At 74.0% G+C, this 51,641-nt stretch carries 49 protein-coding genes; 31 read left to right on the top strand and 18 right to left on the bottom strand.

Annotated features, from left to right (window positions below; genetic code table 11):
* From AB0398_RS32060 to AB0398_RS32080, 5 genes are all read left to right on the top strand, one after another.
* The coding region (locus AB0398_RS32060) for an adenosylhomocysteinase (RefSeq protein WP_366379180.1) at positions 1 to 266 on the top strand (266 nt) is incomplete at its 5' end.
* Between the two features lie 208 nt (positions 267 to 474).
* Entirely contained in the window at positions 475 to 1,740 is a 1,266-nt protein-coding gene (locus tag AB0398_RS32065) for a beta-ketoacyl-[acyl-carrier-protein] synthase family protein (RefSeq protein ID WP_366379181.1), read from the top strand.
* Positions 1,737 to 3,008 (top strand): ketosynthase chain-length factor, encoded by a 1,272-nt coding sequence (locus AB0398_RS32070; protein WP_366379182.1) that lies wholly within the window; start codon positions 1,737 to 1,739, stop codon positions 3,006 to 3,008. Before AB0398_RS32065 ends, AB0398_RS32070 begins: the two co-directional genes overlap by 4 nt.
* Before the next feature lie 83 nt (positions 3,009 to 3,091).
* The gene (locus tag AB0398_RS32075; protein WP_366379183.1) at positions 3,092 to 3,370 is read left to right on the top strand and encodes an acyl carrier protein; all 279 of its coding nucleotides are present in this window, start codon (positions 3,092 to 3,094) and stop codon (positions 3,368 to 3,370) included.
* Between the two features lie 78 nt (positions 3,371 to 3,448).
* Positions 3,449 to 5,104 (top strand): FAD-binding protein, encoded by a 1,656-nt coding sequence (locus tag AB0398_RS32080; RefSeq protein WP_366379184.1) that lies wholly within the window; start codon positions 3,449 to 3,451, stop codon positions 5,102 to 5,104.
* Positions 5,105 to 5,193: 89 nt separating this feature from the next.
* On the opposite strand, the gene AB0398_RS32085 is transcribed toward AB0398_RS32080, so the two are convergent.
* Positions 5,194 to 5,490, bottom strand: a complete 297-nt coding sequence (locus AB0398_RS32085) for an antibiotic biosynthesis monooxygenase family protein (protein ID WP_366379185.1) — start codon at positions 5,488 to 5,490, stop codon at positions 5,194 to 5,196.
* A gap of 199 nt (positions 5,491 to 5,689) precedes the next feature.
* Between AB0398_RS32085 and AB0398_RS32090 the strand changes: the two genes are divergently transcribed.
* From AB0398_RS32090 to AB0398_RS32150, 13 genes are all read left to right on the top strand, one after another.
* Positions 5,690 to 6,691 carry an ATP-binding cassette domain-containing protein gene (locus tag AB0398_RS32090; protein ID WP_366379186.1) on the top strand — a complete coding sequence of 334 codons (1,002 nt, stop codon included), beginning with the start codon at positions 5,690 to 5,692 and terminating at the stop codon, positions 6,689 to 6,691.
* Positions 6,688 to 7,512, top strand: a complete 825-nt coding sequence (locus AB0398_RS32095; RefSeq protein ID WP_366379187.1) for an ABC transporter permease — start codon at positions 6,688 to 6,690, stop codon at positions 7,510 to 7,512. Before AB0398_RS32090 ends, AB0398_RS32095 begins: the two co-directional genes overlap by 4 nt.
* A gap of 23 nt (positions 7,513 to 7,535) precedes the next feature.
* Complete coding sequence (locus AB0398_RS32100; protein WP_366379188.1) at positions 7,536 to 10,451, top strand: DEAD/DEAH box helicase; 2,916 nt, start codon at positions 7,536 to 7,538, stop codon at positions 10,449 to 10,451.
* On the top strand, positions 10,448 to 11,773 hold the full coding sequence (locus AB0398_RS32105; RefSeq protein ID WP_366379189.1) for a hypothetical protein: 1,326 nt from the start codon (positions 10,448 to 10,450) through the stop codon (positions 11,771 to 11,773). The genes AB0398_RS32100 and AB0398_RS32105 overlap by 4 nt, the downstream gene beginning before the upstream one ends.
* Before the next feature lie 226 nt (positions 11,774 to 11,999).
* On the top strand, positions 12,000 to 13,505 hold the full coding sequence (locus AB0398_RS32110) for an AMP-binding protein (RefSeq protein ID WP_366379190.1): 1,506 nt from the start codon (positions 12,000 to 12,002) through the stop codon (positions 13,503 to 13,505).
* A gap of 1 nt (position 13,506) precedes the next feature.
* Positions 13,507 to 13,773 (top strand): phosphopantetheine-binding protein, encoded by a 267-nt coding sequence (locus AB0398_RS32115; RefSeq protein WP_366379191.1) that lies wholly within the window; start codon positions 13,507 to 13,509, stop codon positions 13,771 to 13,773.
* 2 nt (positions 13,774 to 13,775) lie between these two features.
* Complete coding sequence (locus AB0398_RS32120; protein ID WP_366379192.1) at positions 13,776 to 14,816, top strand: hypothetical protein; 1,041 nt, start codon at positions 13,776 to 13,778, stop codon at positions 14,814 to 14,816.
* Positions 14,809 to 15,738: a tryptophan synthase subunit alpha gene (trpA, locus tag AB0398_RS32125; RefSeq protein ID WP_366379193.1), complete on the top strand. Its 930-nt coding sequence runs from the start codon at positions 14,809 to 14,811 to the stop codon at positions 15,736 to 15,738. The genes AB0398_RS32120 and trpA overlap by 8 nt, the downstream gene beginning before the upstream one ends.
* The gene (locus AB0398_RS32130) at positions 15,735 to 16,109 is read left to right on the top strand and encodes an ectoine synthase (RefSeq protein ID WP_366379194.1); all 375 of its coding nucleotides are present in this window, start codon (positions 15,735 to 15,737) and stop codon (positions 16,107 to 16,109) included. The genes trpA and AB0398_RS32130 overlap by 4 nt, the downstream gene beginning before the upstream one ends.
* A 57-nt stretch (positions 16,110 to 16,166) precedes the next feature.
* Positions 16,167 to 17,306 (top strand): acyl-CoA dehydrogenase family protein, encoded by a 1,140-nt coding sequence (locus tag AB0398_RS32135; protein ID WP_366379195.1) that lies wholly within the window; start codon positions 16,167 to 16,169, stop codon positions 17,304 to 17,306.
* A 31-nt stretch (positions 17,307 to 17,337) separates the two neighbouring features.
* Entirely contained in the window at positions 17,338 to 18,018 is a 681-nt protein-coding gene (locus AB0398_RS32140; protein ID WP_366379196.1) for a transglutaminase family protein, read from the top strand.
* Positions 18,018 to 18,710 (top strand): N-(5'-phosphoribosyl)anthranilate isomerase, encoded by a 693-nt coding sequence (locus AB0398_RS32145; protein ID WP_366379197.1) that lies wholly within the window; start codon positions 18,018 to 18,020, stop codon positions 18,708 to 18,710. The genes AB0398_RS32140 and AB0398_RS32145 overlap by 1 nt, the downstream gene beginning before the upstream one ends.
* Positions 18,707 to 19,486, top strand: coding sequence for an indole-3-glycerol-phosphate synthase (locus tag AB0398_RS32150; RefSeq protein WP_366379198.1), 780 nt, complete (start codon positions 18,707 to 18,709; stop codon positions 19,484 to 19,486). Before AB0398_RS32145 ends, AB0398_RS32150 begins: the two co-directional genes overlap by 4 nt.
* On the opposite strand, the gene AB0398_RS32155 is transcribed toward AB0398_RS32150, so the two are convergent.
* Entirely contained in the window at positions 19,469 to 20,149 is a 681-nt protein-coding gene (locus AB0398_RS32155; RefSeq protein WP_366379199.1) for a DUF2269 domain-containing protein, read from the bottom strand. The two genes, AB0398_RS32150 and AB0398_RS32155, sit on opposite strands and share 18 nt — an antisense overlap.
* A 121-nt stretch (positions 20,150 to 20,270) precedes the next feature.
* On the opposite strand from AB0398_RS32155, the gene AB0398_RS32160 reads away from it, so the two are divergent.
* The 5 genes from AB0398_RS32160 to AB0398_RS32180 are packed head-to-tail and all read left to right on the top strand — an operon-like array spanning position 20,271 to position 24,582.
* Entirely contained in the window at positions 20,271 to 21,179 is a 909-nt protein-coding gene (locus AB0398_RS32160; protein WP_366379200.1) for a TetR/AcrR family transcriptional regulator, read from the top strand.
* 25 nt (positions 21,180 to 21,204) lie between these two features.
* Positions 21,205 to 22,068, top strand: a complete 864-nt coding sequence (locus tag AB0398_RS32165; protein ID WP_366379201.1) for an NAD(P)H-binding protein — start codon at positions 21,205 to 21,207, stop codon at positions 22,066 to 22,068.
* Positions 22,065 to 23,135, top strand: a complete 1,071-nt coding sequence (locus tag AB0398_RS32170) for a zinc-binding dehydrogenase (RefSeq protein WP_366379202.1) — start codon at positions 22,065 to 22,067, stop codon at positions 23,133 to 23,135. The genes AB0398_RS32165 and AB0398_RS32170 overlap by 4 nt, the downstream gene beginning before the upstream one ends.
* Before the next feature lie 11 nt (positions 23,136 to 23,146).
* Positions 23,147 to 23,650 carry an ester cyclase gene (locus AB0398_RS32175; RefSeq protein ID WP_366379203.1) on the top strand — a complete coding sequence of 168 codons (504 nt, stop codon included), beginning with the start codon at positions 23,147 to 23,149 and terminating at the stop codon, positions 23,648 to 23,650.
* A 53-nt stretch (positions 23,651 to 23,703) separates the two neighbouring features.
* A complete protein-coding gene (locus tag AB0398_RS32180) occupies positions 23,704 to 24,582 on the top strand; it encodes an MBL fold metallo-hydrolase (protein WP_366379204.1) in 879 nt (292 codons plus the stop codon).
* A 75-nt stretch (positions 24,583 to 24,657) separates the two neighbouring features.
* Here AB0398_RS32180 and AB0398_RS32185 read toward each other — a convergent pair whose 3' ends face one another.
* Genes AB0398_RS32185 through AB0398_RS32195 form a run of 3 tightly spaced genes read right to left on the bottom strand, consistent with a single transcriptional unit; the run spans position 24,658 to position 26,829 of the window.
* Positions 24,658 to 25,542 (bottom strand): NmrA/HSCARG family protein, encoded by an 885-nt coding sequence (locus AB0398_RS32185; protein WP_366379205.1) that lies wholly within the window; start codon positions 25,540 to 25,542, stop codon positions 24,658 to 24,660.
* 10 nt (positions 25,543 to 25,552) lie between these two features.
* Positions 25,553 to 26,425 (bottom strand): NAD(P)H-binding protein, encoded by an 873-nt coding sequence (locus AB0398_RS32190; protein WP_366379206.1) that lies wholly within the window; start codon positions 26,423 to 26,425, stop codon positions 25,553 to 25,555.
* On the bottom strand, positions 26,395 to 26,829 hold the full coding sequence (locus tag AB0398_RS32195; RefSeq protein ID WP_366379207.1) for an ester cyclase: 435 nt from the start codon (positions 26,827 to 26,829) through the stop codon (positions 26,395 to 26,397). Before AB0398_RS32195 ends, AB0398_RS32190 begins: the two co-directional genes overlap by 31 nt.
* A 232-nt stretch (positions 26,830 to 27,061) precedes the next feature.
* Here AB0398_RS32195 and AB0398_RS32200 point away from each other — a divergent pair, with 232 nt between their 5' ends.
* Complete coding sequence (locus AB0398_RS32200) at positions 27,062 to 27,934, top strand: methyltransferase domain-containing protein (RefSeq protein ID WP_366379208.1); 873 nt, start codon at positions 27,062 to 27,064, stop codon at positions 27,932 to 27,934.
* A gap of 77 nt (positions 27,935 to 28,011) precedes the next feature.
* Here AB0398_RS32200 and AB0398_RS32205 read toward each other — a convergent pair whose 3' ends face one another.
* From AB0398_RS32205 to AB0398_RS32215, 3 genes are all read right to left on the bottom strand, one after another.
* A complete protein-coding gene (locus AB0398_RS32205) occupies positions 28,012 to 28,785 on the bottom strand; it encodes an SDR family oxidoreductase (protein WP_366379209.1) in 774 nt (257 codons plus the stop codon).
* Positions 28,786 to 28,792: 7 nt separating this feature from the next.
* Positions 28,793 to 29,869, bottom strand: a complete 1,077-nt coding sequence (locus tag AB0398_RS32210; RefSeq protein WP_366379210.1) for a serine hydrolase domain-containing protein — start codon at positions 29,867 to 29,869, stop codon at positions 28,793 to 28,795.
* 171 nt (positions 29,870 to 30,040) lie between these two features.
* The gene (locus AB0398_RS32215) at positions 30,041 to 30,499 is read right to left on the bottom strand and encodes a nuclear transport factor 2 family protein (RefSeq protein WP_366379211.1); all 459 of its coding nucleotides are present in this window, start codon (positions 30,497 to 30,499) and stop codon (positions 30,041 to 30,043) included.
* A gap of 140 nt (positions 30,500 to 30,639) precedes the next feature.
* Between AB0398_RS32215 and AB0398_RS32220 the strand changes: the two genes are divergently transcribed.
* From AB0398_RS32220 to abc-f, 5 genes are all read left to right on the top strand, one after another.
* Complete coding sequence (locus tag AB0398_RS32220) at positions 30,640 to 32,280, top strand: class I adenylate-forming enzyme family protein (RefSeq protein ID WP_366379212.1); 1,641 nt, start codon at positions 30,640 to 30,642, stop codon at positions 32,278 to 32,280.
* The gene (locus tag AB0398_RS32225) at positions 32,274 to 32,615 is read left to right on the top strand and encodes an antibiotic biosynthesis monooxygenase family protein (RefSeq protein WP_366379213.1); all 342 of its coding nucleotides are present in this window, start codon (positions 32,274 to 32,276) and stop codon (positions 32,613 to 32,615) included. The genes AB0398_RS32220 and AB0398_RS32225 overlap by 7 nt, the downstream gene beginning before the upstream one ends.
* A gap of 84 nt (positions 32,616 to 32,699) precedes the next feature.
* Positions 32,700 to 33,485, top strand: a complete 786-nt coding sequence (fabG, locus tag AB0398_RS32230; protein WP_366379214.1) for a 3-oxoacyl-ACP reductase FabG — start codon at positions 32,700 to 32,702, stop codon at positions 33,483 to 33,485.
* 38 nt (positions 33,486 to 33,523) lie between these two features.
* Positions 33,524 to 34,483 carry an aromatase/cyclase gene (locus AB0398_RS32235; protein WP_366379215.1) on the top strand — a complete coding sequence of 320 codons (960 nt, stop codon included), beginning with the start codon at positions 33,524 to 33,526 and terminating at the stop codon, positions 34,481 to 34,483.
* A gap of 30 nt (positions 34,484 to 34,513) precedes the next feature.
* Positions 34,514 to 36,205, top strand: coding sequence for a ribosomal protection-like ABC-F family protein (gene abc-f / locus AB0398_RS32240; protein ID WP_366379216.1), 1,692 nt, complete (start codon positions 34,514 to 34,516; stop codon positions 36,203 to 36,205).
* Here abc-f and AB0398_RS32245 read toward each other — a convergent pair.
* From AB0398_RS32245 to AB0398_RS32290, 10 genes are all read right to left on the bottom strand, one after another.
* Positions 36,195 to 37,187 (bottom strand): Gfo/Idh/MocA family oxidoreductase, encoded by a 993-nt coding sequence (locus tag AB0398_RS32245; protein WP_366379217.1) that lies wholly within the window; start codon positions 37,185 to 37,187, stop codon positions 36,195 to 36,197. The genes abc-f and AB0398_RS32245 overlap by 11 nt on opposite strands.
* Positions 37,188 to 37,235: 48 nt before the next feature.
* Entirely contained in the window at positions 37,236 to 38,669 is a 1,434-nt protein-coding gene (locus tag AB0398_RS32250) for an NDP-hexose 2,3-dehydratase family protein (protein ID WP_366379218.1), read from the bottom strand.
* Complete coding sequence (locus AB0398_RS32255) at positions 38,659 to 39,441, bottom strand: alpha/beta fold hydrolase (protein WP_366379219.1); 783 nt, start codon at positions 39,439 to 39,441, stop codon at positions 38,659 to 38,661. Before AB0398_RS32255 ends, AB0398_RS32250 begins: the two co-directional genes overlap by 11 nt.
* Positions 39,438 to 40,031: a dTDP-4-dehydrorhamnose 3,5-epimerase gene (rfbC, locus tag AB0398_RS32260; protein ID WP_366379220.1), complete on the bottom strand. Its 594-nt coding sequence runs from the start codon at positions 40,029 to 40,031 to the stop codon at positions 39,438 to 39,440. Before rfbC ends, AB0398_RS32255 begins: the two co-directional genes overlap by 4 nt.
* Positions 40,021 to 41,061: a dTDP-glucose 4,6-dehydratase gene (rfbB, locus tag AB0398_RS32265; protein ID WP_366379227.1), complete on the bottom strand. Its 1,041-nt coding sequence runs from the start codon at positions 41,059 to 41,061 to the stop codon at positions 40,021 to 40,023. Before rfbB ends, rfbC begins: the two co-directional genes overlap by 11 nt.
* A gap of 52 nt (positions 41,062 to 41,113) precedes the next feature.
* A complete protein-coding gene (gene rfbA, locus AB0398_RS32270; protein ID WP_366379228.1) occupies positions 41,114 to 42,019 on the bottom strand; it encodes a glucose-1-phosphate thymidylyltransferase RfbA in 906 nt (301 codons plus the stop codon).
* A gap of 55 nt (positions 42,020 to 42,074) precedes the next feature.
* Positions 42,075 to 43,214 (bottom strand): DegT/DnrJ/EryC1/StrS family aminotransferase, encoded by a 1,140-nt coding sequence (locus AB0398_RS32275; protein ID WP_366379221.1) that lies wholly within the window; start codon positions 43,212 to 43,214, stop codon positions 42,075 to 42,077.
* Positions 43,211 to 43,657, bottom strand: coding sequence for an FdtA/QdtA family cupin domain-containing protein (locus AB0398_RS32280; RefSeq protein WP_366379222.1), 447 nt, complete (start codon positions 43,655 to 43,657; stop codon positions 43,211 to 43,213). The genes AB0398_RS32275 and AB0398_RS32280 overlap by 4 nt, the downstream gene beginning before the upstream one ends.
* A 53-nt stretch (positions 43,658 to 43,710) precedes the next feature.
* Positions 43,711 to 44,985, bottom strand: coding sequence for a cytochrome P450 (locus AB0398_RS32285; RefSeq protein ID WP_366379223.1), 1,275 nt, complete (start codon positions 44,983 to 44,985; stop codon positions 43,711 to 43,713).
* A gap of 76 nt (positions 44,986 to 45,061) precedes the next feature.
* Complete coding sequence (locus AB0398_RS32290; RefSeq protein ID WP_366379224.1) at positions 45,062 to 46,291, bottom strand: macrolide family glycosyltransferase; 1,230 nt, start codon at positions 46,289 to 46,291, stop codon at positions 45,062 to 45,064.
* A gap of 295 nt (positions 46,292 to 46,586) precedes the next feature.
* Between AB0398_RS32290 and AB0398_RS32295 the strand changes: the two genes are divergently transcribed.
* Both AB0398_RS32295 and AB0398_RS32300 read left to right on the top strand, forming a co-directional pair.
* Positions 46,587 to 47,798, top strand: a complete 1,212-nt coding sequence (locus AB0398_RS32295) for a cytochrome P450 (RefSeq protein ID WP_366379225.1) — start codon at positions 46,587 to 46,589, stop codon at positions 47,796 to 47,798.
* A 97-nt stretch (positions 47,799 to 47,895) separates the two neighbouring features.
* Positions 47,896 to 51,641, top strand: a 3,746-nt coding sequence (locus AB0398_RS32300) for a beta-ketoacyl synthase N-terminal-like domain-containing protein (protein WP_366379226.1), incomplete at its 3' end; no start/stop codon positions are given.

Here is a 51,641-nt window from a genome sequence, read left to right on the forward strand (position 1 = left end):
TGAACCTGGGCAACGCGACCGGTCACCCCTCCTTCGTGATGTCGAACTCCTTCGCGGACCAGACCCTGGCCCAGATCGAGCTCTTCACCAAGCCGGAGCAGTACCCCGTGGGCGTGTACACGCTGCCGAAGCACCTGGACGAGAAGGTCGCCCGCCTCCACCTGGACGCGCTGGGCGTGAAGCTCACGACCCTGCGTCCGGAGCAGGCCGCCTACATCGGCGTCGAGGTCGAGGGCCCGTACAAGGCGGACCACTACCGCTACTGATTCCGCCACCGGATCCACGGCGGACTCCGCCGTCGGCTCCGCCCCGGAGGGCCGCCCGCCACCGTGCGCGGGCGGCCCTCCGAACTTCGAGTGCACCTCTAGGCAGGTCGGCGAGGCTCGAACCGACTGGCACCCACATGGTCCGGCCATCCGGCCACGGGCGTCACGCCCCTGCTACCCCGGAGGAGACAACTGTGAGGCACAACCGATGAGGCGCGTCGTCATCACCGGCATCGGAGTGGTCGCACCCGGCGGAGTGGGCACCAAGGAGTTCTGGTCACTGCTGACGGCCGGACGCACCGCCACCCGCGCCATCACCCTGTTCGACGCGTCGCAGTTCCGGTCCCGGATCGCGGCCGAGGTCGACTTCGACCCACAGGCGCACGGCATCACCGCCGAGGAGGCGCTGCGCCTCGACCGCGCCGCCCAGTTCGCCGTCACCGGCGCCCGCGAGGCCCTGTCCGACAGCGGGCTCGCCGGCGGCATCGACCCGCTGCGCACCGGAGTGACGCTGGGCAGCGCCGTCGGCTGCACCACCGGCCTCGACGTCGAGTACGCCAAGGTCAGCCGCAACGGCGCCGACTGGCTCGTCGACCACGAGCGGGCCGTCTCCCACCTCTTCGACTACTTCGTGCCGAGCTCCATGGCCGCCGAGGTGGCCTGGGCCACCGGCGCCCAGGGCCCCGTGTCGATGGTCTCCACCGGCTGCACCTCGGGCCTGGACTCGATCGGCCACGCCCTGGAGCTGATCCGCGAGGGCTCCGCCGACGTGATGGTCACCGGCGCCACCGAGGCGCCCATCTCGCCCATCTCGGTGGCCTGCTTCGACGCCATCCGCGCCACCTCCCCGCGCAACGACGAGCCGGAGACCGCCTCGCGGCCCTTCGACCGCACGCGCAACGGCTTCGTGCTCGGCGAGGGATCCGCCGTGCTCGTCCTGGAGGAGTTCGAGCACGCCCGCCGCCGCGGCGCCCACGTCTACGCCGAGATCGCCGGATTCGCCTCCCGCAGCAACGCCTTCCACATGACGGGGCTGCGGCCCGACGGCAAGGAGATGGCCGAGGCCATCCGCGCCGCCCTGACCGAGGCCCGCCTCGACGCCTCCGCCGTCGACTACGTCAACGCGCACGGCTCCGGCACCAAGCAGAACGACAAGCACGAGACCGAGGCCTTCAAACTGGCCCTGGGCTCCCGCGCGTACGAGGTGCCCGTGAGCTCGATCAAGTCGATGATCGGGCACTCGCTCGGCGCCATCGGCTCCCTGGAGGTGGCCGCGAGCGCCCTCGCCATCGAGCACGACACGGTGCCGCCCACGGCCAACCTGCACGAGCCCGACCCGGCCTGCGACCTCGACTACACCCCGCTGACCGCGCGCGAGCAGCGCACCGACACCGTGCTGACCGTCGGCAGCGGGTTCGGCGGCTTCCAGAGCGCCATGATCCTGACCCGTCCGTCCCTGGGGGAAGCGGCATGACCGGCACCATCACCCGTGAGGCCCCGGCCGGGACCGCCGCGGTCCGCCCGGCGGCCGCCGTCGTCACCGGGATCGGCGTCGCCGCCCCCAACGGCCTCGGCACCGAGGCCTGGTGGGCCGCCACCCTGCGCGGCGAGAGCGGCATCGGGCCCCTGACCCGCTTCGACGGCAGCGGCTACTCCTCCGGCCTGGCCGGCGAGGTCCCCGGCTTCGTCGACGAGGACCACGTCTCCAGCCGTCTGATGCCGCAGACCGACCGCGTCACCCGGCTCTCCCTGGCCGCGGCCGCGGAGGCGCTGGGCGACGCCGGGGTCGACCCGGCCGAACTGCCCGAGTACGCGGCCGGCGTCGTCACCGCCAGTTCGGCGGGCGGCTTCGAGTTCGGCCAGCGCGAGCTGGAGGCCCTGTGGAGCAAGGGCGGCCAGCACGTCAGCGCGTACCAGTCCTTCGCCTGGTTCTACGCCGTCAACTCCGGCCAGATCTCCATCCGGCACGGGCTGCGCGGCGCCAGCGGCGTCGTCGTCTCCGAGCAGGCCGGCGGCCTGGACGCCGTCGCGCACGCCCGCCGCCAGCTCCGCAGGGGCGCCTCGCTCGTCGTCACCGGCGGCCTGGAGTCGGCCCTGTGCCCGTGGGGCTGGGCCGCGTACACCGCCTCCGGCGAGCTCAGCACCGGCACCGACCCGGCCCGCGCCTACGTGCCCTTCGACGAGGAGGCGCGCGGCCACGTGGCCGGCGAGGGCGGCGCCCTGCTGATCCTGGAGGACGCCGCGTCCGCCCGGGACCGGGGCGCCCGCGCCTACGGCTCCGTCGCCGGCTACGCCGCCACCTTCGACCCGGCGCCCGGCACCGGCGGCGCCCCCCGGCTCGCCGACGCCGCCGCCCTCGCCCTCGCCGACGCCGGCGTACGGGCCGACGAGGTCGACGTGGTCTTCGCCGACGCCGCCGGGTCCCGCGCCGCCGACCGCGCCGAGGCCGAGGCCCTCACCGGCCTCTTCGGCCCGTACGGCGTGCCCGTCACCGCGCCCAAGTCCATGACCGGGCGGCTCTCGGCGGGCGGTGCGTCGCTCGACCTCGCCGCCGCCCTGCTCGCCCTGCGCGACCAGGTGATCCCGCCGACCACCGGCACGTCCGCGCCCGCCGCCGAGTACCGGATCGACCTGGTCACCGGCGGGCCGCGCGAGGGCCGCGCCCTGCGGACGGCCCTCGTCCTGGCCCGCGGCCGGGGCGGCTTCAACTCCGCCGTCGTCGTCCGCGCCCCCGCCGCCTGAACCGCCGCACCCGCCTTCCCCCACCCGAGGGAAACCCGAACCGCCGCACCCGCCTTCCCCCACCAAGAGAAAGAGGTACCCCCGTGGACCGCCTGGACATAGCCGACCTGACCACCCTCCTGCGCGAGTGCGCGGGCGAAGGCGAAGGCGTCGACCTCGACGGCGACGTCCTCGACACCCTCTTCGTCGACCTCGGGTACGACTCGCTGGCCGTGCTGCAGACCACCGGCCGGATCGAGCGCGACTACGGGATCTCCCTCGACGAGGAGGCCATCGACGACGCCGAGACCCCCCGCCAGTACCTCGACCTCGTCAACCGCGCGATCGAGGCGCGGACGCTCGTCGCGTCCCCGGCCGCCTGACCCTCCGCGCACCGCCCGCGCGCTCCCCGCACTCCCCACCCGGCTCCCCGCGCCGCCCCCCGTACCGAGAGGTTTCCGATGACTGTTCCAAGCCGCCGACGGTTCGTCACGAGCACGGCGGCCGCGGCCGCCGCCACGGCCGCGGCGGGAGCCGGGATCACCGCCGCGGCGGCGCCCGCCCACGCCCACCGGCCCGGCCGGGCCGACGCCGGAGCCGGGTTCGCCCCGGTCACCGTGGCGCAGGACGACCCGCGCTACGAGGACCTCGCGGTGCGCGGCACCAACAAGCGGTTCACCGCGCGGCCGGAGTCCTTCCGCGTGGTCTCCTCCACCGCGCAGGTCGTCGCCGCCGTCGGCGAGGCCGTGCGGGCGGGCAAGCGGATCGCCGTCCGCAGCGGCGGCCACTGCTACGAGAACTTCGTCGGCGACCCGGCCGTCCGGATCGTCCTCGACCTCGGCCAGCTCGACACCGTCCGCTACGACGCGGACCGCCGGGCCTTCGAGATCGGCGCCGGCGCCCGCCTCGGCGACGTCTACCGCACCCTGTACTACGGCTGGGGCGTCACCGTCCCCGGCGGCGCCAGCGCCTCCGTGGCCTTCGGCGGCCACGTCCTCGGCGGCGGCTACGGGCCGCTCTCGCGCCGCCACGGCATCTCCTCCGACCACCTGTACGCCGTCGAGGTGGTCGTGGTCGACGCCGCCGGCCGCGCCCGTGCCGTCGTCGCCACCCGCGAGCCGGGCGACCCGCACCGCGAGCTGTGGTGGGCCCACACCGGCGGGGGCGGCGGCAACTTCGGCGTCGTCACCCGCTACTGGTTCCGCAGCCCCGGCGCCACCGGCGGCGACCCCACGACCCTGCTGCCCCGCCCGCCCGGCAGCGTGCTCACCTCCACCGTGATGTTCCCGCGCGACGGCCTGGACAAGGCGGCCTTCCGGACCCTGGTCGGCAACCACGGCCGCTGGCACGAGCGGCACAGCGGCCCGGACTCGCCGTACCGGGGGCTCTTCAGCGGCCTGGTGCTCCTCGGCCGCCAGCACCAGAACGACCAGGGCCTCGCCGCGATCGCCTTCACCCACCTCGACGCGACCCTGCCGAACGCCGAGAAGCTGCTCCAGGACCACATCGACGCGCTGACCGCGGGCGTGGCCGCCGAGCCGTGGGTCATGCCCACCGAGAAGCTGCCGTGGCTCGCCTCCGTCAACTCGCTGGCCGCCGCCCAGGACGCGGAGACCGGCCGCCAGAAGATCAAGTGCTCCTACCTGCGGCGCGCGTTCGACGACGCCCAGATCGACGTCCTGTACGACCGGCTGTCCGGCACCGACCACGTCCACGACACCGCGTCGGTCTCCCTCCAGTCGTACGGCGGCCGCGTCAACGCGGTGGCGCCCGGCGCGACCGCCTCGGCCCAGCGCGACTCGGTCCTCAAGGCCCTCTTCATGAACACCTGGCAGGACCCCGCCCAGGACGGCGACAGCGTCGACTGGCTGCGCCGCCTGTACGCCGACGTGTACGCGGAGACCGGCGGCGTCCCGGTCCCCGGCGGCCAGGGCGACGGCTGCTTCGTCAACTTCCCCGACGTCGACACGGCCGACCCCCGGTGGAACACCTCGGGCGTGCCCTGGCACGAGCTGTACTACAAGGGCAACTACCGGCGCCTCCAGGCGGTGAAGTCCGCCTACGACCCGAGGGACGTCTTCCGGCACGCGCTCTCGATCCGCCCGACCGGGCGCTGACGCCCGGAACGGGCCGGGGGAACGGCGAAGGACAGGGCCGGGGCGACATGCCCCGGCCCTGTCCGTGCCCGCCGTACACCCCTACGCCTCTACGCCGCCCGGCGCTCCAGGACCGTGACCGGGTAGAGGTTCGGCTCGCTGGTGCTCAGCTTCCGCAGCGCCGCCGCGTGCGGGGCGAAGGCGGGGTCGGTGACCGCCGCGCGGAAGGACTCCTCGTCCTCCCACTCGGCCACGTTGACGTAGTGCCCCGGCAGGTCGCCGTGGCGCACCAGGCGGTGCGTGAGGAAGCCGGGCCGCGCGACGAAGAACGCGGAGGTCTCCTCGAAGAGCCGCTCGAACTCCTCCGGCGGGCCGGTGACGGTGAACCTGTTGACGAAGGTGACCACTTCAAGCCTCCGGGTCTCGTGCGGACGGTCCGCGCTGCGAACGTCCTCCCTCCGGCTCGACCCGCGCTCGAACGGGAAACGAGCCGCCCCGTGAACCATGCCGTGCAGGCACCCCCATGCCCGGACGGGCCCGCCCGCGCGGACGCCCGCCGGACCGGGGCGCCGCCGCACCCGCCCGCACGCCCCGAGGAAGGACACCATGGGATCCGAGTACGCGATCCACGCCGAGGACCTGCGCAAGCGGTACGGCGACGCCCACGCCCTGAACGGCTTCGACCTGAGGGTCCCGCCCGGCACCGTGCACGGCCTGCTCGGCCACAACGGCGCGGGCAAGACCACCGCGGTCCGCATCCTCGCCACGCTCGCCGGCCTCGACGGCGGCCGCGCCGAGGTCGCCGGCTACGACGTGGTGCGCCAGAGCGCCCGGGTCCGGTCGCGGATCGGCCTGCTCGGCCAGTACGCGGCCGTCGACGAGGTGCTCAGCGGCCGTCAGAACCTGGTCATGTTCGGCCGCCTCTACCACCTCGGCAAGAAGGAGGCCGGCGTCCGCGCCGACGCCCTCCTGGAGCAGTTCGGCCTCGCCGACACCGGGAACAAGCAGGTCAAGGACTACTCGGGCGGCATGCGCCGGCGCCTGGACCTGGCGGCCAGCCTCATCCTCGCCCCGCGCGTGCTCTTCCTCGACGAGCCCACCACCGGCCTCGACCCGCGCAGCCGCAACGAGGTCTGGGCGGCCGTCCGCTCCCTCGTCGACGACGGCACCACCGTGCTGCTCACCACCCAGTACCTCGACGAGGCCGACCAGCTCGCCGACGCGATCTCCGTCATCGCCTCCCCCCGCAAGGAGGGCGGCCGGGTCATCGCCGAGGGCACCCCCGACCAGCTCAAGTCCGCCCTCGGCGGCGACCGCATCGACGTGACCGTGCGCAACGCCACGGACCTGGGGGCCGCCGCCGGCGTCCTCGCCTCCGTCACCGGGACCGCCGTGGAGACCGACGAGGACAACCGGCGCGCCGGGGCCCCCGTCTCCGACCGGGTCGCCGCCCTCACCGGCGCCGCCCGGGCCCTCCAGGACGCCGGGGTGGACGTCGAGGACATCGCCCTGCGCCGCCCCACCCTCGACGAGGTGTTCCTGCACCTGACCGGCGAGCGCGCCGGGGAGGGCGCGCAGCAGAAGGAAAAGGAAGAGGTGACGGCGTGACCACCGCCGATCCGCAGACCGACGTCCACAAGGGCGGCCTCGGCTGGGCCCTGTCCGACTCCTGGGTCCTGACCGGGCGTTCGCTCGCCCACTGGGCCCGCAACCCCGCCCCCGTCGTCATCGGGCTGCTCTTCCCGATCATGATGGTGCTGATGTTCGGCTACCTCTTCGGCGGGGCCATGCAGGTGCCGGGCGGCGGCGACTACCGCGAGTTCCTGGTGCCCGGCATGTTCGCCATGACCATGGTGTTCGGCATTGAGGTCACCATGCTCGCCGTCATCACGGACGCCTCCAAGGGCGTCACCGACCGCTTCCGGGCCATGCCCACCTCCTCCGCCGCCGTGGTCGTCGGCCGCAGCATCGCTGACATGCTCAACTCCGTCCTCGGCCTGGCCGTGATGATCCTCTGCGGCCTCGCCGTCGGCTGGCGCGCCCACGAGGGACTCCTCGACGCCCTGGGCGCCGTGGGCCTGCTGCTCCTGCTGCGCTTCTCCCTGCTGTGGGTGGGCATCTACCTCGGCCTCGTCTTCACCGACACCGCCGCCGTCACCGCCGTACAGACCCTGGTCTGGCCGCTCGGCTTCCTGTCGAACGCCTTCGTCTCGCCCGAGACGATGCCGGGCTGGCTGGCCGCGATCTCCGAGTGGAACCCTCTCTCGGCCACCGGCACCGCCACCCGCGAGCTGTTCGGCAACCCGGGCTGGGAGGGCACCTCCTGGGCCTCGGAGCACGCGGTCCTGCTCGGGATCCTCTGGCCGGTCGTGATCTGTGCGATCTTCTTCCCGCTGGCCGTGCGACGCTACCAGCGGCTCGGACGCTGACCTCACAGGAGCAACCGGAACACATGGCAGAAGCAGTGACGACAACGGCCGTACCCGCCACCGGACTCGACCGGTGCGCCGTGGTCTTCGAACCGGACGACCCAGCCCGCACCGGAAGGCTCGCCTTCTGGCAGCCCGACGGAACCGACCTTCCCGACCTGCCGGGGGAGCGGGCCGAGGCCGCGCTCGTCACCGCCGCCGCCGACGGGACCGTGGAGACCCGCACGGTCCCCGTGCTCCGGCTCCCGGTCGCCGACGCGCTGCCGGTCCTGGCCCGCGCGGCCGGGCCCGGCGCGCGGGTCCACCCCGCCGCCGCGTTCTGGGGCGCCGCCGCCGTCCTGGCCCTGCACCTGGCGGCCCGCCGCCGGCTGCTGCCCGGCGTGTCCGCCGCCGGGTACGACGCCTGGCGCGCCGGACCGCTCGACCTGGACGACGTGCGCCGCATCCGCGCCCTGGCCGCCGCCGCCCCGCCCGAGGCCCGCGCCCTGCCGCTGCCCGGCCGCGGCGCCCCCCGGCTGCCCGACGCCGAAGGGCTCGTACGGGCCTTCCTCGACGCCGTCGCCGACACCCTGCCGCGCACCCCCGCCGCCGAGGCCGCCTCGGGCCGGGCCGCCTTCTCGGCCGGCCCGCCCCAGCACGTCCCCCAGCTGCGGGCCTGGGCCGAGGAGGTCTCTGCCGGACTCGACACCGGCGTCCGGCTCTCCCTGCGCCTGGAGCTCGACGCGGGCCCGGAGCCCGACCCGCACCCGGAACCCGACGCGGGACCCGGCCCGGAGCCCGCCCTGCACCTGGTCCCCTGGGTGCACAGCCTCGCCGACCCCACCCTCGCCGCCCCCGCCCGCGACGTCTTCGACGGCGGCGGCGCCGGCTTCGGCTTCCGCGCCACCACCGACACCGCCCAGGCCGTCCGCCGGGCCGCCGGGGTCTGGGCGCCGCTGGAGCGGATGCTGCCCGTCCCCGGGCCGCTCGCCCTGACGGACGGCGAGGTCGACGAACTGCTCGGCGACGGGGCCGGCCGGCTGCGCGCCCACGGCATCGACCTGGACTGGCCCGAGGGCGCCTCCCGGGCCCTGGCCGCCGAGGCCGTGGTCGGCGCCGGGCTCACCCCGCCCACCGACATGCGCTCCCTCTTCGGCGGCGAGTCCACCGTCGACTTCCGCTGGCGCCTCACCCTCGACGGGGACCCCCTCACCGAGGAGGAGACCCGGCGGGTCGCCGACGCGGGACGGCCCGTGGTCCGGCTGCGCGGGCGCTGGCTCCTGGTCCCCGCCCACCTCGCCCGCAAGGCCCGCGAGCCCGCACTGCCGCCGCTCACCCCCATCCAGGCGCTGGGCGCCGCCCTCACCGGCCGCGCCGAGACCGGCCGCGACGAGGTCGCCGTGGCCCCCACCGACTGGCTGACCGCCCTGCGCGACCGGCTGGCCGACCCCGAGGGCGGCAACGAGCCGCTGCGGGTGCCCGAGACCCTGAACGCCACCCTGCGCGACTACCAGCTGCGCGGAGTGCGCTGGCTGGAGCGCATGACCTCGCTCGGCCTCGGCGGCTGCCTCGCCGACGACATGGGCCTGGGCAAGACCGTCCAGCTCATCACGCTCCACCTGTTCCGGCAGGAGCACGCGGAGACCCGGGGCCCGACCCTCGTGGTCTGCCCGGCCTCGCTGCTCGGCAACTGGGAGCGCGAGGTCGGCCGCTTCGCCCCCGGCACCCCCGTGCGCCGCTTCCACGGCTCCGGGCGGACGCTGGACGGCGCCGACGGGGGCTTCGTCCTCACCACGTACGGCACCATGCGGCTCGACACGGAGCGGCTCGGCGCGCACCCCTGGGGCATGGTCGTCGCCGACGAGGCCCAGCACGTCAAGAACCCGCTGTCGGGCACCGCCAAGGCGCTCCGCCTGATCCCCGCCGACGCGCGGATCGCCCTCACCGGCACGCCCGTCGAGAACAACCTCTCCGAACTGTGGGCCGTCCTCGACTGGACCACCCCCGGACTCCTGGGCACCCACGGGCGCTTCCGCTCCCGCTGGGCCAAGCCCGTCGAGGCCGAACGGTCCGTGGCCGGCGGGACGGAGGAGCCCGGAGCGCCGGAGGGCGGCGGCACCGCCGCGCGGCTGGCCGAGCTCGTCCGGCCCTTCCTGCTGCGGCGCCGCAAGACCGACCCCGGCATCGCCCCCGAACTGCCCCCGAAGACCGAGACGGACCGCCCGGTGCCGCTCACCCGCGAGCAGACCGCGCTCTACGAGGCGCTGGTCCGCGACGTGATGGCGGAGATCGGCAGCAGCGACGGCATCGCCCGCCGCGGCCTCGTCCTCAAGCTCCTCACCGGGCTCAAGCAGATCTGCAACCACCCCGCCCAGTTCCTCAAGGAGGAGGACGCGGCGAAGGCCGCCGGCGACCCGCTCCGCCTGTCCGGGCGCTCCGGCAAGCTGGAGCTCCTCGACGAACTCCTCGACACGATCCTCGCCGAGGACGGCGCGGTGCTCGTCTTCACCCAGTACGTCGCCATGGCCCGGCTGCTCGAACGCCACCTCGCCGACCGCGGCGTCCCCGCGCAGCTCCTGCACGGCGGCACCCCGGTGCCCCGCCGCGAGGAGCTGGTGCGCCGCTTCCAGAACGGCGAGGTCCCGGTCTTCCTGCTGTCCCTCAAGGCGGCCGGCACGGGCCTCAACCTCACCCGCGCCGACCACGTCGTGCACTACGACCGCTGGTGGAACCCGGCGGTCGAGGCCCAGGCCACCGACCGGGCCTACCGCATCGGCCAGACCAGGCCGGTGCAGGTCCACCGGATGATCGCCGAGGGCACCGTCGAGGACCGCATCGCGGCCATGCTCCAGGCCAAGAAGGAGCTGGCGGACGCGGTGCTCGGGGCGGGCGAGGCCGCCCTGACGGAGCTGACCAACGACGAACTGGCCAACCTGGTCGAACTGAGGAGCGCGGGATGAGCGGATACGAGGAAGCGGGCGCCGCGGACACCGGGGCGCGCGGCTTCCCCGCCTTCCCCGCCCGCAAGGGCGGCCGGGCCCGCGGCCAGTCCTGGTGGGCGAAGGCGTGGACCGGGGCGATGGAGGACACCTCCCTCGACCCCGAGCCGCTCAAGCGGGGCCGTACCGTGGCCCGCTCGGGCCGGATCGGCCCGGTCACCGTCGCCCCGGGCCGGATCTCCGCGGTCGTGTACGACGGCGGGGAGGCCCCCGGCACCGTCGAGGTCGCCCTCGCCGAGCTGACCGACGACGAGTGGGACCTGCTCTGGGAGAAGCTCGCCGAACGGCCCGCCGAACTGGAGGCCTTCCTCGCGGGCGAACTGCCGCCCGATCTCCTGGAGGCGGCCGAGGACGCCCGGGTCCGGCTGCTCCCCGGCTACGGGGACCTGGAGCCGGAGTGCGGCTGCGACTCCTACGACCACCCCTGCGAGCACGCCGCGGCCCTCTGCTACCAGGCCTCCTGGCTGCTCGACGAGGACCCCTTCCTGCTCCTCCTGATGCGCGGCCGGGACCGGGCGACCGCCCTCGACGAGCTCAAGACCACCGTGCTCCTGGGGGCGATGGGCGGATTCGGGGACGAGTACGAGGAGGAGTACGAGGAGGACGACGAGGACGCGTACGAGGAGACGGACGGGGACGGCGAGGAGGACGGGGAGCCGGACCCGGACGCGCCCGGCACCGACGCCCGCGAGGCCTACGCCCTGCCGCCCGTCCCGCTGCCCGCGCCGCCCCCGCTCCCGGAGCCGCCGCCCGCCCCCGAGGGGACCGGCACCGGCCTCGACGCCGACCCGATGGAGCGCCTGGCCGACGACGCGGCCGAGCGCGCCCGCGCGCTGCTCGCCCACGCCCTCGGGCACACCGCCCGGCCGCCCGCCCCGCTGACGGTCTGGCAGGACACCGTGCGCATCGCGGCCCACGCCGACGCGCGGACCGTGGAGCGCCTCGCGCGGGCCAGTGGGCGCGCGGAGGAGCTGCCGAGGGCGGCCGCCGCCTGGCGGCTGGCGGGCGCGGAGGGCCTGGCGGTCCTGGAGGAGAGCTGGACGCCCGAGCGGCAGGCCACCGCCCGGGCCAGGACCGAGCTGGCCGCCGGCTGGGACGCGGACGAACTGCCGGAGCCCGAGGTCCGGGACAACCGCTTCACGTACACCGAGCGCGGTCTCCAGCTCCGCCGGGGGCGGGACGGCCGCTGGCACCCGTACCGGCGGGAGGGCGACGCCTGGTGGCCCGCGGGGCGGCCCGAGAGCGACCCCGTGAGCGCCCTCGCGGAGCTCCTGGAGGGCTGAACCACCGCCCTTTCCGGGCCCGCGTCCACCACCGGACGCGGGCCCTTCCGTCTTCCCCGGTCCCGTCGGTCACGGGCCCGCCCGTCTCCTCCCCGCCCCGCCGGACGCGGGCCCCTCCGCCTTCCCCCGCCCCGGCGACAGCCCCGTACACCGAGGCTCGAACTGTTCTCCAGTCGCGAAAACCACCATCGGTGGCACATGCATCGGCAGGAGGAGACGGGGGAGCATGACAGGCGCAGCCGGCGGAGGACGGGGACACACCCCGGCCGACGCCTTCCTCGCACACGCCCGGACGAGGCCCGGGGACACGGCCCTCGTCCTGCGGGACGAGGAGACGAGCTACGGACGGCTCCTCGACCTCGTCACGCGCGAGCGGGAGCGGCTGGCCGCCCTGCCGGCCGCCGCCGGCGAACCGGTCGGCGTGCCGGCCGTCAAGTCCCCCGGCACCGTGGCCCTGGTCCTCGCCTGCCTCCTCGAACGGCGGCCCGTGCTGCTGCCCGCCGCGACCCTCGGGCGCGAGGTGCTCGACCGGCTGTACGCGGGGGCCGGGGTGCGCCACGTCCTGACCCCCGGGACCGTCGAGCCCGCCTCGTCCGCCCCGGCCGTCGAGCCCGCGCCGGCCGCCGCGGTTCCCGCCGGAACCGCCCTGCTGCTCACCACCTCCGGCTCCACCGGGCTGCCCAAGACCGTGCCGCTGGGCGCCGCCGCGATCACCGCGTTCACCGACTGGGCCGCCGGCCACTTCGACATCGGCCCCGGCACCACGGTCCTCAACTACGCGCCCCTCAACTTCGACCTGTGCCTGCTCGACGTGTGGACCACGCTGGCCCGCGGCGGCCGGGTCGTGCTCGTCGACCCCGACCGCGCGCTCCAGGGCCCGTACCTCCTCGACCTCGTCACCCGGTACGCGCCCGAGGTCGTCCAGGCGGTGCCGATGTTCTACCGGCTGCTCGCCGACGCGGCCCGCGAGGCCGGCGGCCGCGCCCTGCCCGGCGTACGGCACGCGGTGTTCACCGGCGACACCGTCCCCGCGCCCGTCCTGGAGGAGCTGCCGCGCCTGCTGCCCGGCGCCCGGCTCTCCAACGTGTACGGCTGCACCGAGACCAACGACAGCTTCCTGCACGAGGTGACCGACCCGGCCGCGCCCGTACCGCTCGGCCGGCCCCTGCCCGGCGTGGAGGCGCTCGTCGTCACCGCCGACGGCACCGTCCTCGACGGCCCCGGCACCGGCGAGCTGTACGTCTCCACCCCGTTCCAGTCCGAGGGCTACCTCGGCGGCGCCGGGGCCGGGGCCTTCGGGCCCGACCCCCGGGGCCCCGGGGCGGCGGACGGACGGCGCTGGTTCCGCAGCGGCGACCTGGTGCGGCGCGACGAGCGGGGGATCCACACCCTCGAAGGGCGCACGGACTTCCAGGTCAAGGTGCGGGGGGTGCGGATCAACCCGCAGGAGGTCGAGCACGTCCTGCTCGCCCACCCCGAGGTGGCCGAGGCGGCCGTCCTCGCCCTGCCCGACCCGGTCGCCGGCCGGCTGCTGCACGCCGTCGTGCGGCGCTCCGCCGGCAGCGCCCTCCACAGCCTCGCCCTGCGCGGGCACCTGGCCCGCGGCCTGCCGAGGGCCGCCGTCCCCTCCACCGTGCGGATCACCGACGAGCCGCTGCCCAGGACTTCCACCGGAAAGGTCGACCGCGACCGCGTCGCCCGCTCCCTCGCCCGCACCAGCAAGGAGAACTGACATGCCCGACACCCTGACCGCCGTGAAGCGGTTCGTCGTCGACGAGTTCCTGCCGGACGTGACCCCCGACCAGCTCGACGCCGACCTCGACCTGCTCGACGAGGGCGTCGTCGACAGCCTGGGCCTGCTGAAGGTCATCGCGTGGATCGAGTCCACGTACGACATCGACACCGACGAGGTCGACCTCGACCCGGACGCCTTCCGTTCGGCGGCCTCCATCAGCGCGTTCGTCGACGGCGTCCTCCCGCAGCGGGCGGAGGCGGCGTAACCATGCACGAGGCCCTGACCGCGCTCATCGGCGGCAGCCGACAGGTGGACCGGCAGACCTGGCGGTCCTTCTGGGACCGGCTCCACGACGGGGGCCTGCGCCGGGGCGAGGCCGTGGCGCTGCTGTCCTCCCTCTCCACCGCCGTGCCCGAACGCGCCACCCTCACCGCGCTGCTCGACTCCCTCGACGAGCGCCGGGCCCCGCTGGACCTGCGCTTCGACGGCACGGTCAACATCGTCGGCACCGGCGGCGGACCCCGTACGTTCAACGTCTCCACCGCGGCCGCGTTCACCGCCGCCGCCATGGGCGCGAAGGTGGTCAAGACCGGCTCGCGGGCCTTCACCAGCGGCTACGGCTCGGTGGACCTGCTCGAACTGCTCGGGATCCGCCTCACGGGCTCGTACGAGGAGACCCACGAGGTCCTGGAGCGGGAGGGCATCGCCTTCGCCGGGAACTTCGTCTACCCGGCCGAGGTGGCCCGGCTCGCGGGGCTCGTGCTGCCGCTGCGGATGCGCGACATCGGCCGGTTCGTCAACGTCCTCGGCCCCTTCCTGTCCGGCGTGCCGGTCACCGCGCAGCTCACCGGGGTCTCCGACCCGCGGATGCTGCCGGCCGTCCGGCAGGCCGCCGAGCACACCGCGCGCCGCACCGGGCGCACCGTCTGGGTCTGCGCCAACGACCTGGAGGCCGACGAGCTGATCGGCTTCGCCGCCAACCGGGTGTTCGGCTACGAGGACGGCGGCGAGGACGAGTTCACCCTGCGCCCGCAGGCGCTCGGGCTGCGCCCCGGCCACCTCGGCGACCTGCGCCAGGCCGCGGGCGGGGACGGGGAGGTGGTCGCCGGCTTCCTCGCGCTGCTGTCCGGCGAGGGCGACCCGGTGGCCGAGGAGACCGTCTGCCTCAACGCCGCCGCGCTCGCGGTGGCCTCGCGGCTCACCTCCGACTGGCACGCCGCCCTGGCCGCCGCGCGCACCGCGCTCCACGACGGTTCGGCCCGCGCGCGCGTCGAGCGGCTGCGCTCACGGGCGGTGTCCTGTGTCTGAGACCCTGCTCCACCCGGCGGCTCCCGGCGCGACGGCCCTGTCCGCCGTACAGGCCGCGCCCGCCGCCCCCAACCCGGCCGCCGGCCCGTCCGCCTTCTTCGCCCGGCGCCGCCCCGGCCGCCCCGGCCTCGCGCTCTTCCTCAACGCCGGCGACCCGCCGCTGGAACTGCTGCCCGAGCTGCTGGCGATGCTCGACGAGAGCGAGGTCGACTGCCTCGAACTCGCCGTGCCCTTCCCCGACTCGGTCACCGACGGCCCGGTCGTCCGCCGGTCCGCCAACCGGGCCCTGGCCCGGGGCGTGACCGCGGACGCCGTCCTGGCGGCCGTGGCCGCCGTCCGGCCCTCGCTGCGCCACCTGCGGATCGCGCTGCTCGCGGACTGGAGCCACACCGTCAAGGGCACCCCGCTGCCCGACTTCACCCGCAGGGCCGCCGACGCGGGCTGCGACGGACTGCTGCTCCACGGGCTGCCGCCGCGCCTGCGCGAGGCCCACCACGACTCCGCCCGCGAGGCGGGGCTGCCGGTGGTCACCACCTGCTACGCCGTCTCCGGCCCGCTGGTCCAGGCCGACGCCGCCGCCCGCGCCGGCGCCTACCTCTACCTCGTGGCCCACTACGGCCGCAGCGGCACCGACGCCCCGCTCGACGAGCGGCGGCTGGCCGAGACGGTCCACCGGCTCCAGGAAACCGCCGCGGCGCCCGTCGCCGTCGGCTTCGGCGTCCGCACCGCCCGGGACATCGCCCGGCTCGAAGAGCTCGGCGTCCAGTCCGTGGTGGTCGGAAGCGCGGGCGTGGCCCGCGTCGAGGACGCCCTCGCCCACCGCCGCGACCCCGTAGGGGAGTTCGCGGAATTCGTCCGGGAGCTGCGCGGCACCGCCCCCGCCGGCCCCACCCCCACCGCCCAGAAGGGAACCACGTCATGATCGTGCGCAAGCTGGAGGACCTCACCGCCGTCGAGTGGGGCAACGGCCTCAGCCGCCGCTTCCTCACCCAGTCCGACGGCGTCGGCTACTCGGTGACCGACACCGTGGTCCGGGCCGGCACCAGGTCCCGCCTGGAGTACCGCAACCACCTGGAGACCTGCTACTGCATCGAGGGCAGCGGCGAGGTCATCGACACCGAGGGCAACGCGTACCCGATCACCCCGGGCACCCTCTACGCCCTCGACCACCACGACGCGCACTGGCTCGTCGCCGCCCCGGACGAGGACCTGCGCCTGGTCTGCGTCTTCTCGCCGGCGCTGCGCGGCGACGAGAGCCACCGGCTCGACTCGCCCGAGTTCTCCCAGTACTGAGCCGGACCGGCGCACCGAACCGGCCAGGTCCCCGACGCACAGCCCAGGAGCACGTGGATGATCAAGTGGAGCGCCGACCAGCAGGCCCTGCGCGAGGGCCTCGGGCCGTACCTCGGGGACCTGAACGACGGTCACGTCGAGCAGGACGCGGCCGCGTCCTTCCCGCGGGCCAAGTGGGAGGTCCTGGCCCGGACGGGCATCCTCGGCCTGCCCTTCGACACGGAGTACGGCGGTCTGGGGCAGGACCTCCTCACCACCATGTACGTGCTCGAAGGGCTGGGCGAGGGCTGCCGGGACGCGGGCCTGAACTTCTCGGTCTGCACCCACATCGTCAGCACGGGGGTACCGCTCCAGCGCTTCGGCTCCGCCGGGCTCAAGGAGCGGTACCTGCCCCGGATCTGCACGGGCGAGCTGATCGCCGCGCACGCCATCAGCGAGCCGGACAGCGGCTCCGACGCCCTGGCGATGCGCACCCGCGCCCGGCGGGACGGCGAGGAGTGGGTGCTCGACGGCAGCAAGGCCTTCGTCAGCAACGGCCCCGTCGCCGACCTGTTCGTCGTCTACGCCCGCACCAGCGACCGCCCCGGCCCGCTCGGCTTCACCGCGTTCCTCGTGGAGCGCGACACCCCCGGGCTCCAGGTCGGGCGGCCCATCGCCAAGATGGGCCTGCGCACCTCGCCGCTGAGCGAGCTGTTCCTCGACGGCTGCCGCGTCCCGGCGGACCGGGTGCTCGGCCGCGTCGGCGGCGGCTACCTGGTCATGGAGTACGTGATGCGCTGGGAGATCCTGCTCTCCTTCGCCGTCAACGCGGGCGAGATGCGCGGCCGGCTCGACCGCTGCGTCGCGTACGCCCGGGAGCGCACCCAGTTCGGCCGCCCCATCGGCGACAACCAGGCCGTCTCCCACCGGATCGTCGACATGCGCGTCGGCGTGGAGACCTCCCGCGCCCTGCTGTACGGCGCCGCCGAGAAGATGGCGGCCGGCGAGAGCGTCACCGAGGAGATCGCCATCGCCAAGCTGGTCACCAGCGAGGCCAACGTGGCCTCCGCGCTGTCCGCCGTCCAGATCTTCGGCGGCAACGGCTACATGGCCGAGTACGGCATCGAGAAGGAGCTGCGCAACTCCGTCGCCGGAACCATCTACTCCGGGACCTCGGAGATCCAGCGCAACCGCCTCGCCGCGCTGCTGGGCCTCTGACCCCCGACCGAAGCGGACAGGACACCCCAGCATGGACCCGAACACCCTGCGCCCCACCGAGTTCCTCGACCACGGGTCGGCGGAGGTGCGCGCCTTCGTCCGCGAGTCGCTGCCGCCCGGCGACCCCACCCCGCGCGAGGCCGCCGTCGCCCTCTACCACGCGGTCCGTGACGGCATCCGCTACGAGGTGTACGGGGCGGACCTCTCCCGCCGGGGCCTGCGCGCCAGCGAGGTGCTGCGCACCGGCTCCGGCATGTGCCTGCACAAGTCCGTCCTGTACGCGGCGTCCCTGCGCTCGCTGGGCATCCCGGCCCGGCTCGTCCTCACCGACGTGCGCAACCACCTCGCCTCCGAGAGGCTCAAGCGGCTCCTCGGCGGCGACGTCTTCACCCACCACGGCCTGACCTCCGTCCACCTGGACGGGCGCTGGGTGAAGGCCACCCCGGTCTTCAACCGGAAGCTGTGCCGCCTCTACCGGATGGCGCCGCTGGAGTTCGACGGCACGGCCGACAGCCTGCACCACCCCTTCGACGAGCGGGGCCGCCGGCAGATGGAGTTCCTGCGCGTCCACGGGGAGTTCGACGACCTGCCCTACGACCGGGTCCTGGCGGACCTGCGGGCCGCGCACCCCGGCCTGTTCCGGGACGGCTCGGCCGACTCCTTCGCCGAGGGCTCGCTGGTCGCCGACGCGCGGCGGGCGGTGGCCGGGTAGTGCTGGTCAAATTCTGCGGGGCCGTCACCGAGGACGAGGCGGCGGCCGCCGCCGGCGCCGGGGCCGACCTGCTGGGGCTCTGGTACGCGGTGCCCGGCGGCCCGGCCGAGCTGTCGGCCGGGCGCCTGACGGAGCTGGCCGCCGCGACCCGCGCGACCGGCCGCACCGCGCCCGTGCTCGTCACCTTCTCGAACGACGCCGAGGACCTGCTGCGGGTCCTGGACGGGGCCCGGACGACCTGGATCCAGCTGCACGGCTTCCAGCCGCCGTCCGTGGTGCGCCGGCTGCGCCGGGGCGCGGGCCCCGGGCTGCGGATCGTCAAGGTGCTGCACGTGGACGACGCCGGCCGCTGCCCGGAGGAGGGCCTGCTCCGCGGCTACGAGCGGGCGGGCGCCGACCTGTTCCTCTTCGACGCCGTCGGACCCGGCGGCCGGCTCGGCAGCACGGCCCGCGCCCTCGACCCGGCGGCGGTCGTCGCCCTGGCCGGCCGTACGGACCTGCCCTTCCTTCTGGCGGGCGGGCTGCACGCGGGCAACCACGGCCCGTTCGCCCCCGTCCGGGAGCTGCCCGGCTTCGCCGGGATCGACGTGGACTCGGCGGCCCGCGGTCCGGAGGGCCGAATCGACGGCGCCGCCGCCTCGGCGGTCGCCCGCGCGTGGCGGGCCGCCGATCCGGCGGGGGTGGTCGCGTGAGCGCCTTCACCGACGCCCTCGCCGGGGCCCGCCGCCCGCTGGTCATGGAGGTCAAGCGCCGGGACGCGGACGGCGCCGACCTGCTCGGCGGGCGTCCGGTCGCGGAGGTGGTCGCCGCCTACGAGGCGGCGGGCGCGCCCTGCGTCTCGGTGGTGACCGGCCGCTGGTTCGGCGGGGACGAGGAACTCCTCTCCGAGGTGGCCTCGCTGACCGCGCTGCCGCTGCTGCGCAAGGACTTCGTCACCAACCGGGGCCAGCTCAGGAGGTCGCGGGAGCGGGGCGCCTCGGCGGTGCTCCTGACGGCCGGGCTGCTGTCGGGGGACACCCTGGAGCGGCTGACGGATCAGGCCCTGGAGCTCGGCCTCACCCCGTTCGTCGAGGTGGCCGACGCGGCGGAGGCGGCCGCGGTGCGGCACGGCGAACACTGCGTCGTCGCCGTCAACAACAAGGACATCGCCACCCGGGAGCGCGGCGCGGGCGACCTCGGCCGCAGCGGGGAGCTGCTGCCCGCGGTCCGGGCCACCGGCACGCGGTTCCCGGTCAGCGCCAGCGGGATCCGGCGGCCGGAACAGGCCGCCGCGCTGGTCGGCGCCGGCTATGCCGGGCTCCTGATCGGCACCGGTCTGCTGCGCGCGGACAGCCTCGCGGGCTGGTGCGCGGAGTACGACCGGGCCCGGGCCGCGCGGTGCGCGGGCCCGGACCCGGCCGGGGAACCGGACGGGTCCCGGGGGACGGACCGGTCCGGTGGCGCGGGGACCTCAGGCGCGGGCGGCTGAGCCGTCGGCGGCCTGGGTGCGGGCGGCCGGGGTGCGGCCGGCCGGAGTGCGCCGGGCCGCCGCGGACTTCCGCCGGCCGCGGGCCGTACGGCCCCACGGCTTGTAGACGGAGACCACGGCCGCGACGGTGAGCAGGACGAACAGCATCGGCACGCTCCACAGCAGGAACTCGGCGGGCCAGCCGGGCTCCGGGGTGCCGCGGCCCGCGTCGGCCGTGTTCTTCGTGGCCTCGATGACGATCGGGTGGATCACGAACCACGCGAAGACCGTCATGAAGAGGGTGATGACCCACTTCACGATGATCCAGAAGTGCTGCATGAAGCCCCACACGGTGCCCCAGGACAGCAGGATCCCGGAGAGCGCGGCGCTGACGCTGAAGACCGTGACGCTGGTGTCGTCGAAGACGTACATCGCCTTGTAGACGCCCTTGGCGACGGCCGGGTCGTCGGTGGTGTAGCCCATGACGGCCAGGACCACCATGGACAGGGACAGGCCCACCCAGCCGACGGAGGTCACGACGTGGACCGCCAGCGTGAGCCGGCGCGCCCTGCGGCTGAGCTCGAACTTCTTCTTCGCCTTCACCGGGGCCCGACCTCCCTTCGCGGTCGGCGCCGACGGGGTGGCGTCGGTCTCCTGCGGGCGTTCGACAGAGGGTGCGGACAAGATTCATGCCTCCTGCGGACTGTGGGGATCATCGGCGAGGGCATAAACTCTTTATGCCGTACGGTGAAACTTCGTACAGAGTACAGAGCTAGTGCCTCCGAGGCGAGGGGATGTCAAGGGAATGGCGAGAAACAGCGGTAAGAACGAGGGCCGGACGGACCCCGGGCGCACCCTGGCGCTGCTGTGGCGGGACTACTACGGACCGGCCAGGAACGCCCGAGGACCCAAGCAGGGACTGACCGTCGACCGCATCGTGGATGCTGCGATCCACATCGCGGACGAAGAAGGGCTGGCCGCCCTCTCCATGCGCAAAGTGGCCGAACCCCTGGGGGTCTCCACGATGTCGCTGTACACCTACGTCAACGGCCGGGCCGAACTCGTCAACTGCATGTTCGACAAGATCCTCTCCGAGTCACCGTCCCTGGACGGGGTCGAGGACGGGTGGAGAGCCGCTCTGGAGCGCTACGCCCGCGGCGCCCACGACATCGCCCTCCGCCACCCCTGGGTCCCGCCCCTGATGTCCTCCCGGATGCTCATGGGCCCCCACGAGACCGCCGTCTGGGACGGGGTGCTGCGGGCCGTCTCCGCGACCGGCCTCGACGAGCGCGACATGCTCGCCGTCGTCAACCTCGTCAACGGCTACGTGCGCGGCGCCGCCCTCCAGGACGCCGACAGCCGGCAGGACGAGCGGCGCGGCGGGCTGAGCCACCAGGAGTGGTTCGAGCGCACCGGCCCCGAGCTGGAGCGCCTCATCCCCTTCACCCGCTTCCCCACCCTCACCCGGGTGTGGATGACCGGGGTCTTCGAGGAGCCCGGCTCCGGCTTCGGCGCCGACGGCGGCTTCGAGTTCGGCCTCCAGCGCGTCCTCGACGGCGTCGAGCGGCACGTCGACCGGTGCGCGGCCGACCGCGCGGAGGGCGGCCGGGAGGAGGGCGGCCGGGAGGAGGGCGGTCGAGCGGACCTCCGGGACCCCTCCAGCCCGGCGGCCGACGCTGGCACCACAACTGGCCGAGACGTCTCATCTGGCTGAGACCGTGGTACGAGGGTGGAGCAGCGTGACAGTTCTGGTGACAGGCGCGACGGGATCCGTCGGCCGCCACGTGGTGGCACAGCTCGTGGACGCGGGGGTGCCCGTCCGGGCCCTCACCCGCAACCCGGAGGCAGCGGGCCTGCCCCCGCAGGTCGAGGTCCTGGCCGGCGACCTGACCAGGCCGGAGAGCGTCCGCGAGGCGCTGCGCGGCGTGGAGAAGCTCTACCTCTTCCCGGTCCCCGAGACCGCGGCCGAGGTCGCCGCCGCGGCGGCGGAGGCCGGCGTGCGCCACATCGTGGTGCTCTCGTCCTCCTCCGTCCTCGACGAGTCCGGCGACAACCACAGCGGCGAGCACCACCGCACCGTGGAGAAGGCCGTGGAGGCCTCCGGCGTCGACTGGACCTTCGTGCGCGGCGACGAGTACGCCACCAACGTCCTCTGGAAGTGGGGCCACTCGATCAGGACCGAGGGCGTCGTCCGCGCCCCCTACGGCAACGCCCCCCGCGTCCTGGTCCACGAGAAGGACATCGCCGCCGTCGCCGCCGCGGCCCTCCTGGAGGACGGGCACGCCGGCCGGGCGTACGTCCTCACCGGGCCCGAGGCCATCACCCAGGCCGACCAGGTCGAGGCCATCGGCGCGGCCCTCGGCCGGACGATCCCCTTCGAGGAGATCACCCCCGACCAGGCCCGCGAGCAGATGGGCCGCTTCATGCCGGCCCCGGTCGTCGAGATGGTCCTCGGCTACCTCGCCGACGCCGTCGAGAACCCGCCGGTCCCCGTGGACACGGTCGAGAAGGTCACCGGCCGCCCCGCGCTCACCTTCGCGCAGTGGGCCGTCGACCACGCCGGGGACTTCGCCCCTCAGGAGCAGGACCGGAGCGCGGCATGACCGTCACCACGGGCGCCGGCGCGACCGCCGGCACCGGCCGCCCCGCCCCGGCCCCCGCCAACCCTTCCGTCACCATGACCGGCAGCGGCGAGCCCGAGCAGTGCGTCGAACTGACCGACGCCGGCCGCCCCTCGGCCGGCCGCGGCAAGGTCGTCGTCGAGGTCGAGGCCGCCGGCGTCTCCTACGCCGAGGTGCAGATGCTCCAGCACCTCCACCCCTTCCCGCCCCGCTTCCCCTTCGTCCCCGGCTACGACCTCGTCGGCCGGATCACGGAGGTCGGCGAGGGCGTCACCGGATGGCGCGCCGGCGACCGGGTCGCCGCCATGCCCCGCTACGGAGCCTGGCAGCGCCACGTCGAGGTCCCCGCGAAGGTCCTCGCCCCGGTCCCCGACGGCCTGGACGCCGCCGAGGCCGTCTCCCTCGTCACCAACGGCGTGACCGCCTGGCAGATGGTGCACCGCCTCTCCGGCGCGCGGCCCGGCGACACCGTGCTCGTCCACGGCGCCAGCGGCGGCGTCGGCACCCTGCTCACGCAGATCGCCGTCCACCACGGACTGCGCGTCATCGGCACCGCCTCGCCCGCCAAGCACGACGCCGTGCGCGCGCTGGGCGCGGAGCCCCTCGACTACCGCACCCCCGACTTCCCGTCGGCCGTGCGCGCGCTCGCCCCCGAGGGCGTCGCCGCCGTCTTCGACCACATCGGCGGCAAGGGCCTGGACGACGGCTGGGCCGTGCTCGCCCCCGGCGGCACCCTGGTCTCCTTCGACTCCTCCGTCGCCGGCTACGAGCCCGGCCAGTGGTTCCGCCCGCACGTCCCGGCCCTGCGCCGGACCCTCACGCACGCCCTCGCCCGCCTCTTCGGCCGCACCGGCGGCCGGCGGATGCGGATGTACTACGTCAAGCCCGGCAAGGACTTCGACGCCGACCTGGGAGCCATGTACGAGCTGCTGGCCCGGGGCGTGCTGCGCCCCGAGATCGCCGGCCGCCTCCCGCTCGGCGAGTCCGCCGCGGCCCTGCGCGCCCTGCTCGACGGCCGCGCGGTCGGCAAGTACGTCCTCGTCCCCTGAAAGGAACCCCCATGACCGCCACGCTCACCGAGACCCCCGCCGGGACCTCCGCCGAGAACTCCGCCGGGATCCCTGCCGGGATCCCCGCCGGGGAGACGATCCAGGCGCGCAACAAGCGGATCGCGCTCGACTGCGCCGCCGCCTGGAACCGCTGGGAGCTCGACGGCATCCTCACCCACTGGCACCCCGAGATCCGCCACTTCTCGGAGGACCGCCAGGTCGACACCGAGCAGATGATCGGCGCCATGAAGGGCGGCCTCGCCGCCTTCCCCGACCTCCACCTGGACGTCAGGAGCGCCGTCTCCGAGGACGACCGCGTCATCCTGCGCATCACCGTGACCGCCACCCACCTCGGCGAGTTCATGGGCAAGGCGCCGACCGGCAAGAAGGTCACCTGGTTCATGCTGGAGGAGCTCCGCTTCGACGCGGACGGAAAGATCATCGAGCACTACGACGTCTTCAACTACATCCCGATGCTGAAGGAGCTGGGCTTCATCCCGGCGGACGGCCAGTGACGGGGGCCGGGACCGGGACCGCGGTCCGGCTCCCCGGGGCGACGGTCACCGAGGTGGCCGACGGCGTCCACGCGTACGTGCAGCCCGAGGGCGGCTGGTGCCTGAACAACGCGGGCATCGTCGCCGACGGCGGGCGCAGCGCCCTCGTGGACACCGCGGCCACCGAGGCCCGCGCCCGGCGGCTCCGGGCGGCGGCCCTGCGGATCGCTCCGCGCCCGCCGCGCGCGGTGGTCAACACCCACTTCCACGGGGACCACACCTTCGGCAACTTCGTCTTCCCCGAGGCCGTCACCGTCGGCCACGAGCGGACCCGCGCCATGGTGCGGGCCGCCGGCCTGCACCTGACCGGCCTCTGGCCCGAGGTCTGCTGGGGCGACATCGAGGTCACGCCGCCGGAGCTGACCTTCCGCGACGCCACCACCCTGCACGTCGGCGACGTTCCCGTCGAGCTGATCCACATCGGGCCCGCGGCGCACACCACCGACGACACGGTGGCCTGGCTGCCCGAGCAGCGCGTGCTGTTCACCGGCGACCTGGTAATGAACGGCGTCACGCCCTTCTGCGTGATGGGCTCCGTGGCCGGCTCGCTGCGCGCCCTCGACCGGCTGCGCGCCCTCGGCGCCACCACCGTCGTGCCCGGCCACGGGCCGGTCGGCGGCCCGGAGCTGTTCGACGCCAACGCCTCGTACCTGCGCTGGATCCAGGGGCTGGCCGAGGAGGGCGCCGCCGCCGGGATCGCCCCGCTGGAGCTGGCCCGGGACGTCGACCTCGGACCGTACGCGGACCTCCTCGACGCCGAGCGCCTGGTCCCCAACCTGCACCGCGGCTACGCCGAGGCGCGGGGGCTCCCCGAGGGCTCGCCGCTCGACATCGGCGCCCTGTTCGACGAGATGATCGTCCACCACGGCCGCCACCCGGTCTCCCTGGCCTGACCTCCGCTCCCGCACCACGACGTGGGCCGGGCGCCGCCCGAAGGCGGCGCCCGGCCCACGCGCGTGTCCGAAGGCTCAGAGGTCGACGCCCTTGAGGAAGGCGTCGAAGGTGAGCAGGCCCGGGTGCGCGACGCGCAGGGCGGGCAGGTCCGCCCGGTAGCCGTGCGTCTGGAACCACTCGAACATCAGGGCGATCTCGGGGGCGTTGGGGATGTACGGGTTGGCGGCGACCGCGTCGAGCGGGACCTCCTCGAAGCGGGCCGGCCTGCCCGTACGGGCCGCGAACGCCGCGGCGACCTCGTCGGCCGTGAGCTCGTCGCCCGCGATCTCCACCTTGCGGCCCAGGTACTCGGCCGGCCGGTCGAAGGCCTCGGCGGCGAACCAGCCGATGTCCGCGACCGCGATGAACTGCACCCGGGTGTCCGGCTTCAGACCGAGCTGCACCACCAGCGTGCCGTCGACCTCCTGCGGCCCGTGGGCCGCGAAGTTGTCCATGAAGAAGGTCGGCCGCAGCACCGTGTTCGGCACCCCGAGCTCGTCGAGGTAGCGCTCGACGTGGTGCTTGGAGTCGAAGTGCGGGACGCCGCTGTGGCGCTCCGCCCCGCCGACCGAGCTGTAGACCACGTGCGCCACGCCGGTGTCGCGGGCCGCCCGGGCCACCGCGCGGCCCTGGCGGACCTCGCCGCCCAGACCGGCCGGCGTCATGAAGTTCTGCACGCTGAAGACGCCGTGGACGCCCTCGAACGCCGCGCGCAGCGACGCCTCGTCGTCCAGGTCGCCCCGGACGAGCACCACGCCGAGACCGGCGAGCGCCCGCGCGGCCTCCGACTCCGGGTCGCGGACCAGCGCCCGCACCTCCCGGCCGCCGCGGGCCACCAGCTCGCGGGCGGTCGCGCCGCCCTGCGCGCCGGTCGCGCCGACGACCAGGACCGGGCCTGCCTTCGTGTTCTCTGCGGACATGACGGCCTCCTCAGCCGAACAGCGGCGCGTTGGCCGCCGCCCACTCGCGGTACGGGCGCGGGTCGCGGCCGGTCAGCTCGCGCACCGCCGGGCTCACCTTCGACCAGGGGACCTCGGGGCTGTGCAGGGCGGCGACGTTCGTCACCGCGGCCTCGCGGTCGCCGGTGATGCCGGCGAACACGTCCACGACCTCGCCCTGCGGGGCCACGGAGAACTCCAGCTCGCGGCCGAGGGCCCCGCCCAGGATCTTGGCCTGCTCCTCAGAGGTCAGGACCTCCGGGCCGGTCAGGAGGTACGCCTTGCCCTCGTGCCCCGGCCGCGTCAGGGCGACGACGGCGGCCGAGGAGATGTCGTGCTCGTCGATCGGCGCGCCCGGGTTGTTGCCGATCCAGTCGCGGACCCGGCCCTCCTCCCGCACCGTCTTGATCCACCAGGAGGTGTTCGCGTGGAACGGGCCGGGACGCAGGAACGTCCACTCCGCGCCGATCCCGCGGATCGCCTCCTCGGCGGCGCGGTGCTCCTCGGCGATGCCGTGCGCCAGCGGGTGCAGGACGCTCCCCGAGGAGAGGAAGACGACCCGGCCGAGGCCCGCCTCGGCCGCCGCGGCGGCGAACGCGCGGGCCTCGCCCGCCACGTCGCCGGACAGCACGACGAGCGCGGCGTCGACGCCCTTGAGCGCCACCGCCAGCGAGTCGGCGTCGGCCGGGCTGCCCGCCACGACCTCGACGCCCTCCGGCAGCCCCGCCTCCTCGGGCCGGCGGCTGAGCGCCCGCACGTCGCGGCCGAGCGCCACCAGCTGCTCGACGGCCTCGCGGCCGACCTTGCCCGTTGCTCCGGTCACCAGGATCACGGTCAGGCCCTCCAGCCCTCGGGCGTCGGCCACGGGGAGCCGAGCTGACGGTAGGTGCCCTGGTAGTCGGGCCAGTCGCGGTGGTCGCGGATCTTGCCGTCGACGAAGCGGATCAGGTGGATCTGCTCGCCGGAGAACTCGCGCCCGGTGGCCGGCATGCCGACGAGGTCGCCCACGTGGCGGCCGTACAGGACGAGGTTGGCGCGCACCCACTGGCCGTTCTCCTCCAGGGAGACCTCGACCAGGCGGGCCTCCTCGGAGAAGGTCATCTTCAGCCACTTGACCGCCATCGCGAAGGAGTCGGGACCGCGCAGGTCCATGTGCTCCATCGTGGCCGGATTCAGGTAATCGGGGTGGATGTACTCTGCGACGTCCTCGGTTTTTCCGGTGTTGTACGCCTCTATCATCCGGCGTACGGCATCGAATTGACTGCTCATTCCATTTCCTCCACGGGTGTGCGGCCGAGAACGTCGGGCATCCCCGTCATCCTCGGCCGCGCGGCTTTCCCCGGGCAAGGCCGAAAATCGATGCCCGAACGGATTGCGAAGCTCCTGCCACCGGACCGCGACCGGATGTCGACCGGTCCTCCAGCGGACCACGGGTCCGGGCCGTCACGATGAAAGCCGCCCGGACGCTCGTCCCCGACGTCCGGATATCCAGGGAGCTGAATTGACTACGGACACCGCAACCGCGACGTACAAGACCAAAGTCACCGCCGCCTTCAACGGTGCCGCGGCGACCTACGACCGGCTGGACGTGGAGTTCTTCACGCCCATGGGCGGCCGCCTCGTCGAGCTGGCCGGCCCCCGGCCGGGCGAGCGCCTGCTCGACGTCGGCTGCGGTCTGGGCGCCACCCTCCTGCCCGCCGCCCGCCTGATCGGCGACCGGGGCCGCGCCCTGGGCATCGACATCGCCGAGGCGATGATCGAGGAGGCCGGCAAGGAGGCCGCCCGCCAGGGCATCGCCAACGTCGACCTGAGGGTCATGGACGGCGAGCACCCCGACCTGCCCGCCCGCTCCTTCGACCTGGTCCTCGGCAGCTACAGCGTCATCTTCCTGCCGGACGCCCGCGCCGCCCTGGCCCGCTACGCCGACCTGCTCGCCGACGGCGGCCGCATCGCCTTCACCAGCCCGGTGTTCACCCGCGACACCTTCCCCTTCCTGCCGCCGCTCTTCACCGAGCTCATCCCGATGTCGCTCCTGGAGCACCTGCCCGAGGCCTGGCACCCGGAGCAGCTCCAGAAGCAGCTGCACTCCTGGCTGGAGGACCCGGCGGACCTCACCGCCGCCCTGGAGAAGGCCGGCTTCACCGACGTGGAGATCACCGACGAGCCGGTGATCCAGACCGCGCCCTCCGGCGACGCCTGGGTCACCTGGTCGCACACCCAGGGCATGCGCCTGCTGTGGCAGCACCTGCCCGAGGACGAGGCCGCCGCCCTGCGCGAGCGGATCGTGACCGCCCTCGACGCCCTGCGCACCGACGGCGGCCGGGTCCGCTTCGAGGTGCCCGTGCGCTACGTCACCGCCCGCGTCGCCCGCTGAACCGCGCCGCCGCCCCACGCGGAAGGGCCCGCCGGAGAACCGGCGGGCCCTTCCGCGTACGCGGACCTCAGCGGACCTCAGGTGACGGACAGCGCGCCGTCCACCGCGAACACGGTGCCGTTGGCGTACGCCGCCTCCGGACGCGTCAGCTGGACGATCCACCAGGCGATGTCCTCCGGCCGGCCGACCCGGCCGGAGGGGATGCGCTCCGCCATCTGCGCCAGGAAGCCGTCGTAGGCCTCCCGCGGCATGCCGGCCCGCACGCCGACACCCGTGTCCACCACGCCGGGGGCGATGCCCACGGAGCGGATCCCGCGCGGCGCGAGCTCCACGGCCCAGGTGCGGGTCAGGAAGTCCAGCGCCACCTTCGCCATCCCGTAGACCGAGTTCTCGGGCCAGGCGCGCCGGCCCAGCGAACCCGCCGAGCCGACGTTGACGATCACGCCGCCCGAGGCCTCCAGGGCGTCCAGCGCGCGCTGGGCCAGGAAGACCGGAGCGATCAGATTGGTGGCCAGTTGAGAACCGACGGAATTCCGGTCGAGACCGTCCAGGGCCACGAATCCGGTGACGGCCGCGTTGTTCACGAGGACGTCGAGCCGGCCGAATTCCCGCAGTGCCGTCTCCACGACCAGATCCGGGGTCTCCGGATCCGAAATGTCGGCGGCCAGGACGCGAATGCGGTCCCCGTATCCGTCGGCGGTCTCCTTGAGGGTTCCCTCGCTCCGTCCGACGACGAGCACGCGCGCGCCCGCGTCGGCGAAGGCGCGGGCGGTCGCCGCGCCGATTCCCGTTCCGCCGCCCGTGACGACGACGGCCTTCTCCACGGTGGATTCCTCCACGGAATGCGTCATGGCGGCCTCAGAAGCACAGGGCGGTGTTGACACCGCGGATGACGGCCTGCTCGGCGTCGTGGCCGAAGTCCTTGTCGCCGATCGTGAACGACAGCTGCACGCGGGCGTTCAGGTCGCGGGTGGTGGCCGCGAGGGTGGCGTAGCCGGGGATGCCGGCGCCGTGGCCCCACAGGTCCAGGCCCTTGTCGTTCTCCAGCTTCATGATGCCGAGGCCGTAGCCGATGCCCATCGGCAGGTTCTCGATCATCTCGGGCGGCAGCGGGGTGGTCATCTCCTCGAACTCCGCCTGGTTCAGCAGCTTGCCGCTGAACAGGCCCGCGAAGAAGGTGTCCAGGTCCTTCGTGGTGGAGATGATCTCGCCGGCGCAGCCCGCCTCGGACGGGTTCATCAGCGTGACGTCGACCGGCTCGCCGCCGATCTGCATGTAGCCGCGGGCGTGCGGCTCCGGGACGTTCGGGTCGTCGCCCGGCAGCACCGTCTCGGTCAGGGACAGCGGCTCCAGGACACGCTCGGTGATCTCCTCGCGGTACGAGCGGCCGGTGACCAGCTTGATGAGCAGGCCGATGATGAAGTAGTTCGTGTTGCAGTACATGAACTTCGTGCCCGGCTCGAACTCCAGCGGCTTGGCGGCCGCGATGGCGATCAGGTCCTCGGGCTCGTAGTGCTTGTAGCGGTCGCGCAGGAAGCGGTCGCCCGGCTTCTGGAACGAGTCCATGTAGTTGTACAGACCGCTGGTGTGCTGCATCAGGTTGCGGACGGTGATCTTGTCGCCGTACGGCAGCAGGCCCGGCAGGTAGCTCTCGACGGTCCGGTCGAGGTCGATCCTGCCCTCGGCGACGAGCTGGAGCACCACGACCGCGACGAACGGCTTGGTGATGCAGGAGATGCGGAAGCGGCCGTCCTCGGGGACCGGGCGGTCCGTGCCCAGCTCCGCGATGCCGGACGTCACGACGAAGGACTCCTCGCCCCGCGTGACCCGGAACTGGACGCCGCCGGCGCCGAGCTCGACCAGCCGGTCCGCGGCGCCCTGCACGGCCTGCTGGAGGGCCGTGACTTCCGGCCGGGCGATCGTCGTCTGGGTCATGTCGGGAAACCCCCATGGGTCGGTCGGTTCGTTCGGTCCTGTACGGGGAGACTCGCCGCCCCCGATCGCGGCACGGCCGACGGCCGGTGGAGCGGAGCTAGGGCCCGGCCGTGCTCGGGGCCGGGTCCGCGACGCCTGGCACGGCGTTCCGGGCCGGGTCCGCGGCGCTCCTCAGGCGAGGTCGTCGCGGGTCACGCGGCGGGTCGCGACGAGCAGCCCGCCGGCACCGCGCACGAGCACGTCCTCGCAGACGCACACCCGGTGCACCCGGGAGTCCTGGCCGATCGTGGAGGCGTAGACGAGGGCGTACGAGCGGACGTGCACCGTGCCGTCCTCCTGCGGGCGCACGTCGAGCATCCCCATGAAGTGGCGGTGTCGCTGCCCGGACTCCTCCAGCTGCGCGTGGCTGCGGGTGGTCGCCGCGACCAGACCGGCCCGGCCGCGCACCGGCTCCGGCAGCGTCGGCACGTCGAAGGTGGCGTCCTCGGTGAAGGTGGCGGCCCACTCCTGCGGCCGGTTCAGGTCGAGGAGCTGCATCTGGCGGGCGTAGAACTGCTGCACTTCGGCGTACAGGACGGCGCCCTCGGTCGCGGACAGGGCGGCCGTCGGGGTCTCGGCGAGGATGGTCACGGGGTCTCCGATCGTCGTGTTTCCCCCACTGTCGCCCCGCTCCATCGAGCCCTCTTCGAAGATTCCTCAAGCCCCGGCACGGACGATGGACACACGCCCTGAGGGGGGCGCACCGCCCGACCGACGAGGGGACCAGAGCCGTGCCGACCTTCGACCACCCGCACCTGCCGCTGGACGGTCTGCTGCGCCGGGCCGCCGAACGGAACCCGGACGGCCCCGCCCTGCGCGACGCGCGCGGCACGCACACCTTCGCCGAACTCGACGCCCGGGCCGACCGCATCGCCCAGTTCCTGGAGCGCTCGGTGGGCCGCAGGGGCGCCCGGATCGGCGTCGCCAACACCCTCGACGCCTCCTTCGCCGCCACCTACTACGGCACCGCCCGCAGCGGCAACACGGTCGTGCTGATCAACCCGCTGGTCAAGGAGGTCGGGCTCCTCCACGTGATGTCCGCCGCCGGCGTCGAGCTGGCCTTCGTGCCGACGCCCACCGCCGAACTCCTCGCCAAGACCGGCGACCGGCTGCCCCGGCTCGGCCTGGTCGTGGTCACCGACGCCGAGGACGGCATCGTCCCCGGCGACGCCGTGCCGCTCGGGCTCGTCCTGGACGCCGTCGCCACCGCCGTGCCCGGCCCCGGGCAGGACGCGGAGCGGCGCCCCGTCGACCTGGACTCCGACGTCTGCGTGCAGTTCACCACCGGCACCACCGGCCGGCCCAAGGGCGTCCGCCTCACCCACCGCAACCTGGTCGCCAACGCCGCGCAGACCGCCGCCGCCCACCACCTCGACGCCGGCTCCGTCACCCTCAACCACCTGCCGCTCCACCACGTCATGCACCTGAACTCGGCGGTGTACGCGGGCGCGTTCCAGGTGCTGTGCGCCGACCCCGACCCGGTCGCCCCGCTCGCCCTCGCCGAGCGCGTCGGCGCCACCCACTACTACGGCCTGCCCGCCCGCCTGCACGCCCTGGCCGCCGACCCGCGGCTGAGCGCCCCGGGCCTGCCCGGCGTGCCCGCCCACCCCCGGCTGACCGCCGTCCTGTCCGGCGGCACCGCGCTCGACCCGAACGCCGCCCGGGTGCTGCGCGAACGTCTCGGCGTCCCCGTGGTCCAGGGCTACGGCATGGCCGAACTGTCCCCGCTCACCCACTCCCAGGACCCCCGCGACCCCCGGCCCGGCTCCGTCGGCGCCCCCGTGCCCGGCACCGAGTGCCGGATCGTGGACCCGGAGACCCGGGCCCCGCTGCCCGCCGGCGCCGTCGGCGAGGTCCAGGTCCGCGGCCCCCAGCTGATGGCCGGCTACCTGGGCGAGAGCCGCCACCCGGCCGGCGCCGACGGCTGGTTCCCCACCGCCGACGTCGGCCGCCTCGACGAGGACGGCGTCCTCTTCCTCGTCGACCGGCTCGGCGACGTCTTCAAGTACGACAACGAACTCGTCTCGCCCACCCTCGTCGAGGGCGTCCTCGGCGCCGACCCGCGCGTGGCCGAGTGCGTCGTGGTCGGCCGGCCCGACCCCGTGCACGGCGCGACCGCCTGGGCGGGCGTCGTGCTCCGCGACACCGGGGACGCCGACCCCGCCGAGGTCCTCGCCGACGTCGTCGGGCGCGCCAACGGCCTCCTCTCCGCCTTCGAGCGGATCCGCCACGCCGAACTCCTGGACGCCGTCCCCCGCACCCCCGTCGGCAAACCGGCCCGCGGGGCCCTGCGGCAGAGCGTCCGCGTCCGCGCCGCCGCCGTCGCCCCCTCCCCTTCCGACCCCTCTTCCCCAGGAGCAGCCGCATGGTGACCTTCGTCAACAAGTTCAGCGTCCACGGCGACCTCACCGAGTTCCTCGCCGCCAAGAGCCGCGTCACCGCGTACATGAGCACCCAGCCCGGCTACGTCAGCCACCAGACCCTGCGTATGGTCGGCGTCCCGAACGTCTACGTCGAGCTCGCCGTCTGGGAGGACGCCGCCGCCCACCGCGCCGCCGTCACCGGCGAGGGCTTCCAGCGGCTCGTCGAGGGCCTCGCCGCGCTCGCCACCCCCGAGCCCGGCCTGTACGAGACGGTCGCCGACGAGACGGACGGGACCGGCCGGACCGGCGGCGCCGGCGAGCCCGTCGCCGCGTCCGCCGCCTGACGGACCGCCTCCACCCGCCTTCCGCCGGATCTCGAGCGGCGCGGGGAATGGTCGGTACAACAACCCAGCCCTGGAGGAGAGACGATGACGGCACCGACGAAGCCGGTGGCGCTGATCACCGGTGCGACCAGCGGCATCGGCCTGGCCGTGGCCCGTGACCTCGGTCGCCGCGGCCACCGCGTGTTCATCTGCGCGCGCACCCCCGAGAGGGTCGCCGAGACGGTGGCCGAGCTGCGTGCCGAGGGCATCGAGGCCGACGGCCGGGCGGCCGACGTCCGCGACCGCGAATCGGTGGCCGAACTGGTCGCCGAGGCCGTGGCCGCGTTCGGCCCGATCTCCGTCCTGGTCAACAACGCAGGACGCAGCGGCGGCGGCGTCACCGCCGACATCGACGACGACACCTGGTACGACGTCATCGCCACCAACCTCAACAGCGTCTTCCTGCTGACCCGCGAGGTCCTCAAGAAGGGCGGCCTGGAGGGCGCCGGCTACGGGCGCATCATCAACATAGCCTCCACCGCCGGCAAGCAGGGCGTCGTGCTCGGCGCCCCGTACTCCGCCTCCAAGCACGGGGTCGTCGGCTTCACCAAGGCCCTCGGCAACGAGCTCGCCCCCACCGGCATCACCGTGAACGCGGTCTGCCCCGGCTACGTCGAGACCCCGATGGCCCAGCGCGTGCGCGCCGGCTACGCCGCGGCCTACGACACCACCGAGGAGGCGGTGATGCAGAAGTTCACCGCCAAGATCCCCCTCGGCCGGTACGCGACGCCGGAAGAGGTCGCCGGCCTCGTCGGCTACCTGACCACCGAGCACGCCGCGTCCATCACGTCCCAGGCGCTCAACGTCTGCGGCGGACTCGGCAACTTCTGATCCGCGACCGCGCCCCACGAGGAAGAAGAGAGACACCGATGGCGAACGAGCGCGTGCACCGCACGGCGCACGAGACGGAGATCGACGCCCCGGCGGAGGCGGTGTACGACCTCGTCGCGGACACCTCCCGGTGGCCGCTGTACTTCCCGCCCAACGTCCACGTCGAGCAGCTGGAGCGCACGGGCGACACCGAGCGGCTGCGCATGTGGGCCACCGCGGGCGGGCGGGTCAAGTCCTGGACCTCGCGCCGCGTCCTCGACCCGGCCGGTCTCCGCGTCGACTTCCGCCAGGAGGTGTCGGCGGCCCCCGTGGAGAGCATGGGCGGGAGCTGGATCGCCGAGGACCTCGGCGGCGGGCGCTCCCGGCTCACCCTGCTCCACGACTTCACCGTCGTCGGCGACCGCGCCGAGGACGTCGAGTGGGTCGAGCGGGTCACCGACGCCAACAGCCGCGCCGAGCTGGAGAACCTGCGCACCCTGGCCGCCCGCCGGCACGCCCTGCCCGAGCTCGTCCTCGACTTCGAGGACTCCGTCCACGTCGACGGACCGGCCGAGGCGGTCTACGCGTTCCTCCACCACGTCGAGGACTGGCCCGAGCGGGTCGCGCACGTCGACCGCCTCGACCTGACCGAGGACGGCACGGGCGTCCAGGTCATGGCCATGGACACCCGTACCGCCGACGGCTCGGTGCACACCACCGAGTCCGTCCGCGTCTGCTTCCCCGACGACCTGCGGATCGTCTACAAGCAGACCGCGACCCCCGCCCTGATGTCCGCCCACACGGGCCGCTGGACCGTGGTGCCCGCCGAGGGCGGCGGCGTCACGGCGACCTCGCAGCACAGCGTGGTCTTGCGGCCGGAGGCCGTGGAGAAGATCCTCGGCGAGGGCGCCGACGTGGCGCGGGCCCGCACCTACGTCAGGGAGGCACTCGGTCGCAACAGCACCGCAACGCTCAACCTCGCCAAGCAGTTCGCGGAGAGTCCGGTCCCCGCTCTCTGACCCCGCACCACCAGGAGTACGCATATGCGCATGTCCTCGCCCACGGCATCTCGGGCGCATTCCCAGCTCACGCTGGAGGAGGTCACCAAGCGGTACGACGAGCACGTCGTGCTCGACCGGGTGTCCCTCACCGTCAAGCCGGGTGAGAAGGCCGGAGTCATCGGCGACAACGGCTCCGGCAAGTCCACCCTGCTCCGGCTGATCGCCGGGGTCGAGGCCGCGGACAACGGCGAGGTGACCGTCACCGCCCCCGGCGGCGTCGGCTACCTGCCGCAGCGCCTCGACATGCCGGCCGGAGCCACCGTCAGAGATGTCCTCGACCGCGCCTTCGCGGACCTGCGCGCCCTGGAGAAGCGGCTCCACGAGGTCGAGGACGAGCTGGTGGACGACGACCCCCGGCTCCTCGCCGAGTACGGGGACCTGCTCGCGGAGTTCGAGGACCGCGGCGGCTACGAGGCCGACGCCCGGGCGGACGCGGCCCTGCACGGCCTCGGCCTGCCCGGTCTCGACCGGGACCGCCCGGTCGACACCCTCTCCGGCGGCGAGCGCTCCCGGCTGGCCCTGGCCGCCACCCTGGCCGCCGCCCCGGAGCTGCTGCTCCTCGACGAGCCCACCAACGACCTGGACGACCAGGCCGTGGACTGGCTGGAGAAGCGGCTCCAGGACCACCGGGGCACCGTCGTCGTCATCACCCACGACCGCGCCTTCCTGGAGGCCGTCACCTCCGCCATCCTGGAGGTCGACCCCGACCGGAAGACGGTCAACCGGTACGGCAACGGCTACCAGGGCTACCTGACCGCCAAGGCCGCCGCCCGCGCCCGCTGGGAGCGGGAGTACGAGGAGCACCTCGCCGAGATCGAACGGCAGGAGACCCGGGCCGCCAACGCGGGCCGGATGCTGGCCACCATCGCCAAGAAGGGCCCCTGGGCCTTCAGCGGCTCCGAGCACCACCGGGCCCGCTCCTCCTCGTCCTCGACCTCCAGCAAGGCCCGCAACGCCAACGAGCGGCTGAACCGGCTCCACGCCGACCCGGTGCCGAAGCCGCCCGAGCCGCTGCGCTTCACCGCCGACATCGCGGCCGGCGACGGCACCGACGGGACCACCGGGGCCGACGGGGCCGTGGAGACCCCCAAGGCGCCCGAGGGCCCGCTCACCGAGGTCTCCGGGCTGCGCGTCGACGGCCGGCTCGCGCTCGACTCGCTGTCCCTCGCCCACGGCGAGCGGCTGCTGATCACCGGCCCCAACGGCGCGGGCAAGAGCACCCTGCTCCGGGTGCTCGCCGGCGACCTGGAGCCCGACGCGGGCACCGTGCGCAGGGCCGCGCGGATCGGCTGGCTGCGCCAGGACGAACTCCCCAAGCACCCCCGGCGCTCGGTGCTCGCGGAGTTCGCCGAGGGCCGCCCCGGCCACGCCGACGAGTACGCCGAACAGCTCCTGTCCCTGGGCCTGTTCCGGGAGTCCGAGCTCGAACTGCCCGTCGGCTCCCTGTCCGTGGGCCAGCGCCGCCGCATCGACCTGGCGCGCCTGGTCACCCGGCCCGTGGACCTGCTGCTCCTCGACGAGCCCACCAACCACCTGTCCCCGCTGCTCGTCGAGGAGCTGGAACAGGCCCTGGCGGACTACACGGGGGCCGTGGTGACCGTCACGCACGACCGGCGGATGCGCAGGGCCTTCCGCGGCTCGCACCTCGAACTGAGCGGGGGGACCGCCGTCACCGCCTGATCCGGACCGCCGCCGCGCGGATCCCGTCCAGCAGCCCGGCCTGCCGCAGCGACTCCCCGTCGAGGAGCGGCAGGCCGGGCCGCCGCGCGTCCGGGGCGCGCACGGCCCCGGCGAAGAACCGCAGCACGGCCTCGAAGTGGTCCTCGGCCGGCACCCGGATCTCGGTGTGCCCGGTGCCGGTGGCCAGCCGGAGCACCGGCTCGTGGTCGGGCGCCGTCGTGTACACGTGGTCCACGGACAGGGTGCCGGCGCTGCCCTGGATCTCGTACCAGGACCGGTAGTGGTGCTCCATGCCGAACCGGATCTGCGCCACCGCGCCGCCGGGGGCGGCGAGCAGCGCGGCCCCGGACACGTCCACGCCGTGCGCCTCGTCCACGCGCAGCACGGCCCCGGCCACGGTCAGGTCGCGGCCGAGGAGGCGCAGGGCGGCCCGCAGCGGGTAGACCCCGCTGTCGAGCAGGGCCCCGCCGCCGGTCTCCGGGTCGTAGCGGGTGTCGCCCGGCGGGCGCGGCGGGATGGTGAACGCGGCGGAGACCGCGCGGACCTCGCCGAGGACCCCGTCCGCGAGGAGGCCCTCGACCCGCCGCTGGGTGCCGTGGTGGAGGAACATGAAGTTCTCCAGGAGCACCAGGCCGCGCTCCCGCGCCAGCCCGTACAGGGCCTCGGCGTCCGCGCCGCGGGTCGCGAGCGGCTTCTCCACCAGGACGTGCTTGCCGGCCCGCAGGGCCCGTTCGGCCCAGGCGGCGTGGTGCAGGGTGGGCAGGCAGAGGTAGACGGCCTCCACGTCGGCCCGCCCGAGCAGTTCCTCGTACGAGGACGCCGGGACGCCCCCGAACCGGTCCGCGAACGCCGCGGCCCGCGCGGGGTCCCGCGCGGCCGTGGCGGCCAGTTCGAGGCCGGGGGTGCGCAGCAGCGCGGGCAGGGTGCGGCGGGCGGCGATGTCGCCGCAGCCGAGGAGACCCAGGCGCAGGGGAGCGGGCATGACGTCCTCGGAGCAGGGGGGAGGAGGGGGAGGGGCGGCGGTCGGTGCTCAGTACAGGGTGTGGGCGCAGACGACAAGCGTGCGCAGCTCGACGTTGAGGTAGTTGCCGTGCGCCATCAGCTCGGTGAGCTGGGCGAAGGTCAGCCAGGCGTAGTCCCCGGGCACGTCCTCGCGGAACTCCCCGGGCACCTCGACGATCGCGTACCGGTTCTCCGCGTGGTAGAAGCGACCGCCCTCCTCGGACTGCACCGCGTCGTAGCGGAACCGCTCCTTCGGGGCGGTGAGGACGTCGGCGAGGAAGGGCGGGTACGGGTCGGTCCCCGGGCCCGTGTGGTCGGCCGGCCGGCAGTGCACGGTCGGCGCCAGCTCGGCCACGTTCAGGTGTCCGACGTCGACGCGGGCCTGCACCAGGGCGTGCAGGACGCCGCCGATCCGCTTGACGACCAGGGCCATCAGGCCCGGCACCTGGGGCTGGATCAGCGGCTGGGTCCAGGAGGCGACCTCGCGGTTGCTGGCCGAGACGTCGGCCCCGATCACCCGGAACCGGCGTCCGCCGGAGTGCGCGATCTCCTCGTCCGTGAACGTCCAGCCGTCCTCGGCGACCTCGGCGAGCGGCACCCGGCGCTGGACCAGCTCGCGCAGCGCCCGGATGCCGGTGAGCCAGCTCAGCACCTCGGACGTGTCGTGCACCGAGGGCGCGGACGCGTCGTGGAAGGAGCGCAGGACGGGGTCGGAGGCCGTGCCGTCCGGTTCGGCGCCGACCGTGGGCAGGCAGGCCAGGATGGAGCGGGTGTCCATGTTGACCACGTTGTCCAGCCGCAGCAGCCGCAGCAGCTGACCGAAGGTCAGCCAGCGGAAGGTGTCGCCGGTCTCCCCGATGTCGGTGTCCCCGTCGACCTCGACGATCATGTTGCGGTTGCGCTTGGCGAGGAACCAGTCGGCCTGCTCGGACTGGAGGACGTCCACGAGGACCCGTGCCCGGCCGCGCTCCAGGAACAGGTCGAGGAACGGGATGCCGCGCCCCTGGTGGACGCCGGTGAAGTTGCTGCGGGTGGCCTGCACGGTGGGGGAGAGCTGGAGGGTGTTGATGTTGCCCGGCTCCATCTTGGCCTGCATCAGGAAGTGCAGGACGCCGTCGATCTCCTTGGCGACGATGCCGAGCAGGCCGACCTCCGGCTGCACGATGATCGGCTGTTTCCAGCCCCGCTCCGGCAGCCCGTCCGCGGTGACGTGCAGGCCCTCCACGGCGAAGAAGCGGCCCGACTCGTGGCGCAGGTCGCCGTCGCCGTCGAAGGACCAGCCGCGCAGCGCGGCGAACGGCACCCGGGTGACCCGGAAGCGGCCCGCGCGGGTCCGCTCGGCCAGCCAGCCCGGCACCCGGTCCACGGGCATGGCCGCGCTGTCGGGGGTGCGGGCCGACACCAGCAGGCGGCGCGCGGTGTCCGCACGGTCTGCGGCCCGGGCCAGGGTGTCAGCGGACATGGTCCAGCGCCTCCTCGATGATGTGGCGGACGTTCTCCGGGTGCTCGTCGAGGAAGAAGTGCCCGCCGGGGAGCACGTGCAGCTCCACCAGCCCCCCGGCCACCTCGGACCAGCGCCGCGCGTCGTCGACGGACACGTTGGGGTCGGCGTCCCCGGTGAGCACCGTCAGCGGCACGGACAGCGGCGTTCCGACGAGGTGCCGGTAGGAGCCCGCCATCCCGTAGTCGTTGCGGAGCGCCGGCAGCACCATCCGCAGCAGCTCCTCGTCCCGCAGCAGCTCGGGGTCGGTGCCCTGCAACGCGGCGATCCGGGCGATCAGGGCCCGGTCGTCGAGCAGGTGGGCGGTGTCCGTGCGCGGCACGGTGGGCGCCCGGCGGCCCGAGACGAACAGGTGGACGGGCTTCTCGCCGAGTGCGGTCAGCCGGCGCGCGGTCTCGTACGCGAGGGTGCCGCCCAGGCTGTGCCCGAACAGGGCGAAGGGGCCGCCGGTCCACTCGCGCAGCTCCGGCAGCACCGCCTCGACCAGGGCGTCGACGGTCCTCACGAAGGGCTCCCCGCGCCGGTCCTGGCGGCCCGGGTACTGCACCGCGAGCACCTCGACGCCGGCGCCGGCGAGACCGGCGGCCAGGCCCAGGTAGGCGGTGGCCGAGCCGCCGGCGTGCGGGAAGCACACCAGCCGCACGGCCGGGTCGGCGACGGGCCGGTAGCGGCGCAGCCACACGCCGGACGGGGAGGACGGGGCGGCGGCGCCCCGGGTGGCGGGAACGGTCACGACCGGATCAGCTCCCCGTCCGCGGGTGCGTACCGGGGCAGCCGGCCGGAGGCCACCACCTCGGCGAGGGAGGGCGCCGCCGCGTCCTTCGCGGAGCGCACGGGCGGCTCCGCGAGGTCCCACGGCAGGCCGAGTTCGGGGTCGAGCGCGTCCAGGTCGACCATGGCCCCGGGCACGTACTCGGCGGACAGCAGGTAGTTGACGCAGGTGCCGTCCGCCAGGGAGAGGAAGGCGTGGCCGATGCCGCCGGACATGAAGAGGGCGACGCCGTCCTCGGCGTCCAGCCGGTTCACGGCGTGCCGGCCGAAGGTCGGCGACCCCTCGCGGAGGTCGACCATCACGTCAAGGATCGCGCCCCGCACGCAGGTCACCAGCTTCCCGGCGCCGGCGGGCACGTCGTTGCAGTGGATGCCGCGCAGGACGCCGCGCCGCGAGACGGAGTTGTTGACCTGGCGGACCTCGAAGGGCAGCCCGGTCGCCGCCGTCAGCTCGCCGGGCCTGGCGGCCTCGTAGAAGTGGCCGCGCTCGTCCTCGAACCGCTCCGGGAGCAGCCGGTACGTGCCGGGGATGCCGGTCTCGTCAATGCGCACGGGCACCTGCCGACCGCTCCGCGCCCCGCCCGGCGGCGTTCGCGCCCGGGAGCGCGGCGCGCTCCTTCAGCGGCTCCCACCACGCGCGGTTCTCCCGGTACCAGGCCACCGTGGCGGCCAGGCCCTCGGCGAAGGGCACCCGGGGCGCGTAGCCCAGCTCGCGGGAGATCTTGGAGACGTCCACCGAGTAGCGGCGGTCGTGCGCGGCCCGGTCCGCGACCCGCCGCACCGCCGACCGGTCCCGGCCGCACAGGTCGAGGAGCCGTTCCGCCAGCTCCAGGTTGGTCAGCTCGGTGCCGCCGCCGATGTTGTAGACCTCGCCGGCCCGGCCCTTCGCGGCGACCAGGGCGATGCCCCGGCAGTGGTCGTCGACGTGCAGCCAGTCGCGGCTGTTGAGGCCGTCGCCGTAGAGCGGCACGTCGAGCCCGTCGACCAGGCGGGTGGTGAACAGCGGGATCGCCTTCTCCGGGAACTGGTACGGCCCGTAGTTGTTGGAGCAGCGCGTCACGCACACCTCCAGGCCGTGGGTGCGGTGGAAGGCCAGCGCCATCAGGTCCGAGGAGGCCTTGGAGGCCGCGTACGGCGAGTTGGGCAGCAGCGGGTGCTCCTCCGGCCACGAGCCCGCGTCGATCGACCCGTACACCTCGTCCGTGGAGACGTGCACGAACCGTCCGACGCCCGCGTCGACGGCCGCCTGGAGGAGGGTCTGGGTGCCGAGGACGTTGGTGCGCACGAACTCCGAGGCGTCGGCGATCGAGCGGTCCACGTGCGACTCGGCCGCGAAGTGCACCACCAGGCCGGTCCCGGCCGTCAGCCGCCGGACCAGCTCCGCGTCGCAGATGTCGCCGTGGACGAACTCCAGGTCCGGATGGTCGCGGACCGGGTCGAGGTTGGCGGGGTTCCCCGCGTAGGTGAGGGCGTCCAGGACCACCACCCGCGACCCGTCGAGGTCCGGATAGGCCCCGGACAGCAGTTCTCTGACGAAGTGCGAGCCGATGAAGCCCGCACCTCCGGTCACCAGGACGCGCATCTCCAACAGGCCTTTCCGGGGAAGGGGGCGGGACGGTGGGTTCGGTGGGCGGTCAGGCGGCCGAGGAGTCGGCGGCCGGCCCCTCCGCGGCGGTCCGGCGGGCGATCTCCCGCACGTAGTCGCCGTAGCTGGAGGCCCCCAGGTCGCTGCCGAGGGCGAAGCACTGCTCCGGGCCGATGAAGCCCATCCGCAGGGCGATCTCCTCCACGCAGGCGATCCGCTCGCCCTGGCGCTGTTCGAGCAGCTGCACGTACTGCCCGGCCTGCAGGAGCGAGTCGTGGGTCCCCATGTCCAGCCAGGCGAACCCGCGGCCCAGCGTGTTCAGCCGGGCCCGGCCCTGGGCCAGGTACGCGCGGTTGACGTCGGTGATCTCCAGCTCGCCGCGCGCCGACGGCGTCAGCCCCCGGGCGATGTCCACCACGTCGTTGTCGTACAGGTACAGGCCGGTGATCGCCAGGTTGGAGCGCGGCTTGACCGGCTTCTCCACCAGGGAGAGCAGGGCGCCGTCGGAGTCGATCTCGCCGACCCCGTACCGCTGCGGGTCCTTCACCGGGTAGCCGAACAGCTCGCAGCCGTCCAGGCGGGCCGCGGCCTGCGCGATCATCTGCGAGAAGCCGGGGCCGTGGAAGACGTTGTCCCCGAGGATCAGCGCCACGCGGCTGTCGCCGATGTGCTCCTCGCCGATGAGGAAGGCCTCCGCGATGCCGTGCGGCTCCTCCTGCTGCGCGTAGCTCAGCCGGATGCCGAGCTGCCCGCCGTCGCCGAGCAGCGCGCGGAACATCTCCAGGTGGTCCTTGGCGGAGATGATCTGGATGTCGCGGATGCCCGCCAGCATCAGCACCGACAGCGGGTAGTAGATCATCGGCTTGTCGTACACCGGCAGGAGCTGCTTGGACAGCGCGCCGGTCAGCGGGCGCAGCCGGGTGCCGCTGCCGCCGGCCAGGATGATGCCCTTCATCGGACGGCGGGAGGCGGGATCGCCGAGCGCCGAGAGGGTCGGGGCCTTCGGGACGTCAGACATGGCTGTTCTCCGTGGCGTGACGGACCGCCTCGACGACGGTCTCCGCGTCCCGCGCGGTCAGCTGCGGGCCCATGGGCAGGCTCAGCACCTCCGCCGCCAGCCGCTCGGAGCGGGGCAGCGGCGGGTACGGGCCGTCCGCGTAGGCGCCGGACCGGTGGACGGCGATCGGATAGTGGACCAGGCTCTCCACCCCGGCCTCGGCCAGGGACCGCCGCAGCTCCTCGCGGCGCGCGGTGCGCAGCACGTACTGGTGCCAGACGGGCTCGGCCCAGGACCGGACGGCCGGCGGGACCACCCCCGGCAGACCGGAGAGGCCCTCGGCGTAGCGCGCGGCCACCGCGTCCCGGCGCGCGTTCCACGCGTCGAGGTACGGCAGCTTCGCCCGCAGCGCCGCCGCCTGCACCTCGTCGAGCCGGGAGTTGGTGCCGCACACCTCGTGCTCGTACTTCACGCGCGAGCCGTAGTTGCGCAGCAGCCGGATCCGCCCGGCCAGCTCCGGATCGGAGGTGACCACGGCGCCGCCGTCGCCCAGCGCGCCCAGGTTCTTGCCCGGGTAGAAGCTGAACGCCGCCGCGTACCGCGAGCCGATCCGCCGGCCCTTGTAGCGGGCCCCGTGCGCCTGCGCCGCGTCCTCCACGACCGGGATGCCCCGGGGCGCGGTGACGGCCTCGACCGCGTCGAGGTCCACCGGGTGCCCGTAGGTGTGCACCGGCATGACCGCCCTGGTCCGCGGGGTGATCGCGGCCGCGAGGCGGTCGGGGTCGATCAGGTACGAGTCGGCCTCCGGCTCCACCGGGACGGGACGGGCCCCCGTCGCCGACACCGCGAGCCAGGTCGCGATGTACGTGTGCCCGGGGACGACCACCTCGTCGCCCTCGCCGACGCCCAGCGCCCGCAGCGTCAGCTCCAGGGCGTCCAGGCCGCTGCCGACGCCCACGCAGTGCGCGTTCTCGCAGTACCGGGCGTACTCCTCCTCGAACGCCTCCAGCTCGGGACCGAGCAGATAGCGCCCCGAGCGCGACACCCGCAGCAGGGCGGCGTCGATCTCGGCCTGCACGCCGTCCAGGGCGTGCAGGTCCCGCAGGTCGTGGAAGGCGACGCGGGCCGCGCGCTCCGGCGCCGGGGCCGTCACCGTGCCCTCCGCGCGTCCCGCAGGAACTCGTCGTAGTCGCGGTAGTAGTCCGACTCGTCGTAGTGCAGCGAGGCCAGGACCACGCTGACCGCGTCCGGTGAGAAGTCGCTCAGGTTCCGCCACACCATCGGCCCGATGTACAGGCCCCGGCCGGCGTCGTCGAGGCGGTACTCCGCCTGGTTGACCCCGTCGTCCACGGTGATGGTGAAACTGCCGTGGACGGCGATGACGAGCTGCTCCAGCGCCCGGTGCGCGTGCCCGCCGCGCGACGAGCCGGTGTCCAGGTCGTGCAGGTAGTACACCCGCTGGATCGGGAAGCCCGCCGTCCACTCGGACTCGACGACGGACAGGTTGCCCCGTGCGTCGTTGTGCTGCTCCAACTCGATGAGGGCGCAGGGCTTGACCCTGCCCACCTCCGGTTCTGTGGTGATGCCCACCGCCATGCGATCGCGCTCCCTGGTTGCCCTGTCCGGCCGGTGTCTCGGGCGCGGCTGGATCAGCCGCGGACGACGGAGACGGGGAGGTGACGGGCGGTCAGCTGATCCGCCTCGTAGAACTCCGCCCGGTCGAGGTGGACCTCGAACGACGCGAAGGCGTCGAAGGCCAGGTCGAGGAAGACCTTCGCCTCCATGCGGGCCAGGAAGGCGCCGAGGCAGTGGTGGATGCCGTGCCCGAAGGCCATGTGCTTGTTCGCGGTCCGGCGGACGTCGAAGACGTCCGGGTCCGGGAACTGCCCGGCGTCGCGGTTGGCCGAGGCGCTCCACGCCGTCACCATCTGGCCGGCCTTCATCGGGACGCCGAGGATGTCGGTGTCCTCCTTCAGCAGCCGGAAGATGTTGTTGAAGGGGCTGCGGTAGCGCAGCGTCTCCTCCACCGCGCCCGGGATCAGCGAGCGGTCGGCCCGCAGCTCCGCCTGCGCCCCCGGGTGCTGGTCGAGCACGATGAACAGGTTGCTCAGCAGCGTCGCGCTGGAGATGTGGCCCGCCGTGAGCAGCAGCGCCACGATGTTGACGATCTCCTCGTCGGTGAGGCGGCGGCCGTCGACCTCGGACTCGATGAGCCCGCTCATCAGGTCGTCGGACGGCTCGGCCCGCTTCTCGGCGATCTTCGCGTACAGGTACGCGGCCCACTCCTTGATGGCGGGGCCCATCGTCTCCGCGAAGTCATCCGGCAGGTTCGGGTACTCCATGCCCTCGTTGTTGAGGATGACGTCGACCCACTCGCGGAACAGGTCCTGGTCCGAGGCCGGGACGCCCAGCAGCTCGGCGATCACCGTCACCGGCAGCGGGTACGCCAGGTCCGTCACCGCGTCGATCTCGGTGCGGTCGCCGAGGTCGTCGAGGAGCTTGCGGGTGATCTCCGCGATGCGCGGCTCCAGCGCGGCCATCCGGCGCGGCGTGAACGCCTGGCTGACCAGCTTGCGCAGCGGGCCGTGCTTCGGCGGGTCGATGCCGCCGAAGGTCCCCGGACCCATCAGCAGCGCCAGCTCCTCCGGCACCGGGAAGACCGGCGAGAAGTCCGAGGAGAAGAGCTGCGGGTTGGTGGAGACGGTGTTGTAGTCCTCGTACGAGAACACCTGCCACGCGAAGCGTGTCGAGTCCCAGAAGACGGGGGCCTCGGCGCGGCAGCGCGCGAACCACGCGAGCAGCCCCTCGGCGTCGGCCCCGGCCGGCTGCGCCAGCGGGTGCGGCGCCTCCTCGGTCTCCGGGGTGTCCACGGTCACGGCGTCCGCTGCCACGGTCTCCGTGGCCTCGGCGATCTGTGTCGTCATGTCGGCTTCCTCAGCTGGGATTCGGCAAGAAGTCTGGAAGGGCGGGGACGGGAGCGGGACAGGCGTGCGGAGCGGCTCAGCCGGCGGCGGGCGCCGGCACCAGGAGCCGCTCGACCGCGTCGGCGGCCGCGGCCGGACCGCCCGCGGACTCGATCTCCCGCCGCAGCCACGCCACCCGCTCGGCGACCGACCCGTCGGCGGCCAGGGCGAGCACGGTCTCGCGGACCTTCTCCGGGGAGACGTCCTTGCGCAGGATCTTGGCGCCCACGCCCAGCTGCTCCACCCGGGTCGCGGTCGCGTGCAGCTCCGCCATCTGCGGCACCGAGACGACCGGGACGCCCTCGGAGACGGCCTGGAGCACCGTGCTCGTACCACCGTGGTTGATCATCAGGGACGCGTGCTTGAGCACGGCGCCCTGCGGCACGAAGGAGTGCACCCGCACGTTCGGCGGCAGCTCGCCGAGACCGCCCTCCGCGACCCCGCCGGCGTGTGCGATCACCACGTCCCAGTCCAGGCCCGCGAAGGCGTCGACGCAGGCGCGGAAGAACTCCGGCTGCTTGTTGTACAGGGTGCCCAGGCTGATCAGCGCGAGCGGACGGCCCGTGCCGGGCGCCTCCCAGTCGCCGTGGAAGCTGTTGTCGCTCGTGCACGGGCCGACGAAGGCGACCTCCTCGCCGAAGGTCTCGCCCGCGTACTGGAACGCGCGCGGCAGGTAGACCAGGGCGGGACCCGAGTGCACGTCCTCCGCGAACTCCCCGATGCTCTTCTCGACGCCGTGCTCCGCCAGCAGCCCGGCGACGACCCCGAACAGCTCCCCGGTCTCCGGGTCCTGCTGCTGCTCCTCCGCCGTGTCGACCGGCGGGTGCAGCGACCAGTGCTCGTTCGCCACGTACGTCGGCGTGCTGCGGATGACCGGCACGCCCCACTTCGCCGCCAGGATCGCGCCGCTCCAGAAGGACGACGGGTCGCACACGAACACGTCCGGCCGGCCCCCGGCCTCGAAGTGCTCCTCGAACCGCGGAAGCGTCTGCCGGGTGAGCTCCAGCATCCACTTCATCATGTTCACGAACTCCTGCTGGTCCGTGTACTCGGCGGAGTCCTGCTGCGGCACCATCGTGGCCAGGAACCGGTCCTGGTCCATCGGATAGGGGACGAACTCCGCCCCCGTCGCGAGCACCCGCTCGCCGTAGTTCTCGGACAGGGCGTAGGTGACCCGGTGGCCGCGCGCGACGAGCTCCCGCGCGACGGACAGCGTCGGATTGACGTGACCGGCCGCGGGGAGGATGAAGAAGGCGATATGCGCCATCGGAGCAGCCTTTCGAGCAAAACGGATACGGCTTTTCGATGCAACGGGAAATTAAGGGCTCCCGCCTGCACGGCGCAAGGGGCGACCTGACACAGTCGCACGCGGTTCTCCAGCCTCGCCCGGCCCTGTCGCGCCCTGCTCGAACCGCTGTCGCACACCGCTCGTACACCGCTAAGAACCGGCTCGAATTTCCTGGCCGATTCGCGACGGCTCGGCACAATCGAAAAGCGCGCCGGTGGCAGCGGCGCGGTGCTGCTGTTCGGTGTCAGGGTCCGCGTACAGAGGAGATTCCGCCATGACCTGCCCTCATGCCGTCGCCGGATCCGTCCGGACGTATCCGTTCGGCGACCGAGTCGACCTCGCGCTCGACCCCGCCTACGCCGAGCTCCGGTCCGGCGAGCCCGTGGCACGGGTCCGCATGCCCTACGGCGGCGAGGCGTGGCTCCTCACCCGGCACGCGGACATCAAGAAGGCCTCGGCCGACCCCCGGCTCAGCATGCACGCGGGCGCCGACAAGGACGTGCCCCGCGCCGCCCCCCGCGGACTCGACTCCGTCGGCCTCATGGGCATGCCGCCCGAGGCCCACGCCCGGCTGCGCCGGCTCGTCTCCCGCGCCTTCACCGCCCGCCGCGTCGCCGCGATGCGCCCCCGCATCGCCGAGATCACCCACGCCCTCGTCGACGACCTGATCGCCGACGGCGGCCCCGCCGACCTCGTCGAGAAGCTGGCGCTGCCGCTGCCCACCGCGGTCATCTGCGAGATGCTCGGCATCCCCCACGCGGACCGGCACGTCTTCCGGACCTTCACCGAGGCCCTGATGTCCGCCAGCCGCTACACCGACGAACAGGTCGGCCAGGCGGCCGAGGAGTACGCCGACTACCTGCGCGGATACGTCGCCAAGCGGCGCGAGCGGCCCGAGGACGACCTGCTCAGCGCCCTCGTGGAGGCCCACGACGAGGGCGAGCACCTCACCGAGAACGAACTCCTCATGCTCACCGGCGGCATGCTCATCGGCGGCCACGAGACCACCGCCAGCCAGATCGCCGGCCATGTCCTCGTCCTCCTCCAGGACCGCGGCCGCTACGAACTCCTCCGCGCCCGCCCCGAACTCGTGCCCGCCGCCGTGGAGGAGCTGCTGCGGGTCGTCCCGCTGTGGAACAGCGTCGGACCCACCCGCGTCGCCACCGAGGACGTCGAGATCGGCGGCGTGACCATCCGCGCCGGCGAGGCCGTCGTCTACTCCCTCGCCTCCGCCAACCACGACGAGACCGTCTTCGCGGACGCCGCCGGCGTCGTCCTCGACCGCGAGCCCAACCAGCACCTCGCCTTCGGCCAGGGCCCCCACTTCTGCCTCGGCGCCCCGCTGGCCCGCGCCGAACTCCAGTGCGCCCTGGAAGCCCTCACCACCCGCCTGCCCGGACTGCGCCTCGCCGTCCCTGCCGACGAACTCGCCTGGCACCCGGACATGCTCGTCCGCGGACTCGTGGAGCTCCCCGTCACCTGGTGACGCAGTTCCGTCCCCGACCGCCCCGGCCCCTTTTCCCGCCGGGCCCGTCGAACCGCTCGTGGATTTTCCGCACCTCCTCTCTGGCCATGGAGAATTGATGACCCCCAAGAACGGTGAAAAGCTCGTGGGCGACAACGACATAGCCGTCGTGGGGATGGCGTGCCGACTTCCCGGAGCCGACACGCCCGAGGAATTCTGGAACCTCCTCCGGAACGGAGAGAACAGCGTCTCCCGGCAGGAGGACGGCACCTGGCGGGCCGCCCTGGAGAACCACGCGGAATTCGACGCCGAATTCTTCGGCATGAGCCCCGCGCAGGCCGCCGCCACCGACCCGCAGCAGCGCCTCGTGCTCGAACTCGGCTGGGAGGCCCTGGAACACGCCGGGATCGTCCCCGCCCGGCTCTCCGGCACCCGCACCGCCGTCTACGTCGGCGTCGCCTCCGACGACTACGCGGCCCTCGCCCACGGCGCCGGCGCCACCGGCGGCTACAGCGCGGCCGGCCTGCACCGGGCCATGACCGCCAACCGGCTCTCGTACCACCTCGGACTGCGCGGCCCCAGCATGGCCGTCGACACCGCCCAGTCCTCCTCGCTCGTCGCCGTCCACCTCGCCTGCGAGGGGCTGCGCCGGGGCGAGAGCGACCTCGCCGTTGTCGCCGGCGTCAACCTCGTCCTGTCCGACCACAGCACCACCACCATGGAGCTGATGGGCGCCCTCTCCCCGGACGGGCGCTGCCACACCTTCGACGCCCGCGCCAACGGCTACGTACGCGGAGAGGGCGGCGTCTGCGTCGTCCTCAAGCCGCTGCGGCGGGCCCTCGCCGACGGCGACCGCGTCCACTGCGTCGTCAAGGGCGGCGCCGTCAACAACGACGGCGGCGGCCCCAGCCTGACCACCCCGCACCAGGACGCCCAGGAGGCCGTCCTCCGCGAGGCGTACGCGCGTGCCGGCGTCCGCCCCGGGGACGTCCGCTACGTCGAACTCCACGGCACCGGCACCCGCGCCGGCGACCCCGTCGAGGCCGCCGCCCTCGGCGCCGTCCTCGGCACCGCCCGCACCCCCGGCGCCCCGCTCGCCGTCGGCTCCGCCAAGACCAACGTCGGCCACCTCGAAGGCGCCGCCGGCATCGTCGGCCTCCTCAAGGCCGCGCTCGCCGTCCGCGAGGGCGAACTCCCGCCCAGCCTCAACTACGCCACCCCGAACCCCGACATCCCGCTCGACGAACTGAACCTCACCGTCCAGACGGAGCTGCGGCCCTGGCCGGCGGAGGAAACGGGGAAGGCGGAGGCGGAGGGGAAGGCGGAGGCGGGGGCCGGTGGCACCCGGGCGCCGCGCCGGGCCGGCGTGTCCTCCTTCGGCATGGGCGGCACCAACGCCCACCTCGTCCTGGAGCAGGCCCCGGCCCCGCACCCGGCCGAACCCGCCACCCGCACCCTGCCCGTCCTCCCCCTCGTCGTCACCGGCCGCACCGCGGAGGGCCTGCGCGACCAGGCCGCCCGGCTCAGCGCCCGCGTCGAACACGGCCCGGAGCTCGACCTCCTGGACGTCGCCTGGACCCAGGCCGCCGCCCGCACCGTCTTCGGCCACCGCGCCGTGGTCCTGGCCGGCGACCGCGAGGAACTCCTCACCCGCCTGGAACGCTCCGCCGTCCACGGGGTCGCGGGCGAGACGGGCCGCCGGGTGCTGGTGTTCCCGGGGCAGGGGACGCAGTGGGCGGGGATGGGTGCGGGGTTGTTGGAGACCTCGCCAGTGTTCGCGGCGCGTCTGCGGGAGTGTGCGGAGGCGCTGGCGCCGTTCGTGGACTTCGACGTGGTCGAGGTGGTGCGGACCGGGGCTTCTCTCGACCGGGTGGACGTGGTGCAGCCGGTGACGTGGGCCGTGATGGTCTCGCTCGCGGAACTGTGGCGTTCGCTCGGGGTCATTCCGGACGCGGTGGTCGGTCACTCGCAGGGCGAGATCGCCGCCGCCGCCGTGTCCGGGGCGTTGTCCCTGGAAGACGCGGCCCGTGTCGTGGCCCTGCGGGCCGGGGTGATCGGTCGTGAGCTGGCCGGCCTGGGCGGTATGGCGTCGATTCCACTGCCGCGCGTACGGGTGGAGGAACGCCTCGCTTCCGGTGAATGGGCTGGTCGTCTGAGTGTCGCGGCCTTCAACGGCCCCTCCAGCACCGTCGTCGCCGGTGACGCCGACGCGATCGTGGAGATCGTGGCCGCGTACCAGGCGGAGGAGATACGGGCCCGTCAGGTGCCGGTGGACTACGCCTCGCACTCCGCGCACGTGGAGCGGATCGAAGCCGAACTGCTCGACGTCCTGGGACCGATCCAGCCGCGCCGCTCGGAGATCCCCTTCTACTCCACGGTGACCGGCGAACTGGCCGACACCACGACCCTCGACGCCTCCTACTGGTACCGCAACCTCCGCCGGACCGTCCGCTTCGAAGACACCGTCCGGCTGCTGCTCGACGACGGTTTCGGGACCTTCGTGGAGTCCAGCGCCCACCCCGTCCTCGGCATCGGCATCCACGAGACCGCCGACACCGTGGGCCTCGACGTGCTCACCAGCGGCTCGCTGCGCCGCCAGGAAGGCGGCCTGGAGCGGTTCCTGACCTCGGTCGCCGAGCTGTTCGTCCGGGGCGTCGACATCGACTGGTCGGTCCTCTTCGACGGCACGGGGGCCCGTACGGTCGACCTGCCCACGTACGCCTTCCAGCGCACCCGCCACTGGCTCACCGAGACCGGCGCGGAGGAGCAGGGACCGGCGGCCGATGCCGACGAGACCCTGCTCAGCCGTGAGCTGCGCGGCCGTTCCGAGGCCGAACAGCTCGATTACGTGCTGGAGCTGGTGCGCGTCCACGCCGCCGCCGTGCGCGGCCGGGCCACCGGCGACTCGATCGCACCCGAGAAGACCTTCAAGCAGCAGGGCTTCGAGTCCGTCAACGGCATCGAGCTGCGCAACCGGCTGCGGGCCGCGACCGGCCTGCGCCTGCCCACCACCCTGATCTACGACTGCCCGACCCCGCTGGCCGTCGCCCGGCTGATCCGCGACGCCGCCGCCGAGGCCGCCGCCACGGCTCCGGCTCCGGCCCCGGCCCGTCGCGAGCAGCCGGTCCCCGGCCGGAACGACGAGGACGCCGTCGCGATCGTGGGGATGGCGTGCCGTTTCCCGGGTGGGGTGGGTTCGCCGGAGGGATTGTGGGAGTTGGTGGCGTCGGGGGCGGACGCGGTGTCGCCGTTCCCGGGGGACCGGGGCTGGGACGTGGAGTCCCTGTTCGACCCGGAGCCGGGTACTCCCGGGCGTTCGTACGTGCGTGAGGGAGGCTTCCTCCACAGCGCGGGCGAGTTCGACGCCGGGTTCTTCGGCATCTCACCGCGTGAGGCGGTGGCGATGGACCCGCAGCAGCGCCTGCTGCTCGAAACGTCGTGGGAGGCGCTGGAGCGGGCCGGGGTTCCGGCGGACTCGCTCAAGGGCTCCCGCACCGGCGTCTTCGTCGGCGCCATGACCCAGGAGTACGGTCCGCGCCTCTACGAGAACGCCCAGGGTTACGAGGGCTACCTGCTCACCGGCAACACGGCCAGCGTCATGTCCGGCCGCATCTCCTACGCGCTCGGTCTGGAGGGTCCGGCGGTCACGGTCGACACCGCCTGCTCCTCGTCCCTGGTCGCCCTCCACCTCGCCGCCCAGGCCGTGCGGTCGGGGGAGTGCGACCTCGCCCTGGCCGGCGGCGCCTCGGTGATGGCGAGTCCGGGCATGTTCGTGGAGTTCTCGCAGCAGCGGGGTCTTGCGTCGGACGGCCGGTGCAAGGCGTTCGCGGAGGGCGCGGACGGCACGGGCTGGGCCGAGGGCGT

The organism is Streptomyces sp. NPDC086147 (genome assembly GCF_040702165.1).
Classification (GTDB): Bacteria; Actinomycetota; Actinomycetes; order Streptomycetales; family Streptomycetaceae; genus Streptomyces.

What these genes read in the sequence shown, in the direction of transcription:
- AB0398_RS32090 (WP_366379186.1), top strand. Translation starts at nt 5,690, where the DNA reads ATGGGATCCGAGTACGCGATCCACGCCGAGGACCTGCGCAAGCGGTAC.
- AB0398_RS32195 (WP_366379207.1), bottom strand. Translation starts at nt 26,829, where the DNA reads ATGAGCAGTCAATTCGATGCCGTACGCCGGATGATAGAGGCGTACAAC.
- AB0398_RS32135 (WP_366379195.1), top strand. Translation starts at nt 16,167, where the DNA reads ATGATCAAGTGGAGCGCCGACCAGCAGGCCCTGCGCGAGGGCCTCGGG.
- AB0398_RS32065 (WP_366379181.1), top strand. Translation starts at nt 475, where the DNA reads ATGAGGCGCGTCGTCATCACCGGCATCGGAGTGGTCGCACCCGGCGGA.
- rfbB (WP_366379227.1), bottom strand. Translation starts at nt 41,061, where the DNA reads ATGCGCGTCCTGGTGACCGGAGGTGCGGGCTTCATCGGCTCGCACTTC.
- AB0398_RS32140 (WP_366379196.1), top strand. Translation starts at nt 17,338, where the DNA reads ATGGACCCGAACACCCTGCGCCCCACCGAGTTCCTCGACCACGGGTCG.
- AB0398_RS32070 (WP_366379182.1), top strand. Translation starts at nt 1,737, where the DNA reads ATGACCGGCACCATCACCCGTGAGGCCCCGGCCGGGACCGCCGCGGTC.
- AB0398_RS32100 (WP_366379188.1), top strand. Translation starts at nt 7,536, where the DNA reads ATGGCAGAAGCAGTGACGACAACGGCCGTACCCGCCACCGGACTCGAC.
- abc-f (WP_366379216.1), top strand. Translation starts at nt 34,514, where the DNA reads ATGTCCTCGCCCACGGCATCTCGGGCGCATTCCCAGCTCACGCTGGAG.
- AB0398_RS32105 (WP_366379189.1), top strand. Translation starts at nt 10,448, where the DNA reads ATGAGCGGATACGAGGAAGCGGGCGCCGCGGACACCGGGGCGCGCGGC.
- AB0398_RS32295 (WP_366379225.1), top strand. Translation starts at nt 46,587, where the DNA reads ATGACCTGCCCTCATGCCGTCGCCGGATCCGTCCGGACGTATCCGTTC.
- AB0398_RS32160 (WP_366379200.1), top strand. Translation starts at nt 20,271, where the DNA reads ATGGCGAGAAACAGCGGTAAGAACGAGGGCCGGACGGACCCCGGGCGC.
- AB0398_RS32280 (WP_366379222.1), bottom strand. Translation starts at nt 43,657, where the DNA reads ATGGCGGTGGGCATCACCACAGAACCGGAGGTGGGCAGGGTCAAGCCC.
- AB0398_RS32175 (WP_366379203.1), top strand. Translation starts at nt 23,147, where the DNA reads ATGACCGCCACGCTCACCGAGACCCCCGCCGGGACCTCCGCCGAGAAC.
- AB0398_RS32210 (WP_366379210.1), bottom strand. Translation starts at nt 29,869, where the DNA reads ATGACCCAGACGACGATCGCCCGGCCGGAAGTCACGGCCCTCCAGCAG.
- AB0398_RS32285 (WP_366379223.1), bottom strand. Translation starts at nt 44,985, where the DNA reads ATGACGACACAGATCGCCGAGGCCACGGAGACCGTGGCAGCGGACGCC.
- AB0398_RS32225 (WP_366379213.1), top strand. Translation starts at nt 32,274, where the DNA reads ATGGTGACCTTCGTCAACAAGTTCAGCGTCCACGGCGACCTCACCGAG.
- AB0398_RS32235 (WP_366379215.1), top strand. Translation starts at nt 33,524, where the DNA reads ATGGCGAACGAGCGCGTGCACCGCACGGCGCACGAGACGGAGATCGAC.
- AB0398_RS32130 (WP_366379194.1), top strand. Translation starts at nt 15,735, where the DNA reads ATGATCGTGCGCAAGCTGGAGGACCTCACCGCCGTCGAGTGGGGCAAC.
- AB0398_RS32185 (WP_366379205.1), bottom strand. Translation starts at nt 25,542, where the DNA reads ATGTCCGCAGAGAACACGAAGGCAGGCCCGGTCCTGGTCGTCGGCGCG.
- AB0398_RS32290 (WP_366379224.1), bottom strand. Translation starts at nt 46,291, where the DNA reads ATGGCGCATATCGCCTTCTTCATCCTCCCCGCGGCCGGTCACGTCAAT.
- AB0398_RS32115 (WP_366379191.1), top strand. Translation starts at nt 13,507, where the DNA reads ATGCCCGACACCCTGACCGCCGTGAAGCGGTTCGTCGTCGACGAGTTC.
- AB0398_RS32080 (WP_366379184.1), top strand. Translation starts at nt 3,449, where the DNA reads ATGACTGTTCCAAGCCGCCGACGGTTCGTCACGAGCACGGCGGCCGCG.
- AB0398_RS32250 (WP_366379218.1), bottom strand. Translation starts at nt 38,669, where the DNA reads ATGTCCGCTGACACCCTGGCCCGGGCCGCAGACCGTGCGGACACCGCG.
- AB0398_RS32205 (WP_366379209.1), bottom strand. Translation starts at nt 28,785, where the DNA reads ATGACGCATTCCGTGGAGGAATCCACCGTGGAGAAGGCCGTCGTCGTC.
- AB0398_RS32245 (WP_366379217.1), bottom strand. Translation starts at nt 37,187, where the DNA reads ATGCCCGCTCCCCTGCGCCTGGGTCTCCTCGGCTGCGGCGACATCGCC.
- AB0398_RS32170 (WP_366379202.1), top strand. Translation starts at nt 22,065, where the DNA reads ATGACCGTCACCACGGGCGCCGGCGCGACCGCCGGCACCGGCCGCCCC.
- fabG (WP_366379214.1), top strand. Translation starts at nt 32,700, where the DNA reads ATGACGGCACCGACGAAGCCGGTGGCGCTGATCACCGGTGCGACCAGC.
- AB0398_RS32110 (WP_366379190.1), top strand. Translation starts at nt 12,000, where the DNA reads ATGACAGGCGCAGCCGGCGGAGGACGGGGACACACCCCGGCCGACGCC.
- rfbA (WP_366379228.1), bottom strand. Translation starts at nt 42,019, where the DNA reads ATGAAGGGCATCATCCTGGCCGGCGGCAGCGGCACCCGGCTGCGCCCG.
- AB0398_RS32120 (WP_366379192.1), top strand. Translation starts at nt 13,776, where the DNA reads ATGCACGAGGCCCTGACCGCGCTCATCGGCGGCAGCCGACAGGTGGAC.